Here is a 57,671-nt window from a genome sequence, read left to right as displayed (position 1 = left end):
CAGCCCCGCCTGCTCAGCCCGCGAGATGACCTGGATGGCGATGATGGAGTCGCCCCCCAGCTCGAAGAAGTTCTCGTGGATGTCCACCCGCGGCCGGTCGAGCACCTGCGCCCAGATGGCCGTGAGTGTCTCTTCCTTCGCGTTGCGCGGCCCCTCGAAGACTCGCGCTGCTTCTTCGGGCAGCGCTGGCGGCGGCAGCGCGCGCCAGTCCACCTTGCCATTGGGTGTCAGCGGCAGTGCGTCCAGCACCATCAGCGCCGATGGCACCATGTGCCCAGGAAGCCGCTGCTGGAGGAACGCGCGCAGCGCCGCCGTGTCAGGCGCTGGCTGCGAGGTGGGCGTGGCATACGCCACCAGTCGCTTGCTTCCGGGCACGTCTTCGCGCGCCACCACCACCGCATCCCGGACCTCGGGATGCGCGCTGAGCACCGTCGCCACTTCCCCAGGCTCCACGCGGAAGCCCCGCACCTTCACCTGGAAGTCGACTCGGCCGATGAACTCCAAACGCCCGTCCGCCAGCCACCGCACCTTGTCTCCCGTGCGGTACATCCTGGCGCCAGGCTCCCCGCCGTAAGGGTCCGGCACGTACCGCTCCGCCGTCGGCTCCGGATGCCCCAGGTACCCTCGCGTCACCTGGGCACCTCCCGCGTACAGCTCCCCCGCCACTCCCACCGGCACCGGCCGCAGGCTCCCATCCAGCACGTACACCCGCGTGTTGCCCATCGGCCGCCCCAGCGGCACCGCCGCTGGCGACGTCGGCCGACGCGGCAGCTCCACGCGCCCCGCCAACACGCCCACCGTCGCCTCCGTCGGGCCGTAGTGGTTGTACACCTCGCACCCAGGCGCCAGCGCATGCACCTGCTCCAGCAGGCTCCACGACGCCGCCTCCCCGCCCACCACCAGCCGCTTCCTCGGCAGCACCAGCCCCGGATCCGCGCCGCTCATCAGCGCCGCGAGGTGCGAGGGAACCAGCTTCACGCAGTCCACCCCATGCCGGGCGAAGTACTCCGCCACGCCCGACGGACTGCTCGCTCGCTCCTGCGTCAACACATGCAGCAGCCCTCCGGTGCACAGCGCCGGGAACAACACCGTGTTCCCCAGGTCCGCCGCCACCGTCGACACCAGCGCGAAGCTGGCGCAGTCGGCCAAACCCAACCTCTCAATGGCCGCCCGCACATAATTCGCCAACTGCCCGTGTGTGACCGCCACCCCCTTGGGCCGCCCGGTACTGCCTGACGTGAACAGCACGTACGCCAACTGCTCCGGGTGCACCGTCACGAGCGGCGGTGCCGCTGAAGGCCACTGCTCCAGCAGCGCGGCCTCTCCATCCAACTCCACCCGGCGCGCGCGAGTCCCTGCGAAGATCGCGGCGTATCGCGCCTGCGTCACCACCACCGGCGCGCCGACTTCTTCCACCAGCATCCGCAGCCGGGACTCTGGCTGCGAAGGGTCCAGCGGCACATAGGCGCCCCCTGCCTTCAGGATGCCGAGCATCCCCACCACCCACTCCACACCTCGCTCCAGGCACAGCGCCACGGGCACGTCCGCCCCCACGCCTTGCCCTCTCAACTGGTGCGCGAGCTGATTGGCACATGCGTCCAGCGCCCCGTACGTCACCTCCTTCTCCTCGCACCGGACCGCTGGCGCGTCCGCGTTGCGTGCGACCTGCGCCAGGAAGCGCTCCTGCACGCTGCTCCAGGGTGTGAAGCCGGTGCGCGTGTCGTTCCACGCCACGAGCACCTGGTGACGCTCGGCCTCGGAGAGCAGAGACAGCGTCCCCAGAGCGCCGTCCGGCCTTGCCGCCATCGCCTCCAGCACGAGGCGAATTCGTTCGAGCTGTCCATCCGCGAAGGCCGCGGAGAAGCGCGCCCGGTCGTACCGCAAGCACAGCGGAAGCCGGGAGCCGTTCGTCGAGATGAGCGTCAGTGGGAAGTGGTCCGCCTCGACCGCGCGAATATCCCGCACCGCCAAGGCCCTGGCGGAAGACGTGAGCTCGGCATCCAGCGGATAGTTCTCGAAGACGACCAGCGTCTCGAAGAGCGAGGTGCCAGCGGGCACCCCGCTCCAGCGCTGGACCTTCACCAGCGGCGCGTGCTCGTGCTGCCGCGCCTCCACCTGCATCTCCTGGATTTGCCGCAGCCAGGGCCCGAACGATGCACCGGGAGGCAACCGCACGCGCACGGGCTGGGTATTGATGAACAGCCCGACCATGTCCTCCACGCCCGCAAGTCCCGGGGGACGTCCGGAGACAGTGGTGCCGAAGACGACATCGTCCGCCCCGCACAGGTGACCGAGCACCAAGGCCCAGGCCCCCTGCACCAGGGTGTGCAACGTGAGCCCCTGCCTCCGCGCGAAGCGGCTCAGCTCCGAGGTGAGCGCCTCCGACAGGAACAGCTCCCGCGAAGCCTTGCCCTTCCCTTCCCCGCCACCGGGTTCGACGCGAGGATTCGTGGGCGCGTCGAAGCCTTCGAGCGCCTGCCGCCAGAACGACTCGGACACCGCCAGGTCCTGCTCGCCCAGCCACCCGATGTAGTCCCGATACGGCCGAGGCGCCATGATGCGAGGCTGCTTCCCCGCGCACGCGCCCTCGTACAGGGCGAGGACGTCGCGGATCACCAACGGCACGGACCAGCCGTCCAGGATCAGGTGGGAGTGGCTGAAGACGAAGCGATGCGCGTCTTCGCCGACGCGCAGCAGCGCCAGGCGCACCAACGGCGCCCAGGACAGGTCGAAGCCCTCGCGACGGTCCTGGGCCAGCAAGGCTTCCAGCCGGGACTCGCGTGCTTCGGGCGACAGGTCGCGCCAGTCCTCGATGCGGACCGGCAGGTCCACCTCGCGCAGAACGACCTGCATCGGCTCGTCCACGTCATCCCAGACGAACGCCGTGCGCAGCACCGGGTGCGCCGCGACGACCGTGTTCCACGCCTGGGTGAAGCGCTCCACGTCCAGGTGGCCGCGCAGCTCGCAGACGAGCTGGTTGAAGTACAGCCCCCGGCCGGGCTCTGCGATGGCATGGAACAGCATGCCGCCCTGCAACGGCGACAGGGGGTACAGGTCCTCGATGTTGTCGCTCATCGCGTCTTCTTTCCAAACCGTGCGGACAGCTTGTCGAGCTGCGCCTGTTTCACCTTCGCGAGCGGAAAGTCCGAGGGCGAGTGCCCTCCCGCATCCGGCGCGCGCGATGCGTGCACCAGCGCCTGGAGGCGCGCGAGGAAGTCCTCGGCGACACGCGTCACCGTCTCACGGCGGTGCACCGCCTCGCTGAACGTCCAGAGGACCACCAGCCGTCCGTCACGCACCATGCCCGTCACATCGAGCAGGTATGGCCGCCGTGCGCTCGGGGCTCGCTGCCGCAGGGCCGCCGCCTCGGGTGCGAGCACGAAGGGAGCCCCCTCGCCCACGACGCCGTCGAGCTGCCCCAGGTGGTTGAAGCCCACCTCCGCCAACGGCAAGGCCGCCAGCGCCGCGCCCCTCGACACGTAGCGGAGCAGCCCCCACCCCATGCCTCGTGACGGCACGGCGCGCAGCCCCTCCTTCACGGCGCGAAGTGCCTCGCCCGGCCCCGTCGTCCCCCGCAGGTCCAGCAGCGCGGGAAACACCCGGGTGAACCAGCCCACCGTGCGAGAGACGTCCACGCCCGGAAGCACCTCTTCCCGTCCGTGCCCCTCCACGTCCACCAGCGCGACGGCCCCTCCCGCCCACGCGGTCAGTGCCTGCGCCAGCGCCGTCAGCAGGGGATCCTGAGGCTGCGTGTGCCAGGCCTTCGGGACATCCTGCAGCAGCGCGCGCGTCTGCTCTGGCTCCAGCGTCACCTGCACCGTGCTCGCGGTGGCTTCCGTGTTGAGGCCCCCCGTGAAGTCCACGGGCAGCCGGGAGGCCTCGCGCCAGGGCCGCTCCAGCCACCAGTCCCGCTCCGCCGTCAGCGCCGGCGAGCGCGCCAGCGACTCCAAGCCACGGGCCCACGCCTGGAACGACGTCGTCTTCGGGGGCAGCACCACGGCGTCCCCCGCCGCGAGCCGTGTGTACGCCGTCGCCAGGTCCTCCAGGAGGATGCGCCAAGACACCGCGTCCACCACGAGGTGATGCACCGCCAGCATCAGCCGCGCGGGATGGCCCGCGCCCCACTCCAGCAACACCGCCTGGACGAGCGGCCCTTCCAGCCGCAGCGCGCGTTGCGCCGCCTCCGCGTGCCGCGACAGCGCCGAGGAGCGCTCCGCCTCCAGCACGGCGGACAGGTCCACGCGCGCCACCGTGACGCGCGCGCCTGGCTCGCAGATGGCCTGGTGCCAGCCGTCCTCCCCGCCCGCGAAGCTCAACCGGAGCGCGTCATGATGCGCCAGCAGGTGCGCCAGCGCGCGCTCCAGCAAGGCGGCGTCCAGGGAGGCTCTCGCCTCCAGCAGCAAGGACATGTTCCAGTGGTGTGGCGCCTCCAGTCCCAGCTCGAAGAACCAGTGCTGGATGGGCGTCAGCGCCACCGGCCCTACGACGGGGCCTTGCTCGGCCTGCACCGCCAGGCGCGTTCCCGCGACCGAGGCGAGCCGCGCCACCGTCGGGTTCTGGAAGAGCTGCTTCGGGGACAGCTCGATGCCCTGCGCGCGCGCGCGGGTGACAATCTGCAGTCCCAGGATGGAGTCGCCCCCCAGCTCGAAGAAGTCGTCGTGGATGCCCACGCGTTCGACGCCCAGCACCTCCCGCCAGAGCGACACCAGCGTGGCTTCCACCTCCGAATGAGGCGCGGCCGGCGCCGCCGCGGAGGCCGGGTCCGGCGTGGGCAACGCCCGGCGGTCCACCTTGCCGTGCCGGGTGCGCGGCAGCGCGTCCATCGCAACGAAGGCCGCGGGGACCATGTACGGCGGCAGGCGCGAACGCACCCACTCCTTCAGGGCCTGTGCGTCTGGTTTCTCACCCGGCCCCTCCGTCGCGAGCACCCCGTAGGCGACCAGGCGCTTCGGCCCCTTCCCATCCTCACGCGCGACGACGACGGCCTCCTTCACCGCCGGATGCGCGAGCAGCGCGGCTTCGACCTCACCCGGCTCGATGCGGAAGCCCCGCACCTTCACCTGATGGTCCACGCGGCCGATGAACTCCAGCGTCCCGTCCGCCCGCCAGCGCGCCACGTCGCCCGTGCGGTACATGCGCGCGCCCAAGCGGCCGTCGAAGGGGTCCGTCACGAAGCGCTCGGACGTGAGCCCAGGCTGGCCCAGGTAGCCTCGCGCCACGCCCGCGCCGCCCACGTACAGCTCGCCCGGTGCCCCTCGCGGCACCAGCCTGCGGTGCGCGTCCAGCAGGTACACGCGGGCCCCAGGCACCACGCGCCCGATGGGCACGCGCCCCTCTTCGTCCACACGCACCCGGTGCACCGTGCTCCAGATGGTGGCTTCCGTGGGGCCGTACTCGTTGAACAGGGACACCGCGGGCAGCGCCTCATGATGCGCCCGCGTCAACTCCACGGGACACGGCTCGCCTCCCACACTCACCGCGCGCAGGCCCCTCAGCCCTCCCACCGGCGCCGCCGCCAATATCTGCCCATAGAGCGAGGGCACGGAGACGAGGTGCGTGACGTGAGAGCGCGCGATCCGCTCGGCGAGCCGGCGCGGGTCCCCATGTTCCTCGGCGTCCGGGTAGCGCAGCGTGCCGCCTCCGAACAAGGACCACAGCAGTCCCGCGAGCGAGGCGTCGAAGGTGAAAGGTGCCAGGGACATCACCACCCCCGGCTCGCCGTACACGTCGGCACGGGCCTGGGTCGCGGCGACCAGGTGCCGGTGCTCCAGCACCACGCCCCGCGGCCGGCCGGTGGAGCCGGAGGTGTAGACGACACACGCCGCATCCGTCCCCTCCAGAAGGCAGCGCACGTCTTCGGACGCCACGGGCAGGGAATCCAGGGGGATGACCGTCAACCCCTCGCGCGAGGGAACCCGGGCACGGCACGACTCGGAGGCGACCAGCGCATGGGCCCGTGTGTCCGCGAGGATGTCGGCCAGACGCTGCGCCGGGTGGTCCACGTCGAGCACCACCACGGCCGCGCCCGCCCGGGTCACGCCCATCATCCCCGCGACCACATCCGCCGGCTGCGACACCGCGAGCGCGACGACGTCACCTCGCTTCACGCCTCGCGACACGAGGTGCCGGGCCAGCCGCCCCGACAGAACCTCCACCTCGCGATATGTGAGTGTCCGGACACCATCCTCCACCGCCACCCGGTCCGGCGTCCGTGACACCTGGGCCAGGAACCGCGAAGGCAACGTGTCCGCCGGAAGGTGCCCCGCCGTGGGCGCTGGATTCCACTCCACGAGCAACCGGTTTCGATCCGCGCGGTCCAGCAGGTCGAGCTGGGACAGCCGGACTTCCGGGCTGCCCGCGGCGGCCTCCAGCAAGCGCAGGAGCGAGCCCGACAGCCGGGCGATGGTCTCCGCGTCGAAGAGGCCGGTGTTGTACTCGATGCTGCCTCGCAGCCCCTCGGGCGTCTCGGTGACTTCCAGCGCGAGGTCCAGCTTGGTCGCACCCGCATGCACGGGACGGCTGCGGAGCTGGAGCCCGACGAGCGACAACGCCGCGGCGGGCGTGTTGTGCAGAATCAGCATCGTCTGGAAGACGGGCGTGTGGCTGAGGTCGCGCGGCGCGTGCAGCACCTCCAGCAGCTTCTCGAAGGGCACCTCCTGGTGCGCGAACGCGTCCAGCGCCGTCCTTCGCACCCGCCCCAGGACCTCCGCGAACGAGGGGTCGCCGGACAGATCGGCGCGCAGGGCCATGGAGTTGATGAAGCAGCCAATCAGCGGTTCGACCTCGGGCCGGTCGCGGCCCGCCACCGGCGTGCCCACCGCGAAGTCATCCTGCCCGGTGTACGCATGCAGCAGGACCTGCCACGCGGCCATCAGCACCATGAAGGGGGTGGCGCCCTCCTTCCGCCCCACCGCCACCAGGGCGTCGGTGAGGGACTTCGGAACGGCGAAGGGCAGTTGCTCGCCCTCGTGCGTCTGCAACGGAGGACGCGGACGGTCCACGGGCAGTTGGAGCACGGGGACATCCGCCAGCACGTCGCGCCACCACGCCTGTTCGGCCTTCAGGGCGGAGCCTCGCATCTGCTCCAACTGCCAGAGCGCGTAGTCCGCGTACTGCACCGCCAGCGCGGGCAAGGAGGCAGGCCGACCCGTCAGCTCGGCCTCGTACAGCCGAGCCATCTCATGCACCATCACCCCCGCGGACCAGCCATCCGAGATGATGTGGTGCAGCGTGATGAGCAGGACGTGCTCGGAACTACCCAACCGCAGCAAGGTCGCGCGGAGCAGCGGTCCCCGCTCCAGGTCGAAGGGACGGCGCGCCTCTTCACGTGTCCAGCGGGCGACGTCCGCTGCACTGGCGCCCTCCGCCACATCCAGGGAGATGGAGACCTCCAGCGACGGCGCGATGGTCTGCACCGCCTCGGTGCCCTCCATGGAGAACGTGGTCCGCAGGGCCTCATGCCGGCGCACCACCGCGTTCAACGCTCGCTCCAGGGCCGCGGCATCCAGGGCGCCGCTCACGGTGAACGCGACGGCGTTGTTGTAGGCGACGTTGCCCGGCTCCAGCCGGTCCAGATACCAGAGCCGCTGCTGCGCGAAGGACAGCGGGAGCGGACGGCCACGGGGGACCCGGGTGATGGGCGCGGGTGCCTCGGGCTTCTTCGCCACGCCATCCCGAGCGCCCATCACCTTCGGGGGTGTCGGCCTGCCCTCCGGGACAGGCAGGGCGGGCAACAGCTCCAGCGAGCCATCCCGCTTGCGCCGCGCACGCCGGCCCGTGGCCATCCGCCTCGCGGCATCTGTGCTTCCAGCGAGGATGCGCACGGGGGTGGAGTCCGGCGCGTTCCAGAGCCCGCGAGGCACGCCCGCGCCCTTCACCACCAGCTCACCGATGACGCCCACCGGCACGGGCTGGCCGCGCCCATCCACGACGTCCCAGCACGAGGCATCTCCCGGCGCGGAGGCGAGCGCCCAGGCACCCAGGCCCAGATGCCGGTGCGCGACACGCCAGGGCATGGCGCGCGCCAGGGATGCCGCCGCTTCTTCGGACGCGCCTTCCAGCCAGACGTGGCGGACGGGCCGGAGCGCCTCCGCCGCGTCGGGGAGCGCCAGCATCGAGCGCGCCAGCGCCGCGGTGCAGTGCAGGTGGGTGATGCCCGCCTCGCGCACGAGCGCCAGCAGGGCCTCCGCCACACCCGGGCCTTCCCGCAGCGACGGCCTGGGGACCGCGAGTCCAGGCTCCGGGGAATGGCGACCGCGCAAGGCGTCGAGGTGCCGCAACCCCTCCAGGGTCGCCTCCACCTCCACGCCGAAGTCCACCAGGCAGGCGATTTCGTCCACGTCGAGCTGCTGGACACGCTCCACCATGGGACCGCAGGAGTCCGGCGTACCGAAGAGGCCGCCGCTCTCCACGTACCGCTCCACGCCATGCGCCAACAGCACATCCATGTCCGCGGGCGTCAGCGAACGTGGGTCCATGTCGAGCCCCATGCCGGCCATGAAGCCCGCGGCGATGTCCACGGAGCTGCGGAAGTAGTCGAGCAGCGGCTGACGCGCCCTCCGCCGGACCTCGGCCGGGTCGTCGCCGAGATACGCATGCAGCATCAAGCTCACGTGTCCCCGTCCCGCATGGCCATGTTGCCGCCAGGCGTCGCGGTACAGCGCCACCTTCCCCTCCAGGTCCTCCAGGTGCTGGCCCATCAGGTTGGTGAGCACGTAGGCCCCCAGCTCACCCGCCAGCCGGAAGGTCTCCGGGTTTCCGGCAGCGGTGAGCCAGATGGGGAGCGTCTGCTGCACCGGGCGTGGCCGCAGTGAGAGCGCCACTTCGGCGCCCGCGCCGTTGCGCCGGCGCACCGTCCCGCCTCGCCACAGGGTGCGCACCTCCTCGATGCCGCGGTGCATGACCTCCTTCCGGCGCGCGTACCGGTCTGGCGCGAACACGAAGTCATTCGCGTGCCAACCCGAAGCGAAGGACACGCCCACGCGGCCATCGGACAGGTTGTCCAGCACGGCCCACTCCTCCGCGACGAGGATGGGGTCGTGCAACGGCAGGACCACGCTCCCCGCGCGGATGCCCAGGCGCTGCGTCACCGTGGCCACCCCCGCGCCCACCACCGCCGGCCTCGGGTACAGGCCGCCGAACGCATGGAAATGCCGCTCCGGCGTCCACACCGCGGAGAAGCCATGCGCATCCGCGAACTTCGCGGCGTCCAGCAGCAGGCGGTATTTGCGGCCGCCCAGCGAGTCCTCGTCGTTGGCGAAGAACGACAGGCTGAAGTCCAGGTGACGTCGAGAAGGCTCCGCGCCAGCCCCCACCGGCGTGAAGCGCGCGCGCTCCGCCGGCAACACCACCCGCAGCCCGCGTGTCAGGGCCCAGAGGACCTCCAGCCCGGTGCCGGGAACCTGCGGCTCCTCCGTCGCGAGCCAGACGCCTCCCTCCGTGGCGGCATCCGCGTCCAGACGGCCGAACAGCTCCGCCACGGTGCGGTGTGTGTGGATGGCCTGGAGCTGCTCGCCGCGCGGCCCTGTCCACGGCTCGAGGCAGACCCGCTCCGAGTCAGAAGCCCGCCGCGGCCCCCCTGGGGTGCCTCGGACGGAATCTCCTGTCTGCGCGAGCACCGTCTCCACATGGAGGATGCGCGCGGCATCCAGGGACACACCCGTGCGGACCTTCGCGTGGGTCAACAGCAGCGGAGGCGGCGCGCCTGGAGGCGCGAGGTCCGGCAGCTCCATCAACCGAGGCACGGGCAGCAGGACGTAGGCCGCGCCCGTCTCCTGGACCGCCCACTGCGCGACCACGCGCTCCAGCGACGGCTCCAGGCACACCGCCACCAACGCCTCGCGCCCTACGCCACGGTCCGACAGCACGGCGGCCAGACGCCCCACGGCCCCTTGCAACTCGCCCCACGTCACGCCCCGCCCGTCCGGCGCCGTCATCGCCACCTGGGACGCGTCCGTCATGGCGCGAGCCCGAAGCAGCGCCGCGAGCGGCGTCACCGCCGATGCGGATGTCTCAGGCACCGAGGCCAGCGCCTGACTGGCCTGTGCGTGCTCCAGCGGCAGCGCGGAGAGGGTCAGGCCGGGCTCCGCCACCGCCGCTTCGAGCAGCGTGGTCCAGTGCGCCACCATCCGCTCCACGGTGTCCCGCTCGAAGCGCTCCTCCGCGTAGTCGACGGTACCGGAGAAGCCGTGCTCGTGCTCACCCAGGCCCACGGACAGGTCCGACAGGACGGTGCCGAACTCGGGTGGACCGTTCTCGAGCTCCGCCAGGCTCATGCGCAGCCCCGGCAGCTCCAGGTTCAGATTGAACCGGCTGTGCAGCACGAACATCGAGTCGAAGACCCGGCCGCGGCCGGTGTCCTTCGCGGGCTCGATTTCCCGCACCAGCGACTCATATGGCACGTCGGGGTGCGCGTAGGCCTCCATCATCACCTCGCGCACGCGCGCCACCAGTTCCTTGAAGGGTGGGTCCCCGGACAGGTCCGTCCGCAACGGGACGGAGTGCGCCACGTAGCCGATCAACGGCTCCAGCTCCGGCCGGCTCCGGTTGCCAATGGGCGTCCCCACCACGACGTCATCCCGGCCCGTCCAGCGCGACAGCAGCGCCTTCCAGGATGCCAACAGCACCATGAACGGCGTGGCACCCTCTCGCTGCGCGAACGCCTGGACCGAGGCCGAGAGCACACGCGAGAAGCCCACGCGCAAGCACTGGCCACGGAGCGCGGGCCCATCCCCCTTCGGCCGGTCCACCGGCAGCTCGAGCGGACGCGGGAACGCCGCCAGACGCCCGCGCCAGGCCGCGACCTGGGAAGCGAACGCGCCGTTCTTCAGCGCCTGCTGCTGCCAGGCCGCGTAGTCCACGTACTGCACGGGCAAGGTGGACAGCGCCACCGGCCGCCCCTGCATGAAGGCGGTGTAGTGGTCCCCCAGCTCCTTCGCGAGCACGACCAGCGACCAGGTGTCACACACCACGTGGTGCACGGTGACGGCCAGCAGATGCTCCTCCGGCGCCAGCCGCCAGAGCCGGGCGCGGGCGACCGGCCCGTGCTCCAGGTTGAACGGCCGGGCCACCTCGTCGTGCACGCGCGGCTGCCACGCAGCGGGGTCCAGCGCTTCGGCGGCGAGCGGCAGCTTCAGCTCCGGGGCGATGCGGACACTCGGAGCGCCTTCACCGCGCGGATAGGACGTGCGCAGCGCCTCGTGGCGCTGTGCCACCGCCTCCAGTCCCCGCTCCAGCAGCGCCACGTCCAGCGCGCCATGCAGCCGCAGCACCACATACATGTTCAGCGCCGGGTTGCCGGGGAGGGTCTGCTCCAGCGCGCAGATGCGCTCCTGCACCACGGACAGCGGCAACGCGCCACCACGCGGGATGCGGACCAGTCGCGGCAAGACCGGGTCCGTGGACGCCGTCCCTGGCGTGCCCAGCCGCGCCTGGATGCGGGCCGAAATGCCCGCCACCGTGGGGGCATCGAAGACGTCACTCAAGGGGAGTGAGACAGGGAAGGCCTCCCGCAGGCGGGTCAACAACTGCGCCGCCATCAGCGAGTTGCCACCCAGCTCCAGGAAGTCGTCGTGGATGCCGAAGTCGGTCCGGCCCAGCCGCTCGCGCCAGATGGCCAGGACCTTGCGCTCCACATCCGTGCGGGCCCCGGCCTGCTCCGCTGGCGCCTCCAGGTGGTGCGCGCTTCCGGCTTCCGCGGGGCGCTCCGCCACCCCCGTGGACATCTCCGGCCGGGCCACCACCGAGGTGGGCAGCGGGGTCCGGAAGGTCTGCCGCTGGAAGGGATAGGTGGGCAGCGCCACCTTCTGGCGTGACTCGTGCGCATAGACGCGCTGCCAGTCAATGGCGAGCCCCTGCGCCCAGACCGCTCCGAGCGCCTCCATCAACGCGGCGTGTGCATCCAGGGCCGAACCCGCCCGAGGCAGCGAGGCCACGGCACGTCCTCGGTGCCCTCGCAGCCCCAGCCTCGCCAGGGCGGTCAGCGCCTGGTCCGGGCCGACTTCGATGAAGACGTCGCACCCGTCCGCCTTCAGCGTCTCCAGCCCGTCCCCGAAGCGCACCGGGGCCCGCATCTGGCGCAGCCAGTAATCCGGGGCCGTCGCCTCCTCCGGACGAATCCACGTCCCGGTGACACTGGAGATGTACGGACGCTGGGGCGCGAACAGGCGCAGGCCCGCAACCACGCGCCGCAGCTCCTCCATCACCGGCTCCACCGCCGCCGAGTGGAACGCATGCCGCGCGGGCAGCCGCAACACGCCCACGCCCCGCGCGCTCAGCTCTCGCTCCAGCGCCTCCACGTCCTCCGAGGGCCCGGACACCACGCACCGGTCCGGCCCATTCACTGCGGCCAGCGACAACGCCCCTGTCAGCAGCGGACGCACCTCCTCTTCCGCGCAAGCCACCGCCGTCATGCTTCCGGGCGGCATCCGCGCCATCAGACGGCCTCGCGCCGACACCAGCGCCAGCGCATCCTCCAGCGGCAGCACCTCCGCGAGGCAGGCCGCCACGTATTCGCCAAAGCTGTGCCCCAGCAGCGCGCGCGGGCGCACACCCCAGGTTTCCCACTGACGCGCCAGCGCGTACTCCACGGCGAACAGGGCGGGCAACGCGATGCCCGGATCGGCCAACGTCTGCTCCGCGGCGGCCTCGGCGCCAGGCGAGGGAAACAGCACGTCGCGCACCGCCGCCCCCAACCGGGCCCCCAGCCCCTCCAGGCAGTCCTCCAGGGCCTCACGGTAGACGGGCTCCGCTGCGTGAAGCGCGCGTCCCATGCCCACCGTCTGCGCGCCCTGGCCCGGGAACAGGAAGGCCACGCCCTGCTCGCGCGCCGCCACGACGTTCTCCACGACCTGGGGCTTCCCCGGGCCGCGCAGCTTCGCCAGCAGCTCCGCGCGGTCCTTCGCCACAAAGGCCCGCCGGTGCTCGAAGGCACGGCGGCCCATGTTGCGCGTGAAGGCCACGTCCTCCAGCGCCACGTCGGTCGGCGCGGCCTCCAGCCAGGCGGCCAGGTCCCGCACCGCGGCGTCCAGGGCCTCCGCCGAGCGGCCCGACAGCGTCACCACCTGGGTGGGCCGGACACTGGGCGAGGCAGGCTCCGGAAGCGGCGCTTCCTCCAGCACCGCGTGCGCGTTCGTCCCTCCAATTCCGAACGAGCTGACGCCCGCGCGGCGAGGCACCGGGCCCCGGGGCCAGGGCCGCAGGCGGTCGACGACGAAGAACGGGCTGTTCGCGAAGTCGATGGCGGGATTCGGCCGCTCGAAATGGAGCGTGGGCGGCAGCTCCTCATGCGCCAGGGCCAGCGTGGCCTTGATGAGCCCCGCCAGACCGGCGGCCGTGTCCAGGTGGCCTACGTTCGGCTTCACCGACCCCAGCGCGCAGTAACCCTTCCGGTCCGTGTGCCGCCGGTACGCACGCGTGAGCGCCGCGACCTCGATGGGGTCTCCCAACGAGGTGCCCGTGCCGTGCGCCTCCACATAGCCAATGTCGCCCGCGTCCAGGCCCGCGAAGGCCAGCGCCTCGCCGATGACGTCCGCCTGCCCCTCCACGCTGGGCGCCGTGTAGCCGACCTTCAGGCTGCCGTCGTTGTTGATGGAGGAGCCGCGGATGACCGCGTACACGCGATCACCGTCCCTGCGCGCGTCCTCCAATGGCTTGAGCACCACCACCGCCACGCCGTTGCCCGGCACTGTTCCCGCCGCGCGCGCGTCGAACGCGCGGCAGTGCCCGTCCGGCGACAGGATCATCCCCTCCTGGAACAGGTAGCCCGAGCGCTGCGGCATCGCCAGGCGCACCGCGCCCGCCAACGCCACGTCCGACTGGCGCATCAGCAGGCTCTGGCAGGCCATGTGGACGGCCACCAGTCCCGTGGAGCAGGCGGTGTAGAGCGACAGGCTTTCGCCCCGCAGGCCCAGCTTGAACGACGCCCGCGTCGCCAGGTTCTCCGCGGAGGTGCTCATCAGCTCGTAGAACGAGGCCGGGTCCAGATTCCCCTGCCCCAACATCGCCAGGCCGTGCAGGGATGCGCTCGCGCCCGCGTAGAGCGAGATTTTTCCCGCGAAGCGCTCCGGGTCGAGCGCCGCATCCTCCAGCGCCGTCCAGGCACACTCCAGGAACACGCGCTGCTGCGGATCCATCCACTCCGCCTCGCGCGGGGCCATGCTGAAGAAGGCCGCGTCGAAGCGGTCGCCGCCTTCCAGCTCCGCCGCCACCGGCACGAAGTCCGGATGATGGCGCACCGCCTCGGACATCAGCGGAGAAGGCTCCAGCGCCTCGGCGGGTACTCGGGAAATGGACTCCACGCCTTCGCGGAGGTTGCGCCAGAAGGCCCGTGCGTCCGCGCTCCCGGGGAAGCGGCTCGCGATGCCGATGATGGCGATGTCGCTACCCGCGCTGCCGTTGTTCTCGCTCATGGTGTCGTGCTCAGTCCTGGCCCCGGGGGTTCCTTCCGCGCCGTTGGAGCGCCTGCCGGCGGGCCTCCGCGCGCGACTGGTGCTTCACGTCAGAGGTGGACTCGGGGCGTGCCTCGGCCTGCAGCCTGCGGGCGAGTTCGTGGATGGTGGGATGTTCGAAGAAGTGGGTGATGGGGACGTCCTGGCCCAGCGCCTCGCCCAGCCGCGAGCACGCACGCACCGCGGACAGCGAGCTGCCGCCCAGGTCGTCGAAGAAGTGGGCATGCACGTCCACGGCGGGCAGCCCCAGGGCCTCCGCCCAGGCGCGCGCCACGGTCTCTTCCAGCGGCGTGCGAGGCTTGCCCGCTGGTGACACGACGAGCGACGGCCGCGGCAGCGCCCGCACGTCCACCTTGCCCGTGGCCAGCAGCGGAAGCGCCTCCACCGGGACGATGTCGACCGGAATCATGTGCTCGGGGAGCTGCTCGCGCAGCCGCGCCCGGAGCTCTCCCGGTGGAAGGATGTCTCCAGGCGGTGGCACGACGTATGCGACCAGCCGCGGCTCGCCGTCCACGGAAGGACGCCACGCGGTGACGTGGGCTTGTCGCATGCCGGTCAGCTCGCGCAGCGCCGTCTCCACCTCGCCCGGCTCGATGCGGAAGCCGCGAATCTTCAGTTGCGCGTCCGCTCGCCCCTGGAAGTCCAGCCTTCCATCCGCGTGGCGGCGGGCCATGTCGCCCGTGCGGTAGAGCCGGGCCCCGGGCTCGCCGCCGTGGGGGTCGGGGATGAAGCGCTCGGCCGTGAGGTCCGGCCGGTCCAGATAGCCACGGGCCACCGACGGCCCGCCGACGTACAGCTCGCCCGCGACTCCCACCGGCACCGGCTGGAGCGCCTCGTCGAGCACATAGGTGTCCACGTGGGGCATGGAACGCCCGATGTTGGGCGGCCCCACTTCATCCGGAGCGATGACACCCCAGGTCGCGCCCACCGTCACCTCGGTCGGGCCATAGCCGTTGTAGAAGGCGCGGCCTTCGGCGAAGCGGGCCACGAGGCTCGCCGGACACGCCTCCGCGGCCACCATGAACATCGACAGGTCCGGCAGCGGCCCCTCCGGAAGGAGCGCGGCGACAGGGGGAGGCAACGTCGCCGAGGTGATGCGCTGCTCGCGCAACATCCGGTACAACGCCTCACCCGCAGGGGGACCACCGGGCGACAGGTGCAGCGCGCCTCCCGAGGCCAGCGCCAGGAAGTAGTCCCACGCCGACATGTCGAACGCGGGCGAGGCGAACTGCAACACGCGCGAGCCGGGCCCGACGGGCAGGTCCGACACCATCGACTCACACAGGTGCGCGGTGCCGCGGTACGGCACCATCACGCCCTTGGGCTTGCCCGTGCTCCCGGACGTATAGGTGATGTAGGCCGCGCAGTCCGGAGGTGGCTCGCCGGCCTCCCACAGGGACGTGTCCGGCATGTCGTCGCCTTCGCCGTGCGCCTCCCATGACAGCAGCGTCACCCCTTCGGGCAACGCCAGGCGCTGCGCGTAGCGCTCCTGGGCCAGCAGCACGCGCGCGCCGCAGTCCGCCAGCGTCCACGCCACGCGCGCGGGGGGATACGAAGGTTCCTGGGGCACCACCGTGCCCCCGGCCTTCAAGATCGCGAGGAAGGCGACGACCTGCTCCGGGCTGCCGCGCTCCAGCAGCGTGCCGACACGAACCTCCGGCCCGACACCATGGCGCCGCAGGCGCGCGGCGAGCCGGGCCACCCATGCCGCCAACGCACGATAGGACCAGCTCGCCGCGCCCGCGACGAGCGCAGGCGCCTGCGGCGTCTTCGCGGCCCAGTCCTCGATTCGGTGAACGATGCCGGGCACGGGCGCGCCCCGCGTGTCCTGTGTCCTCCGCCCCAGCGCCAGCAGGGTGCGGCGCTCATCGGGAGCGAACAGGGGCAGGTCGCCCAGCGGCACCTCCGGCTGCGCCACGGCGGCATCCAGCAGTGCCCCCAGGTGGCGCGCCATCCGTTCGGCGGTCGTGGCGTCGAAGAGGTCGGCGCAGTACTCCAGCCTCGCCACGAAGGCCCCTTCCAGCTCCGCCATCATCAGCGCGAGATCGAAGGCGGCGCCGGGATGGCTCAGGGGGACGGACTCGACGTTCAGGTCATCGCCCAGCCGGGCGCTCGCGCCCGAGGCCCCGACGGCGAACGCGCCCAGGAGCTCGTTCTCGGGACGGGGGGACTGCAGGGCGAACATCGTCTGGAAGATGGGCGCGCGCGACGGGTCACGCCGCGGCTGGAGCTGCTCGACGAGCCGCGTGAAGGGCAGCTCTTGGTGATCCAGCGCCTCCAGCACGGTGGTCAGAACCCGCGCCACCAGACCAGAGAAAGACAGCGCGCGAGGCACCTGGGCGCGCAGGGCCACGGGGTTGACGAAGTAGCCCACCTGTCGCGACAGGTCCGCTCGCGGGCGGCCCGTGGTCGGCGTACCCACGATGAGGTCCTCCTGCCCCGAGTAGCGCCGCAGGAACGCCAGGTAGCCGGCCAGCAGCACCATGAACGGCGTGGCGCCGTGCGTCCGCGCCAGGGCCTTGAGCCGCGTGGACGTCTCGCGCGGCAGACGGAAGGCCACCTGCGCCCCTCGGAACGACTGGAGCCTGGGTCGAGGGAACGACGTGGGCAGCTCCAACACGGGCAGCTCGCCCCCCAGGCGCTCACGCCACCAGGCCAGGAGCGCTTCGCCCTGCGCTCCCGTGGACCGCCGCGCCAATGACAGGAGGATGGGAACCACCGGTGGCGGCGGTGGCGACAGGCCGGACGGCGTGCCTCGGACTTCCGCCGTGTAGAGCGCGCCCAGTTCCTCCGCGATGACCTCCAATGACCAGAAGTCCGTGACCAGGTGGTGCATGGCGAGCAACAACACGTTCCCGCGTGCCGCACCGGTGTAGAGCCGGGCGCGCACCAGCGGGCCCCGCTCCAGGTCGAAGGCCTCCCGCGCATCCGCCTCGAGCCGCTCACGCAGCGCCTCATCCGCCCAGGTGGACGCCTCCACCCGCGCCAGCTCCGGCGGCGCGACGCAGGTTCTCCTCGCTGGCGCCCCCTCCACCTCGGGGAACGCGGACGACAACGCGGGGTGACGAGCAACGAGCGCGGAGAACGCGCGAGCAAGCGCTCCGACGTCCACTGGCGTGACGAAGCGCACCGCTTGGGACACGTGGTAGGCCTTGCTGCCCGGAGCCATGCGCTGGAGGAACCACAACGCCTGCTGGCCATCTGAAACGAAGGCCGCGGGGTCGCCGGGCATGACGGCCGGATCCTCGGCTCGCGCCTCGACGTGCTCGGACCGGGCCCGCTCGACCCACCGCGCCAGCTCGCGGAGGCTCTGTCCCTGGAGCACCGCCGTGATGGGTGGAGACACGCCCCATGCCTCGTCCACGGCGTGCAACACCTCCAGCGCGCTCAGCGAATCGAGCCCTTGGTGCGTCAGGGGCACATCCACGCTCAGCGCCGGCCCATTCGCGCCAAGCAGTGACGCCAGCCGGGACCGGAGCACCGCGAGCACGTCCGCCGCTTCGGGTGCCGCGTCAGGCCTGACGTCCAAGGACGCCGCCGCGGCGTCCTCCTTCCATGCGTGCACCGCGTCCAGCGCTCCCGCCAGGAACGCCTCACGCGTGGCGCGCCGCTGCACCTTGCCGCTCGACGTCTTCGGCAATGTCCCGGCGGCGATGAGCACCACGGCATGGACGGCCAGGCCATGCGCTTCGCCCAGCGCCGCGCGGATGCTCGCGACGACCTCGGCCGCCGCTTCCGGCGTGGCGACCTTCGCGGCGACCTCCTGCACGATGACCAGCCGCTCTTCGTCACCAGCGTCCACCGCGAACGCGGCACCGCACCCGGGACGCACGCCGGGATGGCAGCGATCCGCGGCGTGCTCCAGGTCCTGCGGGTAGTAGTTGAGGCCGCGCAGCACCAGCACGTCCTTCAAGCGACCGGTGATGAAGACCTCGCCGCCGTCGATGACCGCCAGGTCTCCGGTACGCAGGTACGGGCCCTCCCCCGAGCCCGCCAGCCGGCCATGGAACGTGCGCTCCGTTTCGTCGGGGCGCTGCCAGTACCCATCTGCCACGCTTGGACCGCGCACCCAGAGCTCGCCCACGCGGCCCGGCGCACATGGACGGCCGGTTTCAGGGTCCACCACCCGCACGTCCTGGCCGCCCAGCACCTGCCCGCATCCCACCAGCGCCGTCGCTGGAGCGTCCACCTCGGGGGGCCGCGCCTCGCCGCGCAGCAGGCCGTCACGAGCGAAACGCCGCACCACCGGCACGGCCGAGCGCGTCCCTCCCGAGACGATCAGCGTCCCCTCCGCCAACCCGTAGCAGGGATAGAAGGCCTCGCGCCGGAAGCCCGCCGGGGCGAACGCCTCCACGAACCGCTCCAACGTGTCCGCGCGTACGGGCTCCGCGCCGCTGAACGCCACCTCCAGGCGGCTCAGGTCCAGCGCCGCGCGCTGTTCGGGCGTGGTCTTGCGCACGCACAAGTCGAACGCGAAGTTGGGCGCGCCGCAGACCGTCGCACCGAAACGCGACATCGCCTCCAGCCACCGCAGCGGGCGCTGGAGGAAGGACATGGGAGGCAGCAGCACCGACGGGATGTCGCGGTACAGCGCCTGGATGAGCCCTCCAATCAGCCCCATGTCGTGATACGGCGGCAGCCAGTGGGCGGCCACCGGGTGGGGGCGGGTGTCGAAGCCCCGGGCAATCAACCACGAGTTGTGCAGCAGATGACGGTGCCGCAGCACCACGCCTCGTGGCGTCCCCGTCGAGCCCGAGGTGTATTGCAGGAACGCCACCGAGTCGCCCCGCAGGACGGGCGCGCGCCAGGCCTCCGCTTCGTGCTGGGACACGGAGTCCGTGGCCAACCAGCGCAACGCCCGCAAGTCGGGCGCCCCTTGCGTGAGGGGCTCCACCCTGTCCGCGATGCCGGAAGTCGTCAGCGCCACCCGGGCGCCACAGTCCACCACCAGCGCCTGGAGCCTGGGCAAGGTGCGGCCCAGCCGCATCGGGTCCGGTGGATAGGCGGGCACCGCCACCACGCCCGCGTAGAGACACGCCAGGAAGCCCAACGTGTAGTCGCGGCCCGGCGGGTACAACAGCAACGCACGTTCACCGGGCGCCAGGTGTCGTTGTAGCAGCGCCGCCACCGCGCGGGCGCTCGCGTCCAACGCCGCGTAGGAGAGGGTCTGCTCCCCCGCATCGTCGAGAAACGTATAAATCCAGTCGTCTGGCTGCGCGGCGGCGCGAGCCCGACACATTTCCACGAGGGTGACATCCTCTGGGCAGACGAATTCGGAGGCGGGGTCGGCGCGGGTCGGAAGATGCATGTCGAGAGTCCCGAAGCACTGCCTGGAGGCACCGCCCGGAACGCCGCCTCACATCCCCTGCTGGAAGCACGAGGGGCACGCTCCGCATTGCTCCGAACAGCGCCCCTTGGATTCCGGCTCTTTCTACCGGATTCCAAGTAACCAGAAAAGGCCCGGTACGCGCGCGCCTCGGTCTTCCACGGTATGAGCCATGACACGCCCAGTGACACAACGAGGCGTGCCGCCATCCACGCTGAATGAATGAGGAACCAACGGAATGAAATACACCAACCTCGGACGCACGGGTCTTCGTGTGTCTCGTCTCGGCCTGGGCTGCATGAGCTACGGCACGCCCAAGTGGCGCCCCTGGGTGCTGGATGAAGAAGCCGCGCAGCCGTTCTTCCGCCGGGCGGTGGAGCTGGGCATCAACTTCTTCGACACCGCGGACATGTATTCACTGGGCGCGAGCGAGGAAATCACGGGCCGTGCCCTTCGCCGTTACGCGCGCATGGACGAGGTGGTGCTGGCCACCAAGGTCTACTTCCCCATGGGGGACGGGCAGAACATGCGGGGCCTGTCGCGCAAGCACATCGTCCAGGGCTGCGAGGCCAGCCTGAAGCGGCTGGGCGTGGAGGCCATCGACCTCTACCAGATTCACCGGATGGACCCGAACACGCCGCTGGAGGAGACGCTGGCCGCCCTGGACCAGCTCGTGCGCCAGGGCAAGGTGCGCTACCTGGGCGCGTCCTCCGCGTATGCGTGGCAGTTCGCGCGGGCGCTGGGGATCGCGGACCTGCGCGGCTGGACGCGCTTCGTGTCCATGCAGGGCCACTACAACCTCGTCTACCGCGAGGAGGAGCGGGAGATGCTGCCCCTGTGCGAAGCCGAGGGCATTGGCGTCATCCCCTGGTCGCCGCTGGCCCGCGGCCTGCTCGCGGGCTCTCGCAAGTCGCTGAAGGACCGGGACGCCACCACGCGGGCGAAGTCGGACACGCTGTCCCCCATGCTCTATGACCAGGCCGGCGACTGGGACGTGGCGGAAGCGAACCGGAGCGTCGCGGAGAAGCGCAACGTGCCGCCCGCGCAGACGGCCCTGGCCTGGCTCCTCTCGCGCCCCGCGGTGACGGCGCCCATCATCGGCGCCACGAAGCTGGAGCACCTGGAGGACGCGGTGCGCGCGGTGGACCTCAAGCTGACCGCCGACGAAGTGAAGGCCTTGGAGGCCCCCTACCAGCCTCACGCCGTGCGTGGACTCTGAGCGCACGGCCGCATCGGCGGGGCGCTGACACAGGCGAACCTGTCACGGCGCAAGCCTCCTGCGCTCCGGCGAAATGCACCCGGGCCCGCGGCGTCATGGACCCTCCATGCGCCGGGCCCGCGCTTCACCCGTAAGCCGCTGCCGCAGCCACGCCGCCGCCGACCGGAGATCCGCTTCGAAGTGGATGCGCGCCTCCGCCCGCGCCCGGCCTTCTGGAAGCCGCAGCACCGCTTCGGGGTCAAACGTGGCCATCCAGCCATCCGCCCACCGCGTGTCCAACAACTGCCCCCGGCTCAGGTGCATGCGGAACCCCACCCCCAGGAAGGCCTGCGCCGCCACGGGCCCCAGCGCGATGATCATCCGAGGGCGGACCTCCGCCACCACGCCCTCCAGCCCATGACGGCAGGTGGGCCCTTCCCCCCGCGCCGTCGGAGGGAGCCCCCCGGGCCGCGAGCGGCATCCGTCCCCGCACGGCCGCACCACCCGGCGACTGCAACGCGTGAGCCCCGCGCGGCCCAACACGACCTCCAGGAGCGCTCCCGCGGAACCCGCGAAAGGCGGCTCCGCGATGTCCACGGGGGACGCTCCCACCAGCAGCAAGGACGCGCGCTCCGCGTCCGCCCGTGGGGGAGAATGGGACGCCGCCAGCCCTACCCGGGCGCGTGCCCACTCCGGCAGCGCCCCGCCTTCCTCGAAGGTCAACCGCTCCCGGTCCCAATGCGCCCAGGTGTCTGGCGTGAACAGGCTCCAGGAGAAGTGCGGGAAGCGGCGCACGAGGAACGGCGCCACGTCCCGGACGATGAGGTGTTCGGGCCGGTACCACGCGACATGGTGTTCGCGCCCGTCCCGCCACACCCGGCGGAAGCGCAAGGCCGCCATCAGCGCCTGCGTGTCCCGCCGCACCGCCTGCTCCAGCCACCGCAGCCGTCGCACGTCCGCGTCGTCGTGACACTCCAGCAGCGACGGCTCTCCATGGGTCAGCCGCCACAGCACGCGGTACAGCAGCGCCCAGCGCGCCGGCTCCCGGTGGCACACCACCTTCTGCGCCAGCCCCACGAAGTCCCGAGGCACCCCGGACGCGGCGCGCCCCCAGGCCTCCCAGCGCGCGGCCTCCAGCCACAGGCCCTGGCGTCCACGCGTCTCCTCGAAGTGCACCCGCTCTGGAGGTTCGCCCCGCGCCAGCAGCCCCCGCGCCACCACCCGGAAGGACGCCAGGTCCGGCGCCACGAAGACCCGCGTCAGCCCACCGTCCCGGTGTCTAGCCGCGAGCCGTTCCCCCTGCGCGCCCCGGACCTGCGACCACCGGGCACCGATGACAGGCCTCAACTCCTGATGGACGTCCATCCGGGCATTCCTACCTGCCCGGTCTGACATCCACCGTCCCGCCCGTGACGTCCTGCCGGCCCCTGGCGGCTCACGGGTCGCGCGCCAGCGCGTCCACCTGTTCCTGGACCTTCACGGCGTCGGAGAAGAAGTCATCCATGGGCGCGGTGCCCACCAGCCGGAAGGCCGGCGGCAGGAGCGACCGGCGGAAGCCCAGCTCCGTGCTGAAGGACTCGTTGCCCAGCCATTCATCCGCCCGCGACAGCGCGCCAAACGACAGCGTGACGACGGCGATGACCCGGATGAGCCGCTCCGGCTCCCAGCGCGTCACGTAGCGCAGGTGCCAGTAGAGCCCCCAGGCCATCAGCGACAGGAAGGCGACGTGGTGGGCCCAGGCCAGGTTGCCGCTCACCCCCAGGCTGAAGCCCACCAGCGTGAGCAGCGGCTGGATGATGACGGAGCCCAGCAGCACCAGCGCGGCCACGGTGGCATGCGTGCGGTAGTGGAACTGGCGCCGGGCGATGCGGCTCGCCACCGACCAGCCCCCCGCCCACAGGAAGGTGATGCCCAGCGGCACCACCAGCGCCACCGTCAGCTCCCCCCAGTCCGTGCGCCCGTAGTTGGCCAGGTAGCCTTCCAGCAGGCTGGCGCCCAGCAGTGCCTGCAGGGCCAGGGAGAAGTAGCGGGGCTGCTCGAACACGCGCGGCCTCGGCGCGGTGGGCGCCGCCGCGACGACGGTCTTCTCCACCGGGTGACCTCGCGCGCGGAAGCGCAGCACCGTGTCCCCCACGGACACGCGGGTATCCGTGACCAGCTCCAGCTCGGCCAGCTGCGCCCAGGGCTCCACGCGGTAGGTGCCGTTCTGGCTGCCCACGTCGCGCAGCACCAGCGTGCCGTCCTCGCGGCGCTCGATGCGCAGGTGCTCGGCGGAGACCTTCGGGTCATCCAGGATGACGTCGTTGCCGTAACCCCGGCCGACGTTGATGGGGAAGCGCTCCAGGCGATGACGGGCCTGGACGGAGTCCCCTTCCAACACCTCCAGGAAGATTACTTCGTCCACGACAGCCCCTCCAGGTAGCGGCGCGCCAGCTTGCGGCCATTGTCCGCGGTGAAGCCCGCCAGCGTAAGCGACGTGTCCACGCCGCTGGTGCTGGCGTTGAGCGTGGCCGCGCGCAGCACCAGGTCGTAGAGGCCGGGGAACTTCCGGTAGGCACGCATGCACAGGGCGGCGCGGACGGGCAGGCCCGCCACATCCACGAACTCCGATTGGCAGCGGTAGTTGGTGACGTCCTGCCGCGTGGCCTCCACCGCGTCCGGGTCCTGTGAGAAGAGCGCGCTGTAGAGCGCGGAGAAGCGCAGCGCCCCCAGCTTCTGGCTGGTGGCGTGTTGATGCAGGAAGGCCACCACGCCCGTCCGGTGGCGCGAGGACACGAAGATGTCCTCCTCCGACGAGCACTGGTAGTTCGTCACCGTGTACGGCACCTCGGGGTCATGCGGCGTGTCCCCCCAGCACTTGAGGAACGTGCCCCAGCGCCCCGGCACGCGGTAGCTGCCCAGCGTCTGCTGCGGCATGGGCGCGCCCAGCAGCCTTTCGGTGACGCGCTGCTGGTTGTCCAGGAGCTGCGAGCGCACGGTGTCCAGCAGCGCCTGCGCGCCGGAGTCCTTGGCTGCCAGCGCGCGGGCCAGCAGCGCACGCGCGTGCTTCACCGGCACCAGGAAGCCCACCTGGTTGCCCATGGTCGCCACGTTGACGCCCACCACGCGGCCCTCGCCCGTGAGCGTGGGGCCGCCGCTCATGCCCGGATTGATGGCCCCGCTGAAGTGCAGCCGCTCATAGAGCGCGTCGTGGATGAAGCCGTTGTACGTCCCCTCCACGATGGTGGTGCCCAGGTCGCGCGGATTGCCCATGGCGAACAGGCGCGCGCCCTGCGGCGGCTCGCGGTCGTCCAGGTCGAAGAAGCTCTGCACCGGGGTGGCCGTCTGGATGATGGCCAGGTCGTGCACCACGTCCACGTCCACCAGGCGCACTGGCACGGGCTCTGCGCCGCCCTTCAAGACCAGCTCCGCCGTGTAGTCCTCCGGGTGGATGACCACGTCGGAAATCACGTGGTAGTTCGTCACCGCGTGCCCGGCGGCCGACACGAAGAAGGCCGAGCCGATGGACGAGCGCGTGCCGGAGCGCCGCTCGATGATGCGCACCTGCGCGACCTGCCCCTCGATGCGCTGGAACAGCTCATGCGTGGCGGGTGGCAGCGTGCTCGAGGGCACGGCGGGCACGGCTTCGGGGGTGCCTGGTGCGGGAGGCGGGCTCGGCTCCGCCGGCACGACCGGCGACTGCGTGAGCACCGCTGCGAGGATGAAGGCGAACATGGATGCGGCGCACCCTACCCCACCGCGCCCTCCGACGGACGTGCAGCCTCATGTCCCGCGCCAGGCAGGCGACCGGGCGGTCCGTCCACCCACCGACGCGGGCCTGCGCCGGCGGTCCATGGTCGCGCCGCGCGCGGGGTCCCCATCTTCGCCCTTCGGGTGGGGGAGCCGGCATGCGTCACAGCCAGCGGTGCGGCCGGCGCGGACCCGCGGCGCGGTGGCGGAAGGTGGCGCTGCTGGTGTCCCTGCTGCCCTCGCTCGCCCAGGCGGCGGAGCTACCCGCGGATGCGCCACGCGCCGAGGACGAAGACGAGGAAGGCGCCGCCCTCCCTCCTCGGCCCCGCCAGTTCTGGTGGGCCCTGAGTGAAGTGACGGCCATCAACCTCACGGTGTGGGGCTTCAACCGCTACATCATGAACAAGGACTTTGCCCGGGTCGGCCTGGACGCATGGCGAACGAACCTCGAGAGAGGGTTCGTCTGGGACAAGGATGATTTCAGTACCAATCAGTTCGCGCACCCCTACCACGGCAGCACGTACTTCAACGCCGCCCGGGACCACGGCTTCAACTACTGGGGCGCCATGGGCTTCACCCTGGTGGGCAGCCTCCAGTGGGAGTTGTTCGGCGAGAACCACCTGCCCTCCTACAACGACCTCATCAACACCACGATGGGTGGGTGGGCCCATGGAGAGGTCATCTACCGGCTGTCCTCCATGCTGCTGGACCAGCGCGCCACGGGAACCCGGCGCGTCGCCCGCGAGGTGAGCGCGGGGCTGCTCAATCCCATCCGAGGCGTCAACCGCGTGGTGCGCGGGGATGCCTGGCGCAGCGCGCCCACCCCGGAGGACTGGCAACCGCCCGTGTTCGCCGTGCTGACGCGCACCGGCTACCTGAACATCGACGCGGGCACGACGCTGAACCAGTTCTTCGCGGAGCTGGACCTGCGCTACGGCGACGCCCTGCGCTTCCCGGTGGACGCGCCCTTCGACGCCTTCAACATGGGCGTGCAGTTCACCACCGGCGAAAACCGACTCATCAGCCGCGCCGAGGTGAAGGGCGCGCTGGCGATGCTCCCGCTGGAGAACGGTGGGAACGAGCGCGTGCTGCTCGGCGCCTTCCAGCACTTCGACTACAACGACACGCAGGCCTACGAGCTGGGCGGTCAGTCGATCGGCGCGGGGCTCGTGTACCGGTACCTGACGCACGAGGGCCGTGAGCTGCGCCTGGCGCTTCATCTGCGAGGCGTGGTGCTCGCGGGCATCACCTCCGAGTACGCGGACAAGGTGGGCCGCGACTACGACTACGGCCCGGGCCTGGGCTTCCACTTCGAGGCGTCCTACGGGCGCTGGCCCTGGGAGTACCTCAAGCTGCACGCGGGCAGCACGTGGCTGCACACGCTCAACGGCGCGGACGGCAACCACCTGGTGCATGAGGGCACCTTGCTGCTGGACGTGCCGTTGTTCGCCAACCTGGGCCTGGGCGCCAGCTTCACCTTCTTCGAGCGAAACAGCTTCTTCCGCGACTTCGATACCGTCTCACGCGGAATCCCGCAGGCCCGGGTGTTCCTCTCCGTGCACTGACCGTCCACGCGCGGCTACGACGTGGCGTTGCCCGCCGCGTGGCGCAGCCGCCGCCGGCGCCACGCCGTGTACGAGACGACCAGCGCCCCGGCCAGGGTTCCCGCCAGCGCGCCCAGCACCCGGCGTGGGACGGGGCCACCCGCGCTCGGCGGCTCGTGGCGGAAGGTCTCCAGCGAGGCGCGCACTTGCGGCTCCAGCGCCTGCCACCGCACCGCGGGCGCGCTGACCATCACCACGGCGTGCTCCCCCTCCGAGGCCAGGCCCGCGACGAGCACCGTGCGGACCTGCCCCGCCTCGCGCAGCGTCCCCAGCACCTCCACACGCGGTGTCACCCCGCCCAGGCGCTCCACGCGTTCCGCGGCAAGCGAGAGCCCCAGCTCGCGCTGGTAGTGCTGCATCACCGCGGACGCGAACTCTTCCCGGTCAGAGGGGCTCGCGCTGAAGCCGCGCCCCACCACGGACACGAGCAGCGTGGCGGCGTCCGGGCCCTCTCCGTCGGTGAGGGCCGCCGACAAGGCGCGCGGCGCGTCCGGGTCCAGCGCCACCGCGCCCACGCGCGAGCCGGCGTACTGCTCCCACCGCACCATGTGGAAGCCTTTCGGTGGGCGAAACGAATAGCCATCCCGGCGCAGCTCCGTTCCGAGCGCGCCCGGCAGCGTCAGCAGTCCGACGGCCAGGAAGGTGGCGTGCACCGGGGCATCATAGTCATCCCCCCACGCCCGCGCCCGCCCGGCAGCCGGGGGCCTCGCGGCCTCAACGCACGGCGTGTGGCCCTGCGGGGCTGCGCTGAAGATGGAGACGGACCCGGCGTGCCGAATCCGGCTGTCCGAAAGCGCTCGCTCGCAAGGACATTCGTGCGATTCGCATTTCGAGCGAGACCTGAATAATCAGCCTATCCGTTCCCGAAACAGAACTGCCCCCAGCCCTGGGAGACCACGCATGAATGGCATTGGCGGAAGTCGGACGCGTCGAATGACCTGGGTCCTGGCCGGATGGCTGATGTCATGCGCGCCGGGACCGGACAGTGGCGCCTTGGAGGGGAGCGCGTCGCCCCCGGAAGGTCCGTCGCCCGTGGGAGCGCCATCGGAGGGTGCCGCGGCGCCGCCACAGGACAACTGCTCCGGCCATGTGCTCGCGACGAACAACGGCGTGTATGCAGCGGGGGCGCTCCTGACGCTGGCCTGGGCCGCGCCCGCCAACCGGCCCTCGGGGGATTGGGTCGGCCTGTTCAAGAAGGGCGCTCCGGACTCCGCGCACCTGACCCGGCAGGACGTGCCACCTGGCGCGGTGGGCCTGCTGTCCTTCTCCGCCCCCAGCCGCGGAGGGACCTACGAGCTCCGGTACATGACGGCCGGCGGTTCCACGCCCGTCGCCGTCAGCAACACCTTCACGGTGAACGCCGAGCCGGGGCATGTCCTGCTGCTCAGCAATTACGACGGAGGGACCTACACCCTGGTGATGGATGAGAACCTCCCCAACATCCAGATTGGCATTGTCTCGTACAAGCCCTCGCACGTGACGGTGACCGGTCCCTACGCCAGCAACGTGAGCATCCTCCGGCTGGTCAGCTATTCGAGCCAGGCGTCAACCGTCCAGGGTGTGGATCCCAGCAAGGTGCAGGTGGTTCCACCCCAACCCGCCACACATCATCAGCCGTACGCCAGCACCACGCTGGGCTGCGCGACCGGCGCCCGTGTCTTGTCGTGGCCTGGCGGTGGCTGCAACACCATGACGCAGGTGGAGGAGTACTTCCTGTCCCAGTTCGGCGAAGTCCCCTTCCTGTCCCACCTGAGCCGCTCCGAGCCCTTCAGCGGAAGCATTCCACTGTCCCAGGCGCGGCTGAACCTCGTGATCGCTCGGGAGACGACCCACCTGGACGTCGCGCAGGCGGTGGGGCGTCCCAGCCATCCCGTGGCGGTCAGGGTGGACGTGAACGCCAATCTGGGGGCGCTCTCGCCTCAGGCGCCAGCGCTCACGACGGGCGCGCTCCCTTCGGGTTCAACGGTCCGCATCAACAACCATGCGAACATCGTGGGCGCCGGAGGCAACGGCGGCTCGGGAGGCAATGGCGGAAGCGGAGGCCGTCCCCGCTCGTGCAATCGCGACGGGCTGCCGGGAGGCCCGGCCATTGAGCTCACGGTTCCAGCCATCCTCACCAATCGCGGCAACATCTGGGGCGGCGGCGGTGGTGGTGCCGGCGGGTCCGGGTGCAACCGAAACGCGGGCGGTGGCGGCGGCGCAGGCTTCGTCGGAGGCGCGGGGGGCGAAGGCGCCAGCGCCCTCAGCGGTTCGGAAGAGCTGGCGTATTGCGGCCAGGACAACGGCGTGCGCACCGGCGAACCAGGCAGGGCCGGCGGCACCGCGGGAGGCCAAGGCGGCCGGACGGGTGACTACAGGGGCGATGGCTCGTACGACATGCTCGGCGGGGATGGCGGAGGCTTTGGCCAGCCCGGCGAACCCGCGGGAGCGTGTGGTGGACTCGGTGCGTCGACTGGCGGCGCCGCCGGTGCCGCGATCAAACGCCGGGGGCATTCGGTGAACGTGCCGGATGGCCGCTACGACACCGGTGGGGGGCGCATCCGCGGCCCTGTCATGCCTTGAGGTGCTGACACCGCCGCTGCTGGCAGGTCACCGGGTCCTTGCAGGAGTACGTCAGCTGAAAGAGCGCGTAGTGGTCGCCATACGGCGTCTGCTCGCAGCGCAACTCCTGCTCCACCGCGTTGCAGTATCCCGCGGGGCATGCGGCCGAGGCCGCCGGTTGGAACGCGCATCACGCTGGCGCATCGGAATTCCGACGCGATACTTTTGCAGCGTGAGCGACACTCCCTCCGAGCCTTCTCAGCGCAGAAGCGGATTCATCGCAGGGGCCGCCATCGCCCAGTCGCTGATGGTCCCCTACCTGGTGCTTGCCGGGCTCATGGCCGCCGAGGTGTCAGGGGCCCTGTCCGCGGCGCTGCTGCTGTACGGGCTGACCTTGGCTGTCGCGACGGTGTTCCTGTTCCGTCACAAGCGCTGGGCCTGGCGCCTGTCTTCCGCGCTCGCGGTGGTGGCGTTCCTCGCTGGAGCTGGCGTGGCGTGGATGCCTCCGTCATGGGTGGGAGGTTTCCACGCCCTGGGCGCAGCGGCGATCCTCGGCGCCCTGTTCGCAGGCCACCCGGCCATCCCGGCGCCACCGGCGCTCGCGGCCGGTTAGTCACAACGCCCCCTGATAGCCATGCTCCAGGTATTTCAGCACATCGCCACGGAACGCCTGCTGCTTCGCGCCGTGCGCGACAGCGATTTGGATGATGTGTTCGCCCTGCATGCGGATCCGGAGACGAACCGGTTCAGCGTCTCCGGCCCCATGCCCTCGTTGGAAGTCGCGAGGAAGCAACTGGCGCTGTGGCTGGACGACTGGTCCCGTCACGGCGTGGGCTACTGGGTGGTGGCGCGGCGCGAAGCCCCTGGTGACGTCGTGGGCTTCGGTGGCGTGCGCCACAAGGCGCTCGAAGGACGCACGGTGCTGAACCTCGCCTATCGCTTCACGCCCCGGACCTGGGGCACCGGGTATGCGACGGAGATGGCCCGCACGGCCCTGATGCTGGCCCAGCGTCACCTGCCCGACGTGCCCGTGGTCGCCATCATCCACCCGGACAATGGGGCCTCCCTCCGCGTCGCGGAGCGCAGCGGAATGCGCTTCGAGCGCGTCATCGACTACGAGGGCACGCCCAGCCGGCTCTACGTGCCCGCCCCGCCGTAACGCCCTGCCCCGCGCACCCAGCCCGAGCGGGCGGCCAGGCTCATCGACTTCCGCCAATACTTAAGCATCGGCTTGACAATCAAACCCCGCCTCTCAATACTTAAGTCCGTGCCTAACCAATCGGACATCGACCGGGTCTTCCACGCCCTGGGGGACCCCACGCGCCGAGCGATGGTCGAAACCCTGGGCAATGGACCCGCCTCGGTGAGTGCGCTCGCCAAGCCGCTTGGCATCTCGCTCGCGGCCGTCGTCCAGCACCTTCAGGTGCTCGAGGAGAGCGGCCTCGTGACGACCGAGAAGGTGGGCCGCGTGCGCTCGTGCCGGCTGGAGCCCAAGGGCTTCCGGGTGGCCGAGCAATGGATTGCCGATCGAAAGAGCCTCATCGAGCGGAAGTTCGATCGGCTCGAAGCCCTGCTTTCCGAAGAACCCACCCCACCCTCTGGAGACAAACCATGACCGTCGTTCACAGCACCTTCACCATCGACCGCGCCTTCAACGCCCCCGTTCCCCGCGTGTTCAACGCGTTTGAGAACCCTGAGATCCGCCGCCGCTGGTTCGTCGAGGGCGAGGGCTGGGAGGTTGGCCACTACGAGCTCAACTTCCAGGCGGGAGGCCGCGAGAGCGGTGTCTTCCGGTTCCAGGGAGGCCCGGAGATTGGCAACGACACGCTCTACACGGACATCATCCCCAACGAGCGCATCGTCTTCGCCTACACGATGACCATCGCAGGCAAGCGCATTTCCTCGTCGCTGGTGACGGTGCAGTTCACCGCCGAGGGCGACAAGACGCGCATGTCCTATACCGAGCAGGGCGCGTACTTCGAGGGCGGACAGGACGCGATCCGCGGCCGCGAAGCGGGCACGAAGGAACTGCTGGAGAAGCTGGCGCTGGAGTTCACGCGCTGAGCATGGGCGCTGGCCTCACTCGAGCGCCGCGATCCGGTACTCCCCCTCTTCGAGCACCAGCCGAACGGCGCGTTCGTCGCCCAGCGGGAACACGGCCTCACCCGCGCCAACGCGGACATGCGTATTGAGTGCGAGCCGGGCACGGCGGAGACGCTCCTTCGCAAGCGGCTCGCGCTCGAAATCCTCGCGAAGGCGCTCCGGTGTGTAGCGCGCTCGCAAAGGCCCGGCGAGCTGGCCCCAGGCGGCCTTCCAGTCACGGGCCTCCACGCTGTCGATGAACTGGCGAAGGGCGGCCCGAGGCACATCCGCGGGCCGGGCCTCGACGACACGCCACCCCTGGGGGGACTGCGCGACCGTCAGGGAGGGCGCTCGCGCTTCCAGGAGCGGCGCGCCGGCGCGGACGTCCGCGGCCCTCGCGCTGCGAGCCCCGGGATCCGAATAGCGCTCCAGGAACGCCGCCTCCTCCTCGGGCCCACCCACCGTCAGCGCGAACGCGTCCCCGACACGTCCTTCATCGAGGGCGCGGGCATACGCCTCCGCAACGGAGGCGGGTTCGCGCGGCGTGGTCGCGCAGGCGGTCAGCAGGAGGCAGAAGACCAGGGAACGGTTCATACGCATCGCGGGGAGAATACCTGCCCGGGCACGCCGGCCAATCGCTGTCTTCGACCAGGCACGGTGCCTCACCCAGGCGTGCCTGGCCGAGCGCCGCGGCGCTGCGCCCTCTCCGCCTTCGTCACCTGTTCCAGCAGGTCATGAAGCCGTGGCTCCTCCACGGGCTCGATGAACTGGACGGTATGCCGCCGCCCCTCCTCCTCCACGGTCAGGGTGAACCGGCGGGCATCCGCGGCGCCTGGAGGCAGGGTGCCCACAACGGGAGGCAGTTCGAAGAAGCGGGCGGCCTGGACGCTTTGCCGCAGCGCCTCCGCCTGCTCTGGTGGCAGGCTTGTCAGGTCCACGACTCTTGGCCGAGCCAGCCCAGGGAAGTAGGCCGGCCCACCTTCGCGTTTGAGTTCGATGCGCATGGCAGCCGCGACGCAGCCCCTACGCCCTGGGGGCGCGCCCCGCTTGTGCCGAGGGCTGGGGGACGGCGCCGACGAACGCGGGCATGCGGACACCCGTCCGGGCGACGCGGATGCCCACCTGCTCCCAGGCCTCCCGGACCGCGTCCTCCTCCTCTCCCGCGCCGAACAAGCGCGTCGCGGACATCACGGTGATGCGCGCGAAGTCGAGGAAGCCCATGTCGGGCTTGATGTGTGAGTCGCGAATGGCGTCGTACCAGATGCGCCCCGCCCGCTCCCAGGCGTAGCCGCCCAGTTGCGACGCAACCAGGTAGAACGCCCGGTTGGGGATTCCGGAGTTGATGTGCACACCCCCGTTGTCCTCCCACGTACGGACGTAGTCCTTCATGTGCCCGGGCTGAGGGTCCTTGCCCAGCACGTCATCATCGAAGGCCGTCCCCGGATTCTTCATGGAGCGCAGCGCGACCCCTTCCACGTTGCCGGTGAAGAGGCCCTTGCCGATGAGCCAGTCCGCCGCATCCACCTTCTGATTGAGCTTCATCTGGCGCACCAGGGAGCCGAAGACGTCGGACATGGACTCGTTGAGCGCGCCCGCCTGGCGGAAATACCAGAGCGGTCCCTCGTCCTCAGTGACACCGTGCGCGAGTTCGTGCGCGATGACGTCCAGGCAGATCGTGAAGCGGTTGAAGAGGTCGCCGTCCCCATCACCGAACACCATGCGCCGCCCATCCCAGAAGGCGTTGTCGTAGGCGTTCCCGTAATGGACGAAGGCCTGCAGCGGCATCCCATCCCCGTCGATGGAATTGCGCCCGAAAATCTCCCAGAAGAAGTTGTAGGTGTCTCCCAGGCCGTCATAGGCCTCAGTGACGGCGATGTCGTCCGTCGCCTCCTGTCCCTCGAAGCGAACGGGCGTGCCAGGAAACGCTTCACTGTTCCTCAAATCGAAGATGGTCCGATGCAGCGCGGATTCCACCATCATGGCCCTGGGACGGGTGACGAGCGTCGATGGCGTCGTTCTGCTTCCCGCGAGCCGGAGCGCACGGAACGTCGAATCCGTGGAAAGCGTCCGCAGGACACGCTCACGTTGATCGCTGGTGCCGTTCTGCGCGATGGAGCGAGCCAGGTAAGGCGGCAGGATGCAGTGGATGGAGTGCCGGTGTCGTGCTGGGTGGAACATGACGAATCCCTCTGCTGAATGGGTTCAGCCAAGAGGGTAGGAACGCCGGACGTCCCTTCGGGCGACTCGAACGCGCACGGGCTCCGCCGTCCTGAAGGAGCACAGGCACGCGAACGGGCCGGGGCTGCCAGCTTCCCGTCAAGGCATCCCATGGCGAACTCGCCCCTCCTTTTCCAGGGCGTCTCCCTGTTCGCCATTTCCATGCGAACAGCGCCCCCGTTCAGTGACACCACACGTGGCCAGCGCCTATTCCTCCGCCTCGCCTTTGGTGAGAGGGGGACGGGGAACATGGCGAGCGCGATGAGCCGATGTCTCAGGGGTGTGCTGTTCGGAACCGTGCTGCTCTCCAGGAGTGCGGCGGCTCAGGAAGTTCCGGCACGATTCCAGGAGACCTTCGGTCCGGTGCTGAATTTGAGCGGGACGCCCACCTTCAACTTCGAATTCCAGACAGCCGTCGCCGACAGCAACGTCTACATCGTGTGGAGTGATACATCTTCCCTGGACGTCACCCACGTCTACCTGCGCAGGAGCTCGGACCAGGGAAAGAGCTTCGAGCCGCCCCTGAGGCTGAGCAACAACACCGGGTCCGCCTACCTCCCCACCGTGGTCGCGGAGGGAAAGAAGGTCTACGTCGCCTGGCACGACCAGGGCATCCAGTTCCGCGTGAGCCACGACAACGGAAGGAACTTCGACCCCGCGGTGACCCTGGCCGCGCACGGATTTTCGCCCCGGCTCGCGGCCGAGAACAGCGATGTGTACGTGACATGGACCGAGCTCACCGGCCCGCGGTCCGCGACCCAGCAATTCCGCGCGAGTCACGACAAGGGGCGGACCTTCGGCCCCACACTGGCGCTGGACGACCGTCATGGCACCGGGGTGACGGAGATGACCGCGTCCAACAATCGCGTCTACATGGTGGGTGACAACATCGACGCGGATGACCGGCCCGACGTGTACATGAGGACCAGCCCCGACGAGGGAACAGCCTTCGCACCGCGTCTCAACCTCAGTGCCGGCGAGGGCCCGGGGCAGCCGTCATTGCTCGCCCGCATCGCCGTCAAGGACCAGAAGGTCCACGTGGTCTGGGAGGAATGCGACGACCTCTTCCCGGACACCTGCACCATCCTCTACCGCCGCAGCACCGACCGGGGGGCGAGCTTTGAGCCCACCCAAGCCATGAGTGGGAGCCAAGGCTTCGCGCTCGCGCCGGACCTCGAAATCTCGGGTCAGCACGTCTTCGTGGCGTGGCAGGACGACAGCCCCGGCAACTTCGACATCCTCCTGCGCGCCAGCAACGACCAGGGGGCCACGTTCTCCGCGCCACGCAACCTGAGCCTCACCCCGGGATACTCCGGCTCCGTCAGCCTCTCCGCAGCCCAATCGCATCTGCGCGTCGCGTGGGAGAACACCACCGCCGGCTCGGTCGACATCTTCTACCGGGCCAGCGATGACCTGGGCGCGTCGTTCACGCCCGTGACGAACCTGAGCAACACGCCGACGCGCTCTTCCGCGCCACGTGTCTTCGCCTCCAGCGGCGGAGGACATGGCTATGTGGCCTGGCTGGAAGACCTGACCAACGAAAACACGGACGTGTTCTTCCGCCGCACCGAGGCGAAATAGCCCGGGGCACCCCGTCTCCTCGCAGTCGCGGTGGCCGCCCTCGCCTCGGGCGTCTGCGCGCGCGACATGCACCGCACATCCAGCCTCCTGGAATCCGTGCCTGAGTGTCGGCCACTCCGACACAGCGTGTGGCCTCCCGGAATCCGAGCTTTGTCGCGGCGTCTCCCTGCGTGTTCGTTGTGACATCCCCGCGCGGCGCGGGTAACCTGCCCGGGAGATGAACCCCGCCGCCAGGGCCGACATGGAGTCACGTGCCGATCGCGCCCTGCGCCGCGGCGAGCTCACCGAAGCGCTCGGCCTGTACGAGTCGCTGGTGCGGGCCTTCCCGCACGACGAGGTGCTCGCCCTCAAGCTCGCCAACGCGCGCGAGCTGCTCCAACCCGCGGAGTTGGAGGTGCTCGAAGCCGCCCGGGCCAAGGCCAGCATCCCCCTCCCCGTGGGCCCTTCCTCCCCCGTCCAGGAAGGCGAGCGCCTCTTCGCGCTGGGCGACTATGCGGGCGCCGCGGCTTGCTACCGGCGCGCGGTCCAGGAACGCCCGGACAGCGAGCTGCTCAAGGAGCGGCTGATCGAGCTCTATGGCCTCGCGAAGGCCATGCCCCTACAGTCACCGACAGATAGGGCGCTTCCCGACAAGCCGGAGCCTCGGCTCCAGGCCCTGCTGGACCGGGTGGCCTCGCGCCGCCGCCTGAAGCGGGACTGAGGAAAACGCCCGTTTCCACTCGCGAATCAGCCCTGGCCGGTGATTCACGCGTTGCACCCCCGGGGGCCCCCCCCTACAATCAGGTCCGACGTTTCTGTCATGGTGAAGCACCCTCCCTCTGACACCCGCGTCCGACCTGTATGCCCCGTCCCATGAGACTTGGAGTCCTGACCGGCGGTGGCGACTGCCCCGGCCTCAACGCACTCATTCGCGGCCTCGTGAAGCGGGGCACGCACGAATTCGGCTACGAGTTCGTGGGCATCGAGAACGGCTACATGGGGCTGGTGGAGCCAGGGCTCGCCCACCCGCTCACCGAGGAGGACACCCGCGGCATCCTCCCCAAGGGCGGCACCATCCTGGGCACGTCCAACAAGGCCAACCCCTTCAGCTACGCGACCCGTGAGGATGGCCACTGGGTGGAGCGGGACGTGTCCGATCAGGTCCTGCTCCGCTGCGAGGAGCTGGGCCTGGACGGGCTCATCGCCGTGGGCGGCGACGGGACGCTGTCCATCGCCCACCGGCTCGTGGAGAAGGGGCTCAAGGTGGTCGGCTGTCCGAAGACCATCGACAACGACCTGTCCGGGACGGATCAGACCTTCGGCTTCGACACCGCGCGGCTCATCGTCACCGAGGCGCTCGACCGCCTGCACTCCACCGCCGAGGCCCATGACCGGGTGATGGTCGTGGAGATCATGGGCCGCCACGCCGGCTTCCTCACCCTGGAGAGCGGCATCGCCGGGGGCGCGGACGTCATCCTGATTCCGGAGATTCCGTACAGCGTGGAGTCCGTGGTGGAGAAGATCCGCCGCCGCTCCACCCGCCGTCGCAGCTTCTCCATCATCGCCATCTCCGAAGGCGCGTTCCCCCAAGGTGGCGAGCTGGCCGTGCTGGACACGGCGGAGGCCATTCCCGGCCGGGGCGTGGTGCGGCTCGGCGGCTCGGGGAAGGTGCTGGCCGACCTGCTGGCCCGGCACATCGAGGCGGAGATTCGCGTGACGGTGCTGGGCCACCTCCAGCGCGGGGGCAGCCCCAGCGCGGCGGACCGGGTACTCGCCACTCGCTACGGGTGCAAGGTGCTGGACCTGGTGAGCGCGGGCCAGTGGGACCACATGGTGGCCCTGCGCGCGGGCGAAATCATCGCGGTACCCTTGAGCGAGTCGCGCAAGGAGCGCCGGGTGGATCCGGCGGGTGAGCTGGTGCGCTTCACCAAGAGCATGGGCATCAGCTTCGGGGACTGAGGGGACCGCCAAACCGCCATGACGACGCTCGTCGGCCGCCATATCGGTCGCTACCGCATCCTCGAGCAACTGGGCTCGGGGGGCATGAGCGTCGTGTACAAAGGGCTCGACACCGCCCTGGACCGTGAAGTCGCGGTGAAGGTGCTGCACCCGCACCTGGCCGGCAAGGACGAGTCCCGCCGGCGGCTGGCCCGCGAGGCCCGCGCGGTGGCGAAGCTGCACCACCCCAACATCCTGGAGGTCTTCGACTTCTCCGCCGCGGACGCCCAGGACGCGTTCATAGTCACCGAGTACATCCGCGGGCAGACGCTGAAGACGTTCCTGGACGAGGGGCCCATGGACCCGCCGGAGCTGGCGGCCATGGTCATCCACGAGCTGGCCGCGGCGCTGGCGCACGCGCACGAGTCCGGCGTCATCCACCGCGACCTCAAGCCGGAGAACGTCATGGTGCGCGAGGACGGCGTCCTCAAGCTCATGGACTTCGGCATCGCGCGGCTGATGGACATCGAGGAGCGGATGACCGTCACCGGCACGCTGGTGGGCTCGCCGGCCCACATGGCCCCGGAGATCATCGAAGGCCTGGAGGCGGGCCCCACGGCGGACGTCTTCAGCGTGGGCATCATGTTCTACGCGGCGATGACGGGACGGCTGCCCTTCAGCGCGCCCAACACCACCGCCACGCTCAAGCGCATCCTGGACGGGGACTACGAGGACGCACGCCGGCGCGTGCCCGCGCTGTCGGACGAGCTGGCGGACATTTGCGCCATCTGCCTGCAGCGCGACCCGGAGCGGCGCTACCCTGACGCGGCCCGGCTGCGGGACGCCCTGGCGGACTACCTGGCCGGCCTGGGCTTCGCCCGCGTGGGCGAGGAGCTGGTATCGTACTTCGCGGACCCACCGTCGTACCGGAAGCTGGCCCGTCAGCGCATCGTCGCCACCCTGCTGGAGCGCAGCGAGCGGCAGCTCGCGGAGAAGCGCACCCCGCGCGCCCTGGCCAGTCTCAACCAGGTGCTAGCGCTGGACACCACCAACGCGCGGGCGCTGGCGCTCCTCAAGGGCATCCAGCGCGCCCAGCGCATCAAGACGTGGCGCCGCCGGGGGCTGCGTCTGGGCGTGGGCGTGGCCGCCGCCGGACTGCTGGGACTGGGCGGCTGGAAGGCCCGCCACGCGAACGACGCCGAAGCCACCACCCCGCCCGACGCCACCACGCCCGGACAGGTCGCGGCCACGCTGCCTCCGGCCCCACCTTCCGAGCCGCTCGCCACCGTCGCGCCTCCCGACACCACCCCGGCCCCGAAGGAGAGCGCCGGGCGTCCCGGCCCTGGCACGTCGCAGCCGCCCCGCCCGGCCTCGCGCGCGGTCAAGGGCACGACGGCACCGGGAGGCCTGTCGCCGCGGACGGATGGCACGCCGGCCGTGGGCGGCACCGTTCGCAGCATGGGCACACGCCCTGCGGGCGAGGACGAGGAAGCACCGCGCAAGCCGCTGGTGCGCAAGCTGCCTGTGTCCATCCTGGTGCGCCCCTATGGCAGCATCCGCGTGGATGACGGCGCGGCCAGCGCCCAGCCGCTCCAGAAGCACGACGTGGAGGTGACACCGGGCCGGCACACCGTCACCATCTCCTGCGACTACTGCGAGGACGTGGTGGACACCATCGACGTGCAGCCGGACGGCGACAACGTCTTCCACCTGCGCGCCCAGCCCAAGGCGTCCCGCCTGTCGGTCGACTTCGAGCCCGCGGGCGCGCTGGTGCGCGTGGGCGACGAGTTCCGCTCCGCGGAGGACAGCGTGAAGACGCCCTTCGAGGTCCGCTCTCCGCGAGGCCCCGCGGGCTTCCAGCACACCGTGGTGGTGGAGGTCTCCCACCCGGGCTACGTGCCGGAGCGCCGGGTGGTGCATCTGCGGCCGGGCGAACCCACCACCCTGCGCGGGAGCCTCCGCCCAGAATGAGCCGCTGCCTCCCGCTCTTGCTCACGGCGATGATGCTGCTCGCTCCGGGCGCCACGTTCGCCCAGGACGCCGGTGACCCGGAGGTCGCCGCGCTGCGCGCCAGCTTCGAGTACGGCAAGTACGCGGAGGTGATGGACCGCGCGGCGTCGCGCATCGACCGGGGCGGCCTGGACGAGGACGACCTGGCGGAGCTGCACAAGCTCGCGGGCCTGGCGGCCTTCAACCTGGGCCGCACCGACGACGCCCGCCGCCACCTGCGCGCGCTGCTCCGGTTGGATCCGGACTTCAGCCTGGACCCCTTCGTCGTCCCGCCGCCCGCGGTGGCCTTCTTCGACACGCTCAAGGAGGACATGGACACGGAGCTGGACTTCCTGCGCCAGGAGCGGCGGCTGCGTCAGGAGCGCGAGAAGGCGGAGGCCGAGCGCCGCGAGCGCGAGCGCCTGGAAGCCGAGGTGCAGCGCCGCCGCGCCGAGGAGCTGGCGTCCCAGGTGACGGTGCGCACGGTGGAGAAGCGCAACTTCCTGGTCAACTTCGTCCCCTTCGGCGCCGGCCAGTTCCAGCAGGGCCGCACCAGTCTGGGCATCGTCTTCGCCGCCACCGAAGGTGTGCTGGCGGTGACGAGCATCATCTCCTTCTTCGCCTACGAAGGGCTCTTCGAAGAGCGCACCATCGACCTGGACAACGTGCTGGCCCCGGACGGCCGGGCCTCCGTCACCGTCCGCTACATCCCCACCAACCGGGCCAGGCAGCGCGACGCATGGCAGTTGCTCAAGCTGTCATCGGCCGCGGGCTTCTACGCCGTCTACGCCGTGGGCGTGGTGGACGCGCTGTTCCACCACGAGGACCAGGTGGTCCGCAGCACGGTGGAGCCTCGCGCCGAACAACCCGCGGAGCCACTCCCCCGCTCCACTTCCGCCCGCGCGACGGCACCGAAGACGTACACGCGCGTGGGCATCTACCCGACCTCCGGCGGACTCGGCGCCGGTCTCACGCTCTCCTTCTGACGGAGACTCCCTCCAGGTACGTGAAGCCATGGCCAGCCTCACCGTCCGCACCCCCGATGGCAAGGTCCGCGCAGTCTCCCTGCACAAGCGTCTCACCAGCATTGGCCGGGGCCCGGACAACGACATCCCGCTGGAGGACACCTCCGTGCCCGCCAGCGCCCTGCACGTCACCTTCGACGGCACGCGCTACGAGGTGGGCAGCCTGGGCGCCACCTTTCACGTCAACGGCAAGAAGCGCGACGCCCATGCGCTCTCCACCGGCGACGTGGTCCGCGTGGGCCACACCGAGCTGATCTTCGCCCGGGACGACGCGCCCCGTGCGCCGCCGCTCCCCGCGTCCCCTCCGCGCGAGCTGATTCACACGTCCAACCCCGACTCGCACACCTCCGAGCTGCCCGGCGTCCCCGGCCGCGAGCTGCTGCTGCTGCGCCGGCTCACCGCGTTCAGCGAGCGGCTGCTGGGGCTCTACGACTTGGAGCGCCTCCTGGAGGGCCTGATGGACGAGGCCATCGAGGTGACGCGCGCCGACAAGGGCTTCCTCATCCTGATGGAGAACGGGGACCCGCGCGTGAAGGTGGCGCGCAACGTGTCCCGGGAGAACATCGAGGACGCGGTGGAGAAGGACAAGATCTCCGACTCCATCATCGCCAAGGTGGTGAAGGAGCAGAAGGCGCTCATCGTCGCGGACGCGCTGGACTCGCCGGAGTTCAACAAGAGCGAGTCGGTGGTGAACCTGCGCGTCCACTCCGTCATGTGCGTGCCGCTGATGCAGAAGGGCGACCTCTTCGGTGTCCTCTACGTGGGCAATGACCGGCTGGTGAACCGGTTCGAGCCCAAGAGCGCGGACATGCTCACCATCTTCGCGGCGCAGGCGTCGCTCATCCTCCAGAACGCGATGCTGGTGAGCGACCTCAAGCTCGACAACACCGAGCTGCGCCGCAAACTGGAGGACCAGCGCTATGGCGACATCGTCGGCGCGTGCCAGGGCATGCGGGACGTGTACAAGCGCATCGACAAGATCGCGCCCACGGACATCTCCGTGCTCATCACCGGTGAGACGGGCACCGGCAAGGAGCTCATCGCGCGGGAAATCCACCGCCGCTCGACGCGTGCGAAGGGCCCCTTCATCACCATCAACTGCGGCGCGATTCCAGAGAACCTGCTGGAGAGCGAGCTGTTCGGCCACGTGAAGGGTGCCTTCACCGGCGCGGTGGCCACCAAGGCCGGCAAGTTCCAGGCGGCCATTGGCGGCACGCTCTTCCTGGACGAAATCGGGGAGATGCCGTTGCAGCTCCAGGTGAAGCTCTTGCGCGCGCTCCAGGAGAAGGTCGTCTACAAGGTCGGCGACAACCGCGGCGAGCCGGTGGACATCCGTGTGGTGGCGGCCACCAACAAGGTGCTCGAGGACGAGGTGAAGAAGAACACCTTCCGCGAGGACCTCTACTACCGCCTCAACGTCGTCACGCTGAAGCTGCCGCCCCTGCGCGAGCGCGGCGAGGACGTGGTGGTGCTGGGCCGCTTCTTCCTCCAGAAGTACGCCCGCGAGTTCAGCTCCAAGGCCCGCGGCTTCACCCCCTCCGCCACCGTGTCCATGCGCAAGTACGGCTGGCCGGGCAACATCCGCGAGCTGGAGAACCGGCTCAAGAAGGCGGTGGTGCTCGCGGACAAGCCGCTCCTGGGGCCGGATGACCTGGACCTGAAGCCGGAGAACCTGGAGCCCATCATGCCGCTGCTCCAGGCCAAGGAAGAATTCCAGAAGCGTTACATCAACGAGGTGCTCGCCCGGAACAACGGGAACCGCACCAAGACGGCCAAGGACCTGGGAGTGGACCCGCGCACCATCTTCCGGCATCTGGAGAAGCTGGAAGCGGAGAAGTCAGGGCGGCCCCTGCCCCCCGAGGAGGGAGACGAGCTGCTCTAGGAGAGCAGCCCGTCCGGATGATGGAAGCGACGACGCGGCGATACTCCTGGAGACGAGAGCTGTGGCTGCTGATGGCCGCGGGCTGCGCCGCGTCCGGCTGCCTCATCCCCCAGGACGACACGCTGCTGGACGCCGTGCCGGAGTTCATGAACCGGCCGCCGCGCATCATCGACAGCCTGGTGGCCCCCCAGCAGCGCTTCATCTCGGACTTCGGCGCGGACGGCTGCGACCTCACCTTCGAGGTGGCCGTCGAGGACCCGGACGTGGACGACCGCATCGTCGTGCACTGGTACGTGGACTACAACCCGCAGGACCCGCGCGGCCCCTACCGTCAGTATGAGTTGGCCAGCACCCGCGAACCCCGGCGCACGGACCGGGGCACGCTGCTCATCAGCCTCGCGTCCGCCAACAACCCGCTGAGCACGCCCGGCCCCCACCTGGTGGAGGCGCTGGTGACCGACGCGGAGCTGGTGGACCGTGTGGTGCGGCCCCGGCCGGTGCAGCTGCCGGACGGCACCACCATCAACAACCCAGGCTTCGTCGTCACCTATTCGTGGGTGGTCAACACCGTCCAGGGAGACTGCCGGTGAGGCGGGTGCGGCGACTCGCGTGGACGGTCCTGGTGTCGGGCCTGCCCAGCGCCGGCTGCGTGCTGCTGGAGGAAGCGCCCGACCCCAGCCAGTTGGTGTGCCGCGCGGACAGCGACTGTGCCATCAACGAGGTGTGCTTCCCGGACGGCTGTGGCGACCCGGGCCGGGACATCGTGGTGGAGGTGACGCCCAACCCCCATGACGGCCTGCACGCGCAGGACTTCCAGGTCGACGCCATCCGGCCGGAGCTGAACCTGGCGCTGTTCGGGCCCGCCACCGTCCAGGGAAGCACCGTGCGCGCCACGAGCCCTGGTGGCAGCGCCCCGCGTCCCTACAACGAGCCGCTCCACCTCACCGCCCGCGGGGAGAGCGCGCTGCTGCCGGGTGTGGCGCGCCTCTTCACGGCCGACCTGGTCCCTCTCAACGGCGCCTGGGTGCTGCCCGTGGGGACCGGGACGTACACGGTGACGTTGGAGCCGGACGACCTGGGGCTGCCACCGGTGCGAGGCGAAGCCACCGTGTCGCCCGGCGGCGCCGTGCCCCTACACCTGGTGCTGCCCTCCCCCAACCAGGTGGCCCGGCTGGAAGGCCGGGTGGTGCGCCAGGGCGCGCAGCTCGTGGACGCCGCGCTGCAGGTCCAGGCGCTGGACGCGGACCTGACACCCCTGTCCCAGCGCGTGCCGGTGGCGCGCGGCTCGGGCGCCTTCTCGCTGGCCCTGCCGCTGGAGGCCTCGCAGCGCACCAGCCTCCTGGTGCGCGTGACGGCGACAGGCGACGTGCGGGTGCCGCAGAAGACGTTCACCGTGGATCCCCGCGAGCCGCTCACCGCGCCGCTGGAGCTGGGTGACTATGGCGAGCCGGTCCAGGTGTCCGGCCGCATCCTGGGACGGGACGGCCGGCCCGTGGTCCAGGCCTCCGTGTCCCTGCGCGGACCCGTGGGCGGCGGCGGCACGTACCAGGGGCCCCTGAGCACCACCGACGCGGAGGGCCGCTTCACGGTGGAGACGCTCCCGTCGGGGCCGGGCGGCAACCTGTCTCTGGTGGTGGTGCCGCCGTCAGGCTCCACCGCGGGCCTGACGGTGCAGTCGGTGGAGGTGCCTCGCACCGGCGCGGTGCTGCCGGACGTCGTGTGTCCGGACCGGCGCATCATCCGGGGGACGATTCTCCAGACGGACAACACCTCACCGGCGCTGGGCGTGAGGGTGCTGGCGGATCCGGTGGGACAGGTGCCTGGCTGGCCGCGTCCACCGGCGGGCAGCGAGTCCCTGGGCACCACCGACGACACGGGCGCCTTCCGCCTGGGGTTGGATCCGGGCATCTACCGTGTGGACTTCATCCCCACGGAGAACCTGCCCCGCGTCAGCCGCGTCATCACCGTGCTCCCCGGCGACGACGCGTCCGAGCAGGTGCTGGCCACCTTCCCGCTCCAGCGAGGCCGCACGGTGCGGGGCATGGTGACCGAGGCCGGAGCGCCCTCGCCCTATGCCTCCGTGCGCTTCTACCGGGTGGCGGACCTGGGAGGGCGCCCGTCTCCAGTGCTGCTGTCGCAGACGGTGTCGGACCACCTGGGCCGCTACACCGCCCTCCTGCCGGTGCGCTGACTCAGGGCAGCCGGCCGGCGCCAGGGTTGCGGCCCGCGGTGTTCATGGCTTCGTGCAGCGCATCCACCTCGCCGCCCACCTCTCCCGCGTACTGCACCGCGTGGATGGCGTAGAGGTCCTGCACGCGCATCAGGCGGCGGAACACCTCGCGCAGGGGGGCCCGCTCCCGCGAGTCGAGCGCGCATTCGGACTCACGGACCCGGAGCTTCTGCAGCCACTCGGTGCGGAAGCGCATCCATTCCTGGTCGACGCTCTTTGCGGGAGACACGTTCACCAGCTTCTCGCGCCCGCTCTCCAGGTCCGTCCACAAGGCGCGCGCGCCATCCAGGCACTCGCGGAACGTGAGCGCCACGGGGGCGGGAGGCAGCTTCTCCGGCGTCATGGCCAGGACAGAGCGGCCGACACTCCAGATGAGCCACAACGAGAACAGCGTGGTGACGAGGATGTAAATCCCATACGCGGCACCACGAAAGCGGCGGTAGCGGGGATCTTTCCGGGGGTCGGGAGCGGACACGGGGCCCACGTCTTATGACCGTGGACCCCGTGTGGCAACGCTTCCGTGTGGCAATGCTTCCGGGAGGTGGGGTTCCGGACCCCACGGGCAGCTACTGGCCGGGCTGGCTGGTCGCCTGGGCCGGAGCCGCGGGCGCCGCGCTCTCCGGGTTCATCAGGCGCTTCACCGCGGCGATGCGGCCCCGGAACTGCGACTGGTACGGGCTGTTGAGGTAGGCGCCAGCCGCGTCACGGGCGACTTCCAGCGCCTTATCGTACTGGCCGACCTCCTGGTAGGAGTGCGCCAGCATCAACATGGCGTAGTCGCGCGTCTTCGACTTGCGGTCCCCGTCCACGAAGCGGGCGAGCAGCGGCACCGCCTTCTCGTGGTTGCGGGTGTTGTTGTAGGCCGTGCCCAGGAAGAAGGACGCGTCCAGCGCCTGGTCCTGCGGCGGGTTCATGGCCAGGAACCGCTCCATGTTGGAGATGACGCTGGCCATCTCGTTCTTGCGGAAGGCGATCTTGCCCTGCTCGAACGCGGCGTCGCCCGTCTCCCGGCGCAGCACGGCGGCGCGGTCATTGAGGGCCTGGCGCTCCAGGTTGCTCAACCGCGACGTGTCCAGCTTCACCAGCGCGTCGATGCCCTTGAGGCGCTCGTCACCGGGCAGGCTGGTCATCATCTTGTAGACCTTGTTCGCCTCCTGCTGGACCGACTGGTGTGCCGCGGTGTCCGCGCGCTGCTTCTCCAGTTGGCCGGTGAGGTCGGCGACCGTCTTCTCCAGGCGCTCCTTCTCGTTGGTGGCGCTGGTGCTGCGCGCGCTGGTGATCATCAGCGCGGCGCCCACGCAGATGACCGCGAACAGCACGTAGGCCACCGCGGACGACAGCCACTGGCGCTTCTGGAAATCTTCGTGGCGTTTGCCAACCGCCTTCACCTCCGCATGGAGGTTCTTGAGCAGGTTGTCGCTCTTGATGACGAGGTTGCGTGCCTCGACAATCTCACGGCGCAGATCCGTGAGCTCCTTTTCCACATCCGTTTTCGGCTGGTCTGGCATGGACATCTTCCTAGGCCCGGAAATGAATTCGGCCGATTCACGCATCGTAAGGAGTTCTCCCGGTCATGCGTCGATAATTTCCGCAGCGGAACAGCGCTGCTTAGCCAATGCATTTCCCGAAGAAGGGCAACAGCGCCCGGCTCGCCTGCTTCCCCTGCGGACTTACAGGCTCCCAGGGAGCGGCCGTGATGGCTCTGCTGGAAAGCTGTACGTCACGCCCAGCGAGAGCCAGCTCCCGCCCAGGCTGAACGAACCGACGCGCGCCGTGGACGGCCCCACGGGACCTCGGAGGAACGCGAGCCGGTAGTCAGCAGTGATGCCCCAACGCGGCGTCAGGCGCAACGTGGCGCCCACGTTGCCCATCCACGTCTGGGTGGTGGTTTCCTGGAGCTCCTCCCCCTTGCGCTCCGACGAGGCGAGCGTGGGCCCCGTCAGCAAGCCCGCGAAGGGCACGAGCCCATGAGGGCCCAGTTGCGGAATCACCGTCTGGAAGCGCAGGCCGATGAGCGCCCCGTAGCCCAGCACGTCCACCTGCCGGGCCTGCGGCGGCCCGCCATCGACGCCCGGCTCGTTGAGGTACAGGCGACTCTGCGTGCCGAACAAGTCGATGCCCACCTCCAGCAGGTCGGAGATGGCGTAGGCGAAGGACGCCACCACCGTGGGCCCGCCCGCCACTTCCCGGGCACGCGGCAGCCCCTGGTTGGCGGAGCGCGAGTACCAGCCGTCGTAGAGCGTCTTGTTGGGGGTGATGCGCCAGCCGCCCTGGATGGTGATGCGGCCCACCCCATCCAGCGAGGTGGACACATCCTCATCACCGTATGCGTAATCCTGAGCGGCGGCGGGAGCGGAAAGCAGCAGTGCGAGCGGAAGAAGGCGACGGAGCATCAATGGCGGCTTTGGCGTCAGGGGCGCTTGGGGCTCAGCGCGATTTCCAGGAAGGTGGTCCGCCGGCGGCGAAGTGATGCGACGAAGCAGCGCACCACACATCCGGCGCCGAACTCGCGCAGCACCACGCCGAGATTCGCCACCACGTCCCGCAGGGTGATCACACCGTGCATGTGCCCGCTCCTGTGCGCTGCGGAGGTTGGCCTGGGTGCTACAAGCGTGTGGCGCACGGTAACAGGGGGTCCCCCCCCGTCAATTTTCGGGGCACTCAGCGGGCGCGCCGCTCCAGCTCCAGCAAGGGCATCTCCAGCACCACCACCGTGCCGTGGCTGCACGTGGGGTGGAAGTCGGCCCGGTCCAACTCCCCGAGCAGCGCGCGGAACTGCGCGTCGGAGAGCGGCACGGCGCCAGCCTGCTTCGCGGCGTGGCACGCCATCACCCGCACCGCCTCCGCCAGCGACACCGTGTCCAGCGTCGCGCTCTTCGGCGGCAGCGCCCGCGCCAGGGCCTCCAGCAGCGAACGCGCGTCCGCCCCTTCCAGTCCCGGCGGCACCGTCTTCAACGCCACCGTGGTGCCGCCGAACGGCTCCACGTCGAAGCCCAGGCGGGACAGGGCCTCCCTGCCCTCCACCAGGGCCTTGGCCGCCGCGACGGGCAACTCCAGCGTGGTGCCGAAGAGCGTGGGTGCCGGAGGCGGCTTGCCGGCCTCCAACGCGCGCAGGTAGCCCGTCAGGCGCGCGCGCTCCAGCGCCGCGTGTGGATCCATCACCACCAGCGTGCCACCCGGTCCCTCGCAGACATGGAAGCGCCCCCCCAGCATGCCCAGGGGCCGCAGCGCGCCGAAGTAGCCCGGCGGAGGTGCCTCGTTGAGTTGCGGCTGCGCCTGACCGAAGGCGGGGGCCTGCCCCACCGCGGCGGCGAAGGGCAGCGCTCCTGGCCGAGCCCCCTGCCCCAGCGCCCCCAGGGACGGCGCCCCAGGGCCAGGGCCCGGTGCATCCATGGCGGTGGGCAGCGGGCCGCCCCACGCGGCTTCCTGGGCGCGGGTGAGGAAGCGCTCCACGGCGTGCGCGTAGTGCGCGGCGTCCATGGGCTGGCCGGCCTGGGGCGCGGCGCCCTCCACGCCCGAGCCCAGCCACGGCGCGGCGCGCAGCATGCGGCTGAGCGCGGCCGTCACCGCCTCCTGGACACCCCGGGCGTCGGCGAAGCGGACCTCCTGCTTCTGCGGGTGCACGTTGACGTCCACCGCGCGCGGGTCCACGTCGATGTGCAGCACCACCACGGGCTGGCGCCCGGCGGCGAGGAAGTCCTGGTACGCGCGCTGGATGGTGCCAATGAGGCCGCGGTCCCGGATGTAGCGGCGGTTGACGAAGGTGTAGAGGCCGCGCGCGTTGTTGAAGGTGAACTCGGGCGAGGCGGCATACCCCGTGACGGCCACGCCCAGCCGGCGCTCCTCCACGGGGAACAGGTGCGGATGCGACGTGGAGCCCAGCGCCGCGGCGATCCGCTCGCGCGGGTCATCCGGGCAAGCCGCGCTGGAGAAGAGCGCGCCGCCCTCGTGCGAGGCGAAGAAGCCCACCTCCGGGTACGCCAGGGCCAGGCGCACCACGGCCTCTTCCGCGTGCTTCAGCTCCGTGTCGCCCCGGCGCAGGAACTTGCGGCGCGCGGGCACGTTGAAGAACAGGTCCTCCACGGTGATGACCGTGCCCGTCCGCGGCGGCGCGTCCTCCACCAGCGGTGGCCCACCGCCTTCCACCGACACCCGCGTGCCCACCTCGGAGTTCGTAGCCGCGGAGTGAAGTGTGAACCGGGAAACGGATGCGATGGCGGGAATGGCCTCGCCCCGGAACCCCATGGAGTCGATGTGGAACAGGTCGTCCAGCTCGCGCAGCTTGCTGGTGGCGTGGCGCTCCAGGCAGGCCACGGCGTCCGAGCGCCCCATGCCGTGCCCATCATCCGACACGATGATGCGGTCCACGCCTCCCCCGTCCAGCTCGACGCGGATCGTGCCGGCACCGGCGTCGATGGCGTTTTCCACCAGCTCCTTCACGACGGAGGCGGGGCGCTCCACGACTTCGCCGGCGGCAATCTTGTTGATGAGGACGTCGCTGAGACGGGCAATCCGGGACATGGCGGCCGGACACCCTCCGCCACCCAGGCGACGTTGTCCAGCAACACAGCATGGGTGGCGGCTGACAATCCCAGGCGGCTGGGCTAACACGCGACACCGCGTATGGACGTGTCACGACCAGGCAAGGGACGGCTGCGCATCGCGGTAACGGGCGCGAGCGGCGACTATGGGCGGCTCCTGCTGTCTCGGCTGGACAGGGATCCCGACGTAGAGAGCATCCTCGTGCTCGACGTCGTCCGCCCGGAGGGCGACAAGGTGGAGTTCCACCGCGTGGACCTCACCCGGTACGATGCCGAGAGCGAGCTCACCGACGCGCTCACCGAGCGCCCCGTGGACGCGCTCTATCACCTGGCGTTCCTGTTTGGTCCCATCCGCAACGGCTCCCTGGCGCACGAGCTGGAAGTCATCGGCACGATGAACGTGCTGACGGCGGCGGGCCGCTCGCGGCTGCCTCGGCTGGTGGTGCCCTCCCTGACGGCCGTCTACGGCGCGCGCGGGAACAACCCCGCGATGCTGCGCGAGGACTCGGCGCTCCAGGGTTGCCCGCACAGTCGCTTCGTCACCGACAAGGTGGAGGTGGAAGGCCAGGTGCGCGCCTTCCGGGAGCGGCATCCGGACATGCGCGTGCTCGTGCTGCGCTTCGCGCCGGTACTCGGGCCCTCGGTGGACAACCCGGCCACGCGCTTCTTGAAGAATCCCGTGGTGCCCACGCTGATGGGCTTCGATCCGCTCTGGCAGGGGCTGCACGAAGACGACGCCGCCCGTGCCTTGCACCTGGCCCTGCGCGCGGACGCGTCCGGCGAGTTCAACATCGTGGGCCGCGGGGTGATGCCGATCTCCGGCCTCATTCAGCAGGCGGGCGCGCGGCCGCTCCCTCTGCCAGGGCCCTTGTTCCGGGCCGGCCTGCATACGTTGGACGCCGTGGGCGCGGGCACGTTGCCCGTGGCCCTGCTCGACTACATCCATTACTCATGGGTCGCGGATGGCGAACGCGCCGAGTCCGCACTCGGTTTCATCCCCCTCCACCATGTCAGAGACGCCGCTGCGGCGCTGAAGAGGAGCTAGTCATGGCCAAGGGTGTCCTTGGGAACGATCCCTTCAAGCGCGGCGCCGCGTCGCGCCCCACCGAATCCTCCACGCCGGGTGGCGAGGAAAAGGCCGCCGCCGCGGAGACGAAGAAGAAGCCGGGGCCTGGCGGGACGGCGTCCGCGAAGGGCGGTGGCAAGGCGGCTGCCGCGAAGTCGCGCAAGCATGAGGGCAAGAAGACGTCCGGGAAGGCCAAGGGAGGCAAGGCGACCGGAGGCATGAAGGGCGCCGCCACGGATGCCCGGCCTCCGGCGCAGGCATCGGGGACGGGTGCCCCCGCGCCTCAGGCCGAAAGGACTGAGGCAGCGGACGCCGCGACTCCGCAGGGCCTCGCACAGCCGACGCATGCCCCTGGGCCCCAAGCCCAGCGGCCCCCCGTGCACGGGGCAGCGGACGCCGCGCTGTCGCCGCGCGAACCCGCCCCGTCTCAGCAGGCGCGGACGCCGCAGGCTTCTGCCCACGACGCGGACGACGCCGTGCTTCCCCTGCGCGAGCCCGCGGTGTCCACGCCGCTCACGCTGGAGTCACAAGCCCCCGGCCCCGTGAACGATGCCGGTGCCCCCACGCCGAAGCAGCGCGACGTGGACCTTGCCTTGGCGGAAGCCCTGGCCGCCGATGTGGCCGAAGCCACCGCCACCGCCGCGGTGGACGCGGCGCTGGGCGCGGAGGCCGGTCCCGACGCCGAGGTCGAGCGGCTCGTGGCCACGGAGTTTGCGACCGAGCTGGCCGAAGCCGCGGTGGAGGAAGCGCTGGAGCGAGGCGCTCCTGCCCAGTCTCCGGAACAAGAGCAGGAGCTCGCCGCCGCCGTGGCCGCGCAGGTCGCGGACAGCGCCGCACGGGCCGCCATCGACAAGGTGCGCGCGCTCCACGCCACACCGGATGCTCCGGCCGTCACCCGGTGGGAGCGGGAGACGCCGGTCCGCGTCGTGGTGACGGAAGAAGCGGACACGTCCGCGGTGGAGCCGGAAGTAGAGCTCCCGGATGCTACTCGCGACGAGCTCCCTCCCAGCCGCAGGGGCCCGCTGTCGCTGGTGCCCCCGCCCGCCACGAGCGCGGGTGAGTCGTCCTATCGGGAGTCCTTCTCTCCGGAGTCCGGACGGGGCGAGCCCGACGGCATCCGTCCCCTGGCGGAGCGCGCCGTGGCGGCCCTGTCCCTGGCGCGCGACATCGCCGGGCAGGCCCTGGCGAGCGAGAGTCTGGCCCGGGCGCTACTCGCGATGGGCGGCCTGAAGGACATGCTCCGCGCCGGCCTGGGCACTGGCGGTGGCGCGAACCTGGACGAGTACGGCAAGGACCCATCGCTCGTCGAGCGGCTGGAGCCCGTGCTCGAGTTCCTCTATTCGCAGTACTGGCGCGTGTCCGTGCAGGGCGTGGACCACGTGCCGCCGGGCGCGGCCATCCTGGTGGCCAACCATTCGGGCGCCCTGCCCTACGACGGGCTCGTCATGTCCATGGCCCTCACGCGTGAGCGCCCGGACCTGCGCGAGCCCCGCTGGTTGGTGGAGGACCAGATCTTCCACGCACCGATGGTGGGCACCCTCTTCAACCGGCTCGGCGCCGTGCGGGCCTGCCCGGAGAACGCGCTGCGGCTCCTGGACGAGCATCGTCCGCTGGTCGTCTTCCCCGAGGGCTACCAGGCACTCAGCAAGCCCTTCGGGGAGCGCTACCGGCTGAAGCGCTTCGGCCGCGGCGGCTTCGTGAAGCTGGCGCTGCGCACCGGCGCGCCCATCGTCCCGGTGGCCATCGTCGGCGCGGAGGAGACGTCACCACTGCTGGGCCGCATCCCCGCCTCCTTCCTGGGTCTGCCCTACGTGCCCCTCACGCCGCTGGGCCCCCTGCCCCTACCGGCCAAGTGGAGCATCCGTTTCGGCGAACCCATTGGCGTCGAGGACCTCGCGCCCGAGGCGGCGGACGACCTGGGCGAGGTCCAGCACCTCACCGAGCGCACCCGTGAGGCCATCCAGAGCATGCTCCAGTCGCTGCTGCGCGAGCGCCGCTCCGTCTTCGCGGGCTGAAGCGGAAGCGCCCGGCCAGGCACGGGGTGGGCTGGAGACTCAGCCCACCACGCGGTTGCGGCCGGACGTCTTCGCATCGAAGAGCTTCTCGTCGGCGTCGCGCACCAGCTCCCCCGGCTCGCGGTGGTGCGGCTCCAACACCGCGAGGCCCACGGACACCGTGACGGGAATCACCTGCCGGTCGAACTCGAAGCGCTGCTTCTCCACCAGCCGGCGCACCTTCTCCGCGAGCTGACGCGTGCCGGACAGCGACACCTCCGGCAGCAGGATGGCGAACTCCTCGCCGCCGTAACGCGCGAACACGTCCTCACGGCGGATCTTCGTGCGCACCGTGGATGCGAGCTGCTTGAGCACCGAGTCCCCCGCCAGGTGCCCGTACTTGTCGTTCACGGCCTTGAAGTGGTCGATGTCCAGCAGCACCAGCGACAGCATCCGCTCGTAGCGGCGGCTCCGCGAAATCTCCCGGTCCAGTTGCTCGTCGAAGTAGCGCCGGTTGTAGATCTGCGTGAGGCCGTCCATCGTGGTCAGCCGATAGATTTCGTCGTGGTACGCGGCCTCGATGTTGCCGCCGGCGATGTACTTGAAGATGGTGCGGCCAATCTTCACGAGGTCGCCGTTGCGCAGCTCGCGCACCCCCTCCGCCAGCTCGTCGTTGACGAACGTGCCGTTGGTGGAGCCCAGGTCGCGGATGCGCACGCCCTCACGCGAATTGGTGATGCTCGCGTGGTTGCGGCTGACCGACTCCTGGTCGATCTGGATGTCCGCCTTGGACGAGCGCCCGATGAGCGTCTCCTCGGACGTGAGGTCGAACTTGCGCCCCAGGTCCAAGCCGTAGATCACCACCAGCGCCGCGTCGAGGTTGACCGGCCGGTCGGAGATCTTCGAGATGACCGTGACGACCGTCTCCTTCTGCACCATGCCTCCCGGGACGACAACGCTACCACCCGGCAAATCGAGAAAGCGAGCCAGCGCACGAAAACCCAGATGGGTGTTCCCGCACTCGGGCTTCAGGGAATGTCGACCTTCCGGGTCGCGGTGACGAGCGGACGCAGGGGGTCACCCTCCAGGTCCACCAGGGTGGCCACCAGCAACACGCCCAGCCCCGAGCACGTCGCCGGGAGCTGCAGCTCCACCTCGCCGCGTCCCGGTGCGATGGGGGCGGAGGCGAACAGCGCCTGGTCGTTGCAACCCGAGCCGCCCCGCATGCTGACGCGCACCTGGCCTTCGCCGCCGGAACCCGTGCCCAGCCGGAAGCCGGAGACGCTCACCCGCACCGCGCTGCCTCGGGCCAGCCGCTGCCCTTCCGCCTCCGGATGGCGCCACGTCACCTCCGGCCGGCCCAGGCTCAGCGTGGCGACGGCATCCGTCAGGTCCGCGAGCCGCTCCGCGCCCAGGCCCTCCGGGGCCACCAGGCGGGACGGGCCCAGCCCCACGCGCCGGTCCAGGCCCCGCACGCGCAGCGCCTCCACCTGGAGCTTCGCCCGCGTTTCCTGCAACACGCCGTCGAAGGTGCGGTCCTCGAACCCCAGCGGCGGCTGGGGAACGACGACGCCGTCGTCCGCATCGTCCGGGTCCATCAACACCGTCCAGCGGCGGCCGGCGCGGTTGGTGAACTCGGCGCGCACCACGCTGGCCCGTCCGTCCACCTGGGCCTGGAACTCGCGGCCGACGAGCTCGCCGCGGGGGTTCCCGTCGAAGTTGTAGCGAACGGACTCCGGAAGGGAGAGGAAGCTCAGCCCCGCGTCCACGGGCTGCACGCCGTCCGGGTCGAACTCTGGCCTGGGCAGGTTCGCCACGAGCGTGCTGGTCGCCACCGTGCCGTCCTCGGCCTGATTCCCTGACGTGGCGGACACTACCAGCCGGTACGGCAGTCCCTCCAGGCCCCGGTGCGTGGGCGCCATGCGCACGGGCACCAGCCCGGGCCGGCCCAGCCGCGCATCGGCGTCAGTGTTCGGATCGGCCGGCGCCGCGTTGGCCGCGGCGCCCAGCCCCAGCGGAACCATGCCCCGGCCGGGAACCGCCACGGTGGCCAGCACGTAGGCGCGGTCCAGGTGCGCGCCCCGGTACTGAGGCAGCGGCGGCACACGCACGGCGAAGGGGAACGACAGCCGTACGCCCGGCGTTTCCCGCTCGAAAGGCAGCGCCTGCGCGTACTCCGCCGCGCGGGTGTCCGGCTCGCCGGTGAGGATGCCGGGCGTGGGCGCCAGGGTGAAGCGGGCGTCACGTGACAGCGCCGAGAAGAAGCGCGTCGAGCCGGGCAACAGCTGCCCCAGTTGCAACAGCGGATCCGTCCCCGGCGCCAGGAGGTTGAGGGGAAGTTCCTTCAGGGGGAGCGCGCCCGTCAGCGCCCAGGCCGTCCGCGTCCCACAGGCGCCCGTGCGAATGGCCAGCTCCACATCCAGCACACCCGGTAGCGAGCCGTCACACACACCCGCCACGCCCGGGGCCGCGACGTCTGGAGCCGTGCTGCCCGTCAACCACAGTGCGCTGCCCGACGGCAGCGACAGGCGGTCCTGGCCCGTGCCCAAGGGGAGCGCCACCTCGTGCTCCGGCCCCAGGAAGGACTCGGGAGCCAGGTCGGAAGGGAGCCCCGGCACGGACAACCCCATCAGCCCCACGCGCAGCGAAACCGCCGTCGAGAAGGTCTCCGTCAACGTGGGGAATGGACCCTTCACGCCGCCGAAGCGGTCCAAGGGGTTGCGGCGCAGGGCCATCCGCACGTCGCGGAACTGGCTCGCGTCGTGGCGCGCCAGCGTCAGGTAGCCGTAGTCGGAGTGGAAGGCGGAGAGCGCCACCTCACCTTCCGCGGGCACCCAGGCGGCTCCGTCGGCGTTCGTCACCATGGTCGCTCCCAGGCCGCCGTCATCGGCGGACACCGCGACGACGGCCAGCGGCACCGGACGCCCGGTCAGCGCATCCACCACCAGCACGCGCACCCCACCCGGTGCCACTTCGGCGGGCAGCACGGTGACGCGCGCATGGCAGGAGACGTTGCCCACTCGGACCGCCAGCGCCGGGTGCTCCGAGGCGGGCTCGCCTAGCACGACAGAGGCCTGGTGGCCGTCCCCGCCTCCGACCACGGAGGGAGACAACACCTCCCATGCCACGCCGTCACGCAACACCAACGGAGCGCCCGTCGATTCGCGCACCCACACGCGGAAGTCTACCGTCATGCCCGGGGTGCCCACGACGACGTCCGGCGTCACCTCGCAGGCGACAGCGCGGGTTTCGGACGGCGGCGAGCCACACGCGCCGTCTCGGCACACCGTGCCTGAGTCACAGTCCGTGTCGGCGGCACAGACAACGGGCACGCACCGGTTCATGTCGCATTGGCAGCCGGCGCCGCCTACCTCGTCACACGCGGCCAGCGCATGAGTGCCCCGTCGCGCCACGCCGCAATCCTCGCGCGTCAGGCAGGCGGGCTCGCAGCGCGAGGTGGCCGAGTCACAGAAGAAGAGCGAGGGGTCGGGGCAGTCCTGATCGACGGAACAGTAAGTCCCCTGGGGGATCGGGCCCACGGGGCTGTCAGGCCCCATGTCCATGCCGCCGCAGCCGTTCAGGTACAGCAGGACACAGGCCAGGCAAGCCAGCACGAGGGGACGGGGGGGGTGATTCATACGGATGCGGCTCCGGGGGGACCGTCCGCGACCTTACAGGCAGGACGCGCGCTGCGCGACGGTACGCGGCGCCGGCCGCCGCACTTCGAGCCCCATCATAGCCGGTCCGCCCGCCGTGCGCCCCTCCTCCGCACGGGATGGTTGGCTTTCAGGGTTAACAGATCGATGATCGCCTCCTGATGGCTCGCAGTGAACCCAAGTCCCTGGAAAGTCTCCTTCCCCGCGTCCTTGCACGGCTGGCGGGAGAGTCGGGAAAGGGCCACGCGTTGGCACCCGTGTGGGAGGCGGTGGTCGGTCCACACCTCGCGCGCCACACCACCCCCCAGGCCCTGCACGGAACCACCCTGGTGGTGGCGGTGACAGGCGCCCAGTGGGCCCAGTCGCTGGAGTCCGAAGCGGCCTCGCTCTGCGAGCAGCTCAACGCGCGGCTCGGCCCGGACACGGTGAAGTCCCTCTCCTTCACGTTCCAGGTGGCGCGCCGATGATGGCCTTGTTGGCGCTGATCACCGTCATGGCCGCCGCACCGTCGGCGTCGGCCGAAATGGAACGCAGCGCCGCTCAGCACGTCAGCCGCGAATTCGAGCGAGTGGGACGGCGCGCCCCGGTGGAAGACCCGAAGCTGACCACCGCCGCGCGGCGGCTGGCACACGAGGCCCTCACCGAATACACCACCGGCGCGCCGGGCCTCTTCACCCTCACCTCCGCCGTGAGTGACGCGGGCGCGGCGGACCCCTCGCCGCGCGCGCTGGTCATCCGGGCGTGGGTGCCACGGCATGCCATCGAGACCTTCCTCGAGCGCGACGACTTCAACAGCGAGCGCGCCTCGCACTTCGGCGTGGGAGTGTCCGTCCTCGGCAAGCGCGCGGCGCTCGTCCTGCTGCTGGTGGACCGCAAGGCGGAGCTCCGGGACTTCCCGCGCCTCATCGCCAAGGGTGAGCGCTCGGCCATGACGCTCTGCGGCGCCCTGGTCCCACCGCTGCGGCGGGCAGAGGTGTACGTCACCCAGCCGAACGGCGGGGTGAGCCTCATGCCCGTCCAGAACCGGGGTGCGGGGGGCGGCTTCTGCAGCCGGCTCGCCTTCGCCACGCCGGGTACGTACACCGTGGAGGTGGTGGGACGCGCGGACGGCGGGCCGGAGGTGGCGGCGCTCTTCCTGGTGGACCAGGGTGAGCCCCGCAAGCACGCCGCCAGCGAGGACACCGCCGAGCCCACCACGCTGGAGGACGCCCGCCGGGCCGTCTACGAGCGCATCAACGCCCTCCGCCGTGCCCACGCGTTGCCCGAACTGTCCCCCGACGCCGTGCTGGAAAAGGTGGCCCAGGACTACAGCGCGCGCATGTCGAAGGAGGGCTTCTTCGCCCACATCGCCCCGGACGGCTCCACGCTGACGAAGCGCCTGCCGGCGGGCGCACGCTACGTGCGCGCGGGAGAGAACCTGGGCCTGGCACCGGGGCCGCTGGCGGCCCACTTCGGCATCGAGCACAGCCCTGGACACCGGCGCAACGTGCTGGACCCGGGCTTCCGCTTCATGGGCGTGGGCGTGGCGTTCCACACGGTGAACGGGCGCCAGGAGGCCGTCCTCACCGAGGTCTTCACCGTCGCCCCGCCCGCTTCGCCGGAGCTGGCGGATCCGCAACAGGAGGCCTACGACGCCCTGAGCCGGCGACGCGCGTCCCGCAAGCTGCCGCCCCTGACACGCAACGCCGCGCTCGAGTCACTGGCACGCGCCCACGCCAAGCGCGCGCTGGAGCTGGACCAGCCCTCGGCCCAGCCGGGTGAAGCCCCAGTGCACGACCGCGTCTTCGAGCTGCTGCCCGACGCGGGAACGGCGTCCGTGGACTTCTTCGTGGTGTCGGACCCCACGGCGATTCCGGAGTCCCGCAGCATGGCCGACGCCACGAACAACCGCGTGGGCGTAGGCGTGGTGCGGGGAGACTCCCGCCGCTTCGGCACGAATCAATACTGGGTGGCCGTCATCTACGCGGCCGTCCCCTGACGTCCCGCACGGAGGCGCCGTGCGTGGTGGTGCCCCCGGTGTGTGTGGCCAGGGGCGTCAACGCCATGAACCCCGTTCAGACAGGCCGGCGCTGCGTGGCGTAGGCCTCGAGCCCCATCTGCGGCGGCGCCACCTGCTGATACATCGGACACTTCATGCAGGTGAACGACTGCCAACCTCGCCGGACGGCTTCATCCAGGCAGTTGTCATACTGATGACAGTTGAGGTTGCGGTGGGTCTCGACGCCGGCTCGCTTCGGCCCGGCTTCGGGGTTGATGGTTTGTGGCAGATCGGCTGGACACGGCTTCATGAAGCCCTCCCTCTGAACTGTTTCCCCCCCGAGCGCTGTGAACGAGCAGTGCTACCTGACGACAACGACTGGACCCGCCATGCAACGACGGACCGGAGTGGCGCTGAGCGGCGGCGCAAGGTAGTGATTCACTCCGGGTGACGCAATGGGTCGGCAGTTCCTACCCAAGTGCACGTAATCGCCAGGACGCTTTCAGCGAATGACATCGGGTGCTGAACAGTCTGGACTGACCCGACGCCGCGCGGATCTAGGACTTGTCGCGCCCGCTGTCAAACCACCCTCCCTGCGGGGCAAGGGGAATGATCGGTGTGTGCGTCTCGTTGGCAGGCCGCAAAGCCGCGTCGTGAAAGGAAGACCA

Annotated in this window: 37 protein-coding genes and 1 pseudogene (1 of these 38 only partly in view); 19 read left to right on the top strand and 19 right to left on the bottom strand. The window is 70.6% G+C overall.

The window, feature by feature from the left end:
* The 3 genes and pseudogenes from FL344_RS08955 to FL344_RS08945 all read right to left on the bottom strand — a co-directional run.
* Positions 1 to 3,075 (bottom strand): annotated as a pseudogene (locus FL344_RS08955) (amino acid adenylation domain-containing protein) (its annotated part extends 2,478 nt beyond the left edge of the window); the annotation flags it as partial.
* A complete protein-coding gene (locus FL344_RS08950) occupies positions 3,072 to 14,408 on the bottom strand; it encodes a non-ribosomal peptide synthetase/type I polyketide synthase (RefSeq protein ID WP_141618213.1) in 11,337 nt (3,778 codons plus the stop codon). The pseudogene FL344_RS08955 and the gene FL344_RS08950, both read right to left, overlap by 4 nt.
* 10 nt (positions 14,409 to 14,418) lie before the next feature.
* Entirely contained in the window at positions 14,419 to 19,686 is a 5,268-nt protein-coding gene (locus FL344_RS08945; RefSeq protein ID WP_228564882.1) for a non-ribosomal peptide synthetase, read from the bottom strand.
* 325 nt (positions 19,687 to 20,011) lie between these two features.
* Between FL344_RS08945 and FL344_RS08940 the strand changes: the two genes are divergently transcribed.
* The gene (locus tag FL344_RS08940; RefSeq protein ID WP_141590126.1) at positions 20,012 to 20,992 is read left to right on the top strand and encodes an aldo/keto reductase; all 981 of its coding nucleotides are present in this window, start codon (positions 20,012 to 20,014) and stop codon (positions 20,990 to 20,992) included.
* Between the two features lie 93 nt (positions 20,993 to 21,085).
* Here the strand turns inward: FL344_RS08940 and FL344_RS08935 are convergent, their stop codons facing one another.
* The 3 genes from FL344_RS08935 to FL344_RS08925 form a co-directional block, all read right to left on the bottom strand.
* Positions 21,086 to 22,336, bottom strand: a complete 1,251-nt coding sequence (locus FL344_RS08935; RefSeq protein WP_141618211.1) for a DUF4130 domain-containing protein — start codon at positions 22,334 to 22,336, stop codon at positions 21,086 to 21,088.
* 70 nt (positions 22,337 to 22,406) lie between these two features.
* A complete protein-coding gene (locus tag FL344_RS08930) occupies positions 22,407 to 23,375 on the bottom strand; it encodes an FHA domain-containing protein (protein ID WP_141618210.1) in 969 nt (322 codons plus the stop codon).
* Positions 23,363 to 24,685 (bottom strand): S1C family serine protease, encoded by a 1,323-nt coding sequence (locus tag FL344_RS08925; protein ID WP_141618209.1) that lies wholly within the window; start codon positions 24,683 to 24,685, stop codon positions 23,363 to 23,365. The genes FL344_RS08930 and FL344_RS08925 overlap by 13 nt, the downstream gene beginning before the upstream one ends.
* Before the next feature lie 173 nt (positions 24,686 to 24,858).
* Here FL344_RS08925 and FL344_RS08920 point away from each other — a divergent pair, with 173 nt between their 5' ends.
* The gene (locus tag FL344_RS08920) at positions 24,859 to 26,265 is read left to right on the top strand and encodes a DUF3943 domain-containing protein (RefSeq protein WP_141618208.1); all 1,407 of its coding nucleotides are present in this window, start codon (positions 24,859 to 24,861) and stop codon (positions 26,263 to 26,265) included.
* Between the two features lie 14 nt (positions 26,266 to 26,279).
* On the opposite strand, the gene FL344_RS08915 is transcribed toward FL344_RS08920, so the two are convergent.
* Entirely contained in the window at positions 26,280 to 26,957 is a 678-nt protein-coding gene (locus FL344_RS08915) for a hypothetical protein (protein WP_141618207.1), read from the bottom strand.
* A gap of 379 nt (positions 26,958 to 27,336) precedes the next feature.
* On the opposite strand from FL344_RS08915, the gene FL344_RS38955 reads away from it, so the two are divergent.
* On the top strand, positions 27,337 to 28,866 hold the full coding sequence (locus tag FL344_RS38955; protein ID WP_228564883.1) for a hypothetical protein: 1,530 nt from the start codon (positions 27,337 to 27,339) through the stop codon (positions 28,864 to 28,866).
* Here the strand turns inward: FL344_RS38955 and FL344_RS39705 are convergent.
* The gene (locus tag FL344_RS39705; RefSeq protein WP_255508179.1) at positions 28,856 to 28,981 is read right to left on the bottom strand and encodes a hypothetical protein; all 126 of its coding nucleotides are present in this window, start codon (positions 28,979 to 28,981) and stop codon (positions 28,856 to 28,858) included. The two genes, FL344_RS38955 and FL344_RS39705, sit on opposite strands and share 11 nt — an antisense overlap.
* 96 nt (positions 28,982 to 29,077) lie before the next feature.
* On the opposite strand from FL344_RS39705, the gene FL344_RS08905 reads away from it, so the two are divergent.
* From FL344_RS08905 to FL344_RS08890, 4 genes are all read left to right on the top strand, one after another.
* Entirely contained in the window at positions 29,078 to 29,458 is a 381-nt protein-coding gene (locus FL344_RS08905) for a hypothetical protein (RefSeq protein ID WP_228564881.1), read from the top strand.
* A gap of 21 nt (positions 29,459 to 29,479) precedes the next feature.
* Positions 29,480 to 30,004, top strand: a complete 525-nt coding sequence (locus FL344_RS08900) for a GNAT family N-acetyltransferase (RefSeq protein WP_228557926.1) — start codon at positions 29,480 to 29,482, stop codon at positions 30,002 to 30,004.
* Between the two features lie 108 nt (positions 30,005 to 30,112).
* Positions 30,113 to 30,460: a metalloregulator ArsR/SmtB family transcription factor gene (locus tag FL344_RS08895; protein WP_141618206.1), complete on the top strand. Its 348-nt coding sequence runs from the start codon at positions 30,113 to 30,115 to the stop codon at positions 30,458 to 30,460.
* Positions 30,457 to 30,909: an SRPBCC family protein gene (locus tag FL344_RS08890; RefSeq protein ID WP_141618205.1), complete on the top strand. Its 453-nt coding sequence runs from the start codon at positions 30,457 to 30,459 to the stop codon at positions 30,907 to 30,909. The genes FL344_RS08895 and FL344_RS08890 overlap by 4 nt, the downstream gene beginning before the upstream one ends.
* Before the next feature lie 15 nt (positions 30,910 to 30,924).
* Here FL344_RS08890 and FL344_RS08885 read toward each other — a convergent pair whose 3' ends face one another.
* The 3 genes from FL344_RS08885 to FL344_RS08875 are packed head-to-tail and all read right to left on the bottom strand — an operon-like array spanning position 30,925 to position 32,907.
* Positions 30,925 to 31,593 carry a hypothetical protein gene (locus FL344_RS08885; protein ID WP_141618204.1) on the bottom strand — a complete coding sequence of 223 codons (669 nt, stop codon included), beginning with the start codon at positions 31,591 to 31,593 and terminating at the stop codon, positions 30,925 to 30,927.
* The gene (locus FL344_RS08880; RefSeq protein ID WP_141590116.1) at positions 31,590 to 31,931 is read right to left on the bottom strand and encodes a protealysin inhibitor emfourin; all 342 of its coding nucleotides are present in this window, start codon (positions 31,929 to 31,931) and stop codon (positions 31,590 to 31,592) included. The genes FL344_RS08885 and FL344_RS08880 overlap by 4 nt, the downstream gene beginning before the upstream one ends.
* 19 nt (positions 31,932 to 31,950) lie before the next feature.
* Positions 31,951 to 32,907: a M4 family metallopeptidase gene (locus FL344_RS08875; RefSeq protein ID WP_228564880.1), complete on the bottom strand. Its 957-nt coding sequence runs from the start codon at positions 32,905 to 32,907 to the stop codon at positions 31,951 to 31,953.
* A gap of 600 nt (positions 32,908 to 33,507) precedes the next feature.
* On the opposite strand from FL344_RS08875, the gene FL344_RS08870 reads away from it, so the two are divergent.
* The 8 genes from FL344_RS08870 (at position 33,508) to FL344_RS08835 (ending at position 43,729) form a co-directional block, all read left to right on the top strand.
* On the top strand, positions 33,508 to 34,725 hold the full coding sequence (locus tag FL344_RS08870; RefSeq protein ID WP_228564879.1) for a sialidase family protein: 1,218 nt from the start codon (positions 33,508 to 33,510) through the stop codon (positions 34,723 to 34,725).
* Between the two features lie 217 nt (positions 34,726 to 34,942).
* A complete protein-coding gene (locus FL344_RS08865; protein ID WP_141618201.1) occupies positions 34,943 to 35,425 on the top strand; it encodes a tetratricopeptide repeat protein in 483 nt (160 codons plus the stop codon).
* Between the two features lie 152 nt (positions 35,426 to 35,577).
* On the top strand, positions 35,578 to 36,663 hold the full coding sequence (locus tag FL344_RS08860; RefSeq protein ID WP_194863050.1) for a 6-phosphofructokinase: 1,086 nt from the start codon (positions 35,578 to 35,580) through the stop codon (positions 36,661 to 36,663).
* A gap of 18 nt (positions 36,664 to 36,681) precedes the next feature.
* Positions 36,682 to 38,613, top strand: a complete 1,932-nt coding sequence (locus tag FL344_RS08855; RefSeq protein WP_141618199.1) for a serine/threonine-protein kinase — start codon at positions 36,682 to 36,684, stop codon at positions 38,611 to 38,613.
* Positions 38,610 to 39,617, top strand: coding sequence for a hypothetical protein (locus FL344_RS08850; RefSeq protein ID WP_141618198.1), 1,008 nt, complete (start codon positions 38,610 to 38,612; stop codon positions 39,615 to 39,617). The genes FL344_RS08855 and FL344_RS08850 overlap by 4 nt, the downstream gene beginning before the upstream one ends.
* A 28-nt stretch (positions 39,618 to 39,645) precedes the next feature.
* Positions 39,646 to 41,538, top strand: coding sequence for a sigma 54-interacting transcriptional regulator (locus tag FL344_RS08845; protein WP_141618197.1), 1,893 nt, complete (start codon positions 39,646 to 39,648; stop codon positions 41,536 to 41,538).
* A 17-nt stretch (positions 41,539 to 41,555) separates the two neighbouring features.
* Complete coding sequence (locus tag FL344_RS08840; RefSeq protein ID WP_141618196.1) at positions 41,556 to 42,128, top strand: hypothetical protein; 573 nt, start codon at positions 41,556 to 41,558, stop codon at positions 42,126 to 42,128.
* A gap of 5 nt (positions 42,129 to 42,133) precedes the next feature.
* A complete protein-coding gene (locus FL344_RS08835) occupies positions 42,134 to 43,729 on the top strand; it encodes a carboxypeptidase-like regulatory domain-containing protein (protein ID WP_228564878.1) in 1,596 nt (531 codons plus the stop codon).
* Position 43,730: 1 nt separating this feature from the next.
* On the opposite strand, the gene FL344_RS08830 is transcribed toward FL344_RS08835, so the two are convergent.
* The 5 genes from FL344_RS08830 to mutL all read right to left on the bottom strand — a co-directional run bounded on the left by FL344_RS08830 (position 43,731) and on the right by mutL (position 48,289).
* Positions 43,731 to 44,243 carry a hypothetical protein gene (locus FL344_RS08830; protein ID WP_194863049.1) on the bottom strand — a complete coding sequence of 171 codons (513 nt, stop codon included), beginning with the start codon at positions 44,241 to 44,243 and terminating at the stop codon, positions 43,731 to 43,733.
* Positions 44,244 to 44,334: 91 nt separating this feature from the next.
* On the bottom strand, positions 44,335 to 45,321 hold the full coding sequence (locus FL344_RS08825) for a tol-pal system YbgF family protein (protein WP_141590105.1): 987 nt from the start codon (positions 45,319 to 45,321) through the stop codon (positions 44,335 to 44,337).
* Positions 45,322 to 45,438: 117 nt separating this feature from the next.
* The gene (locus FL344_RS08820) at positions 45,439 to 46,161 is read right to left on the bottom strand and encodes a hypothetical protein (protein ID WP_228564877.1); all 723 of its coding nucleotides are present in this window, start codon (positions 46,159 to 46,161) and stop codon (positions 45,439 to 45,441) included.
* A 17-nt stretch (positions 46,162 to 46,178) separates the two neighbouring features.
* Positions 46,179 to 46,334 (bottom strand): hypothetical protein, encoded by a 156-nt coding sequence (locus FL344_RS38950; protein ID WP_163884409.1) that lies wholly within the window; start codon positions 46,332 to 46,334, stop codon positions 46,179 to 46,181.
* Positions 46,335 to 46,429: 95 nt separating this feature from the next.
* Positions 46,430 to 48,289 carry a DNA mismatch repair endonuclease MutL gene (gene mutL, locus FL344_RS08815; protein ID WP_141618192.1) on the bottom strand — a complete coding sequence of 620 codons (1,860 nt, stop codon included), beginning with the start codon at positions 48,287 to 48,289 and terminating at the stop codon, positions 46,430 to 46,432.
* Between the two features lie 102 nt (positions 48,290 to 48,391).
* Here mutL and FL344_RS08810 point away from each other — a divergent pair, with 102 nt between their 5' ends.
* Together FL344_RS08810 and FL344_RS08805 are read left to right on the top strand one after the other, a co-directional pair.
* A complete protein-coding gene (locus tag FL344_RS08810; protein ID WP_141590102.1) occupies positions 48,392 to 49,354 on the top strand; it encodes an SDR family oxidoreductase in 963 nt (320 codons plus the stop codon).
* A gap of 2 nt (positions 49,355 to 49,356) precedes the next feature.
* Positions 49,357 to 51,390, top strand: a complete 2,034-nt coding sequence (locus FL344_RS08805; RefSeq protein WP_141618191.1) for a lysophospholipid acyltransferase family protein — start codon at positions 49,357 to 49,359, stop codon at positions 51,388 to 51,390.
* 39 nt (positions 51,391 to 51,429) lie between these two features.
* Here FL344_RS08805 and FL344_RS08800 read toward each other — a convergent pair whose 3' ends face one another.
* Positions 51,430 to 52,305 (bottom strand): GGDEF domain-containing protein, encoded by an 876-nt coding sequence (locus FL344_RS08800; RefSeq protein WP_011554038.1) that lies wholly within the window; start codon positions 52,303 to 52,305, stop codon positions 51,430 to 51,432.
* Between the two features lie 92 nt (positions 52,306 to 52,397).
* Positions 52,398 to 55,007 (bottom strand): carboxypeptidase-like regulatory domain-containing protein, encoded by a 2,610-nt coding sequence (locus tag FL344_RS08795; RefSeq protein ID WP_141618190.1) that lies wholly within the window; start codon positions 55,005 to 55,007, stop codon positions 52,398 to 52,400.
* 179 nt (positions 55,008 to 55,186) lie between these two features.
* On the opposite strand from FL344_RS08795, the gene FL344_RS08790 reads away from it, so the two are divergent.
* Together FL344_RS08790 and FL344_RS08785 are read left to right on the top strand one after the other, a co-directional pair.
* Positions 55,187 to 55,492 carry a DUF721 domain-containing protein gene (locus FL344_RS08790; RefSeq protein WP_011554040.1) on the top strand — a complete coding sequence of 102 codons (306 nt, stop codon included), beginning with the start codon at positions 55,187 to 55,189 and terminating at the stop codon, positions 55,490 to 55,492.
* A complete protein-coding gene (locus FL344_RS08785; RefSeq protein ID WP_141618189.1) occupies positions 55,489 to 57,003 on the top strand; it encodes a CAP domain-containing protein in 1,515 nt (504 codons plus the stop codon). The genes FL344_RS08790 and FL344_RS08785 overlap by 4 nt, the downstream gene beginning before the upstream one ends.
* 76 nt (positions 57,004 to 57,079) lie before the next feature.
* On the opposite strand, the gene FL344_RS08780 is transcribed toward FL344_RS08785, so the two are convergent.
* Positions 57,080 to 57,313, bottom strand: a complete 234-nt coding sequence (locus FL344_RS08780; RefSeq protein WP_002636478.1) for a hypothetical protein — start codon at positions 57,311 to 57,313, stop codon at positions 57,080 to 57,082.
* Positions 57,314 to 57,671 lie beyond the last annotated feature (358 nt).

This window comes from Myxococcus sp. AB036A (genome assembly GCF_006547355.1).
GTDB classification, from domain to species: domain Bacteria; phylum Myxococcota; class Myxococcia; order Myxococcales; family Myxococcaceae; genus Myxococcus; species Myxococcus virescens.
The sequence above is the reverse complement of the archived record's forward strand: the minus strand, read 5'-3'. Positions and strand labels throughout refer to the sequence as shown.

What these genes read in the sequence shown, in the direction of transcription:
- FL344_RS08920 (WP_141618208.1), top strand. Translation starts at nt 24,859, where the DNA reads ATGCGTCACAGCCAGCGGTGCGGCCGGCGCGGACCCGCGGCGCGGTGG.
- FL344_RS08950 (WP_141618213.1), bottom strand. Translation starts at nt 14,408, where the DNA reads ATGAGCGAGAACAACGGCAGCGCGGGTAGCGACATCGCCATCATCGGC.
- FL344_RS38950 (WP_163884409.1), bottom strand. Translation starts at nt 46,334, where the DNA reads ATGCACGGTGTGATCACCCTGCGGGACGTGGTGGCGAATCTCGGCGTG.
- FL344_RS08935 (WP_141618211.1), bottom strand. Translation starts at nt 22,336, where the DNA reads ATGGACGTCCATCAGGAGTTGAGGCCTGTCATCGGTGCCCGGTGGTCG.
- FL344_RS08900 (WP_228557926.1), top strand. Translation starts at nt 29,480, where the DNA reads ATGCTCCAGGTATTTCAGCACATCGCCACGGAACGCCTGCTGCTTCGC.
- FL344_RS08880 (WP_141590116.1), bottom strand. Translation starts at nt 31,931, where the DNA reads ATGCGCATCGAACTCAAACGCGAAGGTGGGCCGGCCTACTTCCCTGGG.
- FL344_RS08865 (WP_141618201.1), top strand. Translation starts at nt 34,943, where the DNA reads ATGAACCCCGCCGCCAGGGCCGACATGGAGTCACGTGCCGATCGCGCC.
- FL344_RS08860 (WP_194863050.1), top strand. Translation starts at nt 35,578, where the DNA reads ATGAGACTTGGAGTCCTGACCGGCGGTGGCGACTGCCCCGGCCTCAAC.
- FL344_RS08790 (WP_011554040.1), top strand. Translation starts at nt 55,187, where the DNA reads ATGGCTCGCAGTGAACCCAAGTCCCTGGAAAGTCTCCTTCCCCGCGTC.
- FL344_RS08845 (WP_141618197.1), top strand. Translation starts at nt 39,646, where the DNA reads ATGGCCAGCCTCACCGTCCGCACCCCCGATGGCAAGGTCCGCGCAGTC.
- FL344_RS08795 (WP_141618190.1), bottom strand. Translation starts at nt 55,007, where the DNA reads ATGAATCACCCCCCCCGTCCCCTCGTGCTGGCTTGCCTGGCCTGTGTC.
- mutL (WP_141618192.1), bottom strand. Translation starts at nt 48,289, where the DNA reads ATGTCCCGGATTGCCCGTCTCAGCGACGTCCTCATCAACAAGATTGCC.
- FL344_RS08945 (WP_228564882.1), bottom strand. Translation starts at nt 19,686, where the DNA reads ATGTGTCGGGCTCGCGCCGCCGCGCAGCCAGACGACTGGATTTATACG.
- FL344_RS08805 (WP_141618191.1), top strand. Translation starts at nt 49,357, where the DNA reads ATGGCCAAGGGTGTCCTTGGGAACGATCCCTTCAAGCGCGGCGCCGCG.
- FL344_RS08940 (WP_141590126.1), top strand. Translation starts at nt 20,012, where the DNA reads ATGAAATACACCAACCTCGGACGCACGGGTCTTCGTGTGTCTCGTCTC.
- FL344_RS08875 (WP_228564880.1), bottom strand. Translation starts at nt 32,907, where the DNA reads ATGATGGTGGAATCCGCGCTGCATCGGACCATCTTCGATTTGAGGAAC.
- FL344_RS08840 (WP_141618196.1), top strand. Translation starts at nt 41,556, where the DNA reads ATGATGGAAGCGACGACGCGGCGATACTCCTGGAGACGAGAGCTGTGG.
- FL344_RS08810 (WP_141590102.1), top strand. Translation starts at nt 48,392, where the DNA reads ATGGACGTGTCACGACCAGGCAAGGGACGGCTGCGCATCGCGGTAACG.
- FL344_RS08825 (WP_141590105.1), bottom strand. Translation starts at nt 45,321, where the DNA reads ATGCGTGAATCGGCCGAATTCATTTCCGGGCCTAGGAAGATGTCCATG.
- FL344_RS08890 (WP_141618205.1), top strand. Translation starts at nt 30,457, where the DNA reads ATGACCGTCGTTCACAGCACCTTCACCATCGACCGCGCCTTCAACGCC.
- FL344_RS08925 (WP_141618209.1), bottom strand. Translation starts at nt 24,685, where the DNA reads ATGTTCGCCTTCATCCTCGCAGCGGTGCTCACGCAGTCGCCGGTCGTG.
- FL344_RS08820 (WP_228564877.1), bottom strand. Translation starts at nt 46,161, where the DNA reads ATGCTCCGTCGCCTTCTTCCGCTCGCACTGCTGCTTTCCGCTCCCGCC.
- FL344_RS08785 (WP_141618189.1), top strand. Translation starts at nt 55,489, where the DNA reads ATGATGGCCTTGTTGGCGCTGATCACCGTCATGGCCGCCGCACCGTCG.
- FL344_RS08780 (WP_002636478.1), bottom strand. Translation starts at nt 57,313, where the DNA reads ATGAAGCCGTGTCCAGCCGATCTGCCACAAACCATCAACCCCGAAGCC.
- FL344_RS08850 (WP_141618198.1), top strand. Translation starts at nt 38,610, where the DNA reads ATGAGCCGCTGCCTCCCGCTCTTGCTCACGGCGATGATGCTGCTCGCT.
- FL344_RS08855 (WP_141618199.1), top strand. Translation starts at nt 36,682, where the DNA reads ATGACGACGCTCGTCGGCCGCCATATCGGTCGCTACCGCATCCTCGAG.